Origin of the sequence: Fuerstiella sp., assembly GCA_022447225.1 — a bacterium.
GTDB lineage: Bacteria > Planctomycetota > Planctomycetia > Planctomycetales > Planctomycetaceae > S139-18.
Genome location: JAKVAZ010000017.1, coordinates 57,672 through 115,342, shown reverse-complemented (window position 1 = coordinate 115,342; position 57,671 = coordinate 57,672). Strand labels below are relative to the sequence as shown.

General features: G+C 51.8%; 56 protein-coding genes and 5 tRNA genes. 56 read left to right on the top strand and 5 right to left on the bottom strand.

Annotated features, from left to right (window positions below):
• Window positions 1-2: 2 nt before the first annotated feature.
• Window positions 3-1,550, top strand: a complete 1,548-nt coding sequence (locus MK110_18170; protein ID MCH2213232.1) for a hypothetical protein — start codon at window positions 3-5, stop codon at window positions 1,548-1,550.
• A 334-nt stretch (window positions 1,551-1,884) separates the two neighbouring features.
• Here the strand turns inward: MK110_18170 and MK110_18165 are convergent, their stop codons facing one another.
• Window positions 1,885-2,586 (bottom strand): DUF1643 domain-containing protein, encoded by a 702-nt coding sequence (locus MK110_18165; GenBank protein ID MCH2213231.1) that lies wholly within the window; start codon window positions 2,584-2,586, stop codon window positions 1,885-1,887.
• A gap of 349 nt (window positions 2,587-2,935) precedes the next feature.
• Between MK110_18165 and MK110_18160 the strand changes: the two genes are divergently transcribed.
• Window positions 2,936-3,256 carry a cupin domain-containing protein gene (locus MK110_18160; GenBank protein MCH2213230.1) on the top strand — a complete coding sequence of 107 codons (321 nt, stop codon included), beginning with the start codon at window positions 2,936-2,938 and terminating at the stop codon, window positions 3,254-3,256.
• Between the two features lie 93 nt (window positions 3,257-3,349).
• Here the strand turns inward: MK110_18160 and MK110_18155 are convergent, their stop codons facing one another.
• Window positions 3,350-4,357 carry a transporter gene (locus MK110_18155; GenBank protein ID MCH2213229.1) on the bottom strand — a complete coding sequence of 336 codons (1,008 nt, stop codon included), beginning with the start codon at window positions 4,355-4,357 and terminating at the stop codon, window positions 3,350-3,352.
• 537 nt (window positions 4,358-4,894) lie between these two features.
• Between MK110_18155 and MK110_18150 the strand changes: the two genes are divergently transcribed.
• The 5 genes from MK110_18150 to MK110_18130 all read left to right on the top strand — a co-directional run bounded on the left by MK110_18150 (window position 4,895) and on the right by MK110_18130 (window position 13,053).
• Window positions 4,895-5,212, top strand: a complete 318-nt coding sequence (locus MK110_18150; protein MCH2213228.1) for a hypothetical protein — start codon at window positions 4,895-4,897, stop codon at window positions 5,210-5,212.
• 169 nt (window positions 5,213-5,381) lie between these two features.
• Window positions 5,382-7,037 (top strand): SulP family inorganic anion transporter, encoded by a 1,656-nt coding sequence (locus MK110_18145; GenBank protein ID MCH2213227.1) that lies wholly within the window; start codon window positions 5,382-5,384, stop codon window positions 7,035-7,037.
• Window positions 7,038-7,577: 540 nt separating this feature from the next.
• A complete protein-coding gene (locus tag MK110_18140; GenBank protein ID MCH2213226.1) occupies window positions 7,578-8,597 on the top strand; it encodes a transglutaminase-like domain-containing protein in 1,020 nt (339 codons plus the stop codon).
• Window positions 8,598-8,704: 107 nt separating this feature from the next.
• On the top strand, window positions 8,705-11,671 hold the full coding sequence (locus MK110_18135; GenBank protein ID MCH2213225.1) for a DUF1592 domain-containing protein: 2,967 nt from the start codon (window positions 8,705-8,707) through the stop codon (window positions 11,669-11,671).
• Between the two features lie 44 nt (window positions 11,672-11,715).
• The gene (locus tag MK110_18130; GenBank protein MCH2213224.1) at window positions 11,716-13,053 is read left to right on the top strand and encodes a DUF1552 domain-containing protein; all 1,338 of its coding nucleotides are present in this window, start codon (window positions 11,716-11,718) and stop codon (window positions 13,051-13,053) included.
• Between the two features lie 56 nt (window positions 13,054-13,109).
• Here the strand turns inward: MK110_18130 and MK110_18125 are convergent, their stop codons facing one another.
• Window positions 13,110-13,577 (bottom strand): hypothetical protein, encoded by a 468-nt coding sequence (locus MK110_18125; GenBank protein MCH2213223.1) that lies wholly within the window; start codon window positions 13,575-13,577, stop codon window positions 13,110-13,112.
• A 717-nt stretch (window positions 13,578-14,294) separates the two neighbouring features.
• Here MK110_18125 and MK110_18120 point away from each other — a divergent pair.
• From MK110_18120 to rpsG, 18 genes are all read left to right on the top strand, one after another.
• Window positions 14,295-15,959, top strand: a complete 1,665-nt coding sequence (locus MK110_18120) for a sigma-70 family RNA polymerase sigma factor (protein MCH2213222.1) — start codon at window positions 14,295-14,297, stop codon at window positions 15,957-15,959.
• Window positions 15,960-16,260: 301 nt separating this feature from the next.
• A tRNA-Thr gene (locus tag MK110_18115) sits at window positions 16,261-16,333 on the top strand.
• Window positions 16,334-16,406: 73 nt separating this feature from the next.
• Window positions 16,407-16,488: transfer RNA gene (locus MK110_18110), tRNA-Tyr, on the top strand.
• A 75-nt stretch (window positions 16,489-16,563) separates the two neighbouring features.
• Window positions 16,564-16,634, top strand: a tRNA-Gly gene (locus MK110_18105).
• Between the two features lie 17 nt (window positions 16,635-16,651).
• Window positions 16,652-16,724, top strand: a tRNA-Thr gene (locus tag MK110_18100).
• A gap of 117 nt (window positions 16,725-16,841) precedes the next feature.
• Window positions 16,842-18,038 (top strand): elongation factor Tu, encoded by a 1,197-nt coding sequence (gene tuf, locus MK110_18095; GenBank protein MCH2213221.1) that lies wholly within the window; start codon window positions 16,842-16,844, stop codon window positions 18,036-18,038.
• A gap of 72 nt (window positions 18,039-18,110) precedes the next feature.
• Entirely contained in the window at window positions 18,111-18,263 is a 153-nt protein-coding gene (rpmG, locus tag MK110_18090; protein MCH2213220.1) for a 50S ribosomal protein L33, read from the top strand.
• 16 nt (window positions 18,264-18,279) lie between these two features.
• Window positions 18,280-18,352 (top strand) — tRNA-Trp (locus MK110_18085).
• Between the two features lie 40 nt (window positions 18,353-18,392).
• A complete protein-coding gene (secE, locus tag MK110_18080; protein MCH2213219.1) occupies window positions 18,393-18,830 on the top strand; it encodes a preprotein translocase subunit SecE in 438 nt (145 codons plus the stop codon).
• Between the two features lie 168 nt (window positions 18,831-18,998).
• Window positions 18,999-19,559: a transcription termination/antitermination protein NusG gene (gene nusG / locus MK110_18075; GenBank protein MCH2213218.1), complete on the top strand. Its 561-nt coding sequence runs from the start codon at window positions 18,999-19,001 to the stop codon at window positions 19,557-19,559.
• Between the two features lie 100 nt (window positions 19,560-19,659).
• A complete protein-coding gene (rplK, locus tag MK110_18070) occupies window positions 19,660-20,085 on the top strand; it encodes a 50S ribosomal protein L11 (GenBank protein MCH2213217.1) in 426 nt (141 codons plus the stop codon).
• A 222-nt stretch (window positions 20,086-20,307) separates the two neighbouring features.
• Window positions 20,308-21,012 (top strand): 50S ribosomal protein L1, encoded by a 705-nt coding sequence (gene rplA / locus MK110_18065; GenBank protein ID MCH2213216.1) that lies wholly within the window; start codon window positions 20,308-20,310, stop codon window positions 21,010-21,012.
• 104 nt (window positions 21,013-21,116) lie between these two features.
• Entirely contained in the window at window positions 21,117-21,635 is a 519-nt protein-coding gene (rplJ, locus tag MK110_18060) for a 50S ribosomal protein L10 (protein MCH2213215.1), read from the top strand.
• 95 nt (window positions 21,636-21,730) lie between these two features.
• Window positions 21,731-22,147 carry a 50S ribosomal protein L7/L12 gene (gene rplL, locus MK110_18055; GenBank protein ID MCH2213214.1) on the top strand — a complete coding sequence of 139 codons (417 nt, stop codon included), beginning with the start codon at window positions 21,731-21,733 and terminating at the stop codon, window positions 22,145-22,147.
• Window positions 22,148-22,712: 565 nt separating this feature from the next.
• Window positions 22,713-26,435, top strand: a complete 3,723-nt coding sequence (gene rpoB, locus MK110_18050) for a DNA-directed RNA polymerase subunit beta (GenBank protein ID MCH2213213.1) — start codon at window positions 22,713-22,715, stop codon at window positions 26,433-26,435.
• 101 nt (window positions 26,436-26,536) lie between these two features.
• Window positions 26,537-30,853, top strand: a complete 4,317-nt coding sequence (gene rpoC / locus MK110_18045; GenBank protein MCH2213212.1) for a DNA-directed RNA polymerase subunit beta' — start codon at window positions 26,537-26,539, stop codon at window positions 30,851-30,853.
• A 144-nt stretch (window positions 30,854-30,997) separates the two neighbouring features.
• Window positions 30,998-31,369 carry a 30S ribosomal protein S12 gene (gene rpsL / locus MK110_18040; protein MCH2213211.1) on the top strand — a complete coding sequence of 124 codons (372 nt, stop codon included), beginning with the start codon at window positions 30,998-31,000 and terminating at the stop codon, window positions 31,367-31,369.
• A 119-nt stretch (window positions 31,370-31,488) separates the two neighbouring features.
• Window positions 31,489-31,962, top strand: a complete 474-nt coding sequence (gene rpsG / locus MK110_18035) for a 30S ribosomal protein S7 (GenBank protein ID MCH2213210.1) — start codon at window positions 31,489-31,491, stop codon at window positions 31,960-31,962.
• Between the two features lie 172 nt (window positions 31,963-32,134).
• On the opposite strand, the gene MK110_18030 is transcribed toward rpsG, so the two are convergent.
• Entirely contained in the window at window positions 32,135-33,730 is a 1,596-nt protein-coding gene (locus tag MK110_18030) for a sulfatase (protein ID MCH2213209.1), read from the bottom strand.
• Window positions 33,731-33,924: 194 nt separating this feature from the next.
• Between MK110_18030 and MK110_18025 the strand changes: the two genes are divergently transcribed.
• From MK110_18025 to MK110_17880, 30 genes are all read left to right on the top strand, one after another.
• Window positions 33,925-34,323 carry a PEGA domain-containing protein gene (locus MK110_18025; protein MCH2213208.1) on the top strand — a complete coding sequence of 133 codons (399 nt, stop codon included), beginning with the start codon at window positions 33,925-33,927 and terminating at the stop codon, window positions 34,321-34,323.
• Between the two features lie 149 nt (window positions 34,324-34,472).
• The gene (locus MK110_18020) at window positions 34,473-35,939 is read left to right on the top strand and encodes a protein phosphatase 2C domain-containing protein (GenBank protein ID MCH2213207.1); all 1,467 of its coding nucleotides are present in this window, start codon (window positions 34,473-34,475) and stop codon (window positions 35,937-35,939) included.
• 164 nt (window positions 35,940-36,103) lie between these two features.
• Window positions 36,104-38,176 (top strand): elongation factor G, encoded by a 2,073-nt coding sequence (gene fusA / locus MK110_18015; GenBank protein MCH2213206.1) that lies wholly within the window; start codon window positions 36,104-36,106, stop codon window positions 38,174-38,176.
• 181 nt (window positions 38,177-38,357) lie between these two features.
• Window positions 38,358-38,651: a 30S ribosomal protein S10 gene (rpsJ, locus tag MK110_18010; protein MCH2213205.1), complete on the top strand. Its 294-nt coding sequence runs from the start codon at window positions 38,358-38,360 to the stop codon at window positions 38,649-38,651.
• A 107-nt stretch (window positions 38,652-38,758) separates the two neighbouring features.
• The gene (gene rplC, locus MK110_18005; protein MCH2213204.1) at window positions 38,759-39,457 is read left to right on the top strand and encodes a 50S ribosomal protein L3; all 699 of its coding nucleotides are present in this window, start codon (window positions 38,759-38,761) and stop codon (window positions 39,455-39,457) included.
• Window positions 39,458-39,471: 14 nt separating this feature from the next.
• Window positions 39,472-40,110: a 50S ribosomal protein L4 gene (gene rplD, locus MK110_18000; GenBank protein MCH2213203.1), complete on the top strand. Its 639-nt coding sequence runs from the start codon at window positions 39,472-39,474 to the stop codon at window positions 40,108-40,110.
• A 16-nt stretch (window positions 40,111-40,126) separates the two neighbouring features.
• Window positions 40,127-40,435, top strand: coding sequence for a 50S ribosomal protein L23 (gene rplW, locus MK110_17995; GenBank protein MCH2213202.1), 309 nt, complete (start codon window positions 40,127-40,129; stop codon window positions 40,433-40,435).
• A gap of 75 nt (window positions 40,436-40,510) precedes the next feature.
• On the top strand, window positions 40,511-41,368 hold the full coding sequence (gene rplB / locus MK110_17990; GenBank protein ID MCH2213201.1) for a 50S ribosomal protein L2: 858 nt from the start codon (window positions 40,511-40,513) through the stop codon (window positions 41,366-41,368).
• 67 nt (window positions 41,369-41,435) lie between these two features.
• A complete protein-coding gene (gene rpsS, locus MK110_17985) occupies window positions 41,436-41,705 on the top strand; it encodes a 30S ribosomal protein S19 (protein ID MCH2213200.1) in 270 nt (89 codons plus the stop codon).
• Window positions 41,706-41,707: 2 nt separating this feature from the next.
• The gene (gene rplV / locus MK110_17980) at window positions 41,708-42,052 is read left to right on the top strand and encodes a 50S ribosomal protein L22 (protein MCH2213199.1); all 345 of its coding nucleotides are present in this window, start codon (window positions 41,708-41,710) and stop codon (window positions 42,050-42,052) included.
• Between the two features lie 35 nt (window positions 42,053-42,087).
• Window positions 42,088-42,789 carry a 30S ribosomal protein S3 gene (gene rpsC / locus MK110_17975; protein MCH2213198.1) on the top strand — a complete coding sequence of 234 codons (702 nt, stop codon included), beginning with the start codon at window positions 42,088-42,090 and terminating at the stop codon, window positions 42,787-42,789.
• Window positions 42,728-43,150, top strand: a complete 423-nt coding sequence (gene rplP / locus MK110_17970; GenBank protein ID MCH2213197.1) for a 50S ribosomal protein L16 — start codon at window positions 42,728-42,730, stop codon at window positions 43,148-43,150. The genes rpsC and rplP overlap by 62 nt, the downstream gene beginning before the upstream one ends.
• 28 nt (window positions 43,151-43,178) lie before the next feature.
• Window positions 43,179-43,391 (top strand): 50S ribosomal protein L29, encoded by a 213-nt coding sequence (rpmC, locus tag MK110_17965; GenBank protein MCH2213196.1) that lies wholly within the window; start codon window positions 43,179-43,181, stop codon window positions 43,389-43,391.
• 35 nt (window positions 43,392-43,426) lie between these two features.
• Window positions 43,427-43,744 carry a 30S ribosomal protein S17 gene (gene rpsQ / locus MK110_17960; GenBank protein ID MCH2213195.1) on the top strand — a complete coding sequence of 106 codons (318 nt, stop codon included), beginning with the start codon at window positions 43,427-43,429 and terminating at the stop codon, window positions 43,742-43,744.
• A gap of 153 nt (window positions 43,745-43,897) precedes the next feature.
• Window positions 43,898-44,266: a 50S ribosomal protein L14 gene (gene rplN, locus MK110_17955; GenBank protein ID MCH2213194.1), complete on the top strand. Its 369-nt coding sequence runs from the start codon at window positions 43,898-43,900 to the stop codon at window positions 44,264-44,266.
• Between the two features lie 47 nt (window positions 44,267-44,313).
• Complete coding sequence (rplE, locus tag MK110_17950; GenBank protein ID MCH2213193.1) at window positions 44,314-44,862, top strand: 50S ribosomal protein L5; 549 nt, start codon at window positions 44,314-44,316, stop codon at window positions 44,860-44,862.
• A 14-nt stretch (window positions 44,863-44,876) separates the two neighbouring features.
• Window positions 44,877-45,062, top strand: a complete 186-nt coding sequence (locus MK110_17945) for a type Z 30S ribosomal protein S14 (protein MCH2213192.1) — start codon at window positions 44,877-44,879, stop codon at window positions 45,060-45,062.
• A 41-nt stretch (window positions 45,063-45,103) separates the two neighbouring features.
• The gene (gene rpsH, locus MK110_17940) at window positions 45,104-45,499 is read left to right on the top strand and encodes a 30S ribosomal protein S8 (GenBank protein MCH2213191.1); all 396 of its coding nucleotides are present in this window, start codon (window positions 45,104-45,106) and stop codon (window positions 45,497-45,499) included.
• 138 nt (window positions 45,500-45,637) lie between these two features.
• A complete protein-coding gene (gene rplF, locus MK110_17935; protein MCH2213190.1) occupies window positions 45,638-46,186 on the top strand; it encodes a 50S ribosomal protein L6 in 549 nt (182 codons plus the stop codon).
• Window positions 46,187-46,443: 257 nt separating this feature from the next.
• Complete coding sequence (rplR, locus tag MK110_17930; GenBank protein MCH2213189.1) at window positions 46,444-46,815, top strand: 50S ribosomal protein L18; 372 nt, start codon at window positions 46,444-46,446, stop codon at window positions 46,813-46,815.
• A gap of 62 nt (window positions 46,816-46,877) precedes the next feature.
• Window positions 46,878-47,363, top strand: coding sequence for a 30S ribosomal protein S5 (gene rpsE / locus MK110_17925; protein MCH2213188.1), 486 nt, complete (start codon window positions 46,878-46,880; stop codon window positions 47,361-47,363).
• Window positions 47,360-47,836, top strand: a complete 477-nt coding sequence (gene rplO / locus MK110_17920; protein MCH2213187.1) for a 50S ribosomal protein L15 — start codon at window positions 47,360-47,362, stop codon at window positions 47,834-47,836. The genes rpsE and rplO overlap by 4 nt, the downstream gene beginning before the upstream one ends.
• A 28-nt stretch (window positions 47,837-47,864) precedes the next feature.
• Complete coding sequence (secY, locus tag MK110_17915; GenBank protein MCH2213186.1) at window positions 47,865-49,226, top strand: preprotein translocase subunit SecY; 1,362 nt, start codon at window positions 47,865-47,867, stop codon at window positions 49,224-49,226.
• A 162-nt stretch (window positions 49,227-49,388) separates the two neighbouring features.
• Entirely contained in the window at window positions 49,389-49,505 is a 117-nt protein-coding gene (gene rpmJ / locus MK110_17910) for a 50S ribosomal protein L36 (protein MCH2213185.1), read from the top strand.
• A 32-nt stretch (window positions 49,506-49,537) separates the two neighbouring features.
• The gene (gene rpsM / locus MK110_17905) at window positions 49,538-49,924 is read left to right on the top strand and encodes a 30S ribosomal protein S13 (protein ID MCH2213184.1); all 387 of its coding nucleotides are present in this window, start codon (window positions 49,538-49,540) and stop codon (window positions 49,922-49,924) included.
• A gap of 50 nt (window positions 49,925-49,974) precedes the next feature.
• On the top strand, window positions 49,975-50,358 hold the full coding sequence (gene rpsK / locus MK110_17900; GenBank protein MCH2213183.1) for a 30S ribosomal protein S11: 384 nt from the start codon (window positions 49,975-49,977) through the stop codon (window positions 50,356-50,358).
• A gap of 61 nt (window positions 50,359-50,419) precedes the next feature.
• Window positions 50,420-51,433 carry a DNA-directed RNA polymerase subunit alpha gene (locus MK110_17895; GenBank protein MCH2213182.1) on the top strand — a complete coding sequence of 338 codons (1,014 nt, stop codon included), beginning with the start codon at window positions 50,420-50,422 and terminating at the stop codon, window positions 51,431-51,433.
• Window positions 51,434-51,556: 123 nt separating this feature from the next.
• Window positions 51,557-52,210, top strand: a complete 654-nt coding sequence (locus MK110_17890; protein ID MCH2213181.1) for a 50S ribosomal protein L17 — start codon at window positions 51,557-51,559, stop codon at window positions 52,208-52,210.
• Between the two features lie 252 nt (window positions 52,211-52,462).
• Window positions 52,463-53,059, top strand: coding sequence for a hypothetical protein (locus MK110_17885; GenBank protein MCH2213180.1), 597 nt, complete (start codon window positions 52,463-52,465; stop codon window positions 53,057-53,059).
• A 492-nt stretch (window positions 53,060-53,551) separates the two neighbouring features.
• A complete protein-coding gene (locus tag MK110_17880) occupies window positions 53,552-55,177 on the top strand; it encodes a hypothetical protein (GenBank protein MCH2213179.1) in 1,626 nt (541 codons plus the stop codon).
• A 57-nt stretch (window positions 55,178-55,234) separates the two neighbouring features.
• On the opposite strand, the gene pyrF is transcribed toward MK110_17880, so the two are convergent.
• Entirely contained in the window at window positions 55,235-56,143 is a 909-nt protein-coding gene (pyrF, locus tag MK110_17875; protein MCH2213178.1) for an orotidine-5'-phosphate decarboxylase, read from the bottom strand.
• A 565-nt stretch (window positions 56,144-56,708) separates the two neighbouring features.
• Here pyrF and folK point away from each other — a divergent pair.
• Complete coding sequence (folK, locus tag MK110_17870) at window positions 56,709-57,446, top strand: 2-amino-4-hydroxy-6-hydroxymethyldihydropteridine diphosphokinase (GenBank protein MCH2213177.1); 738 nt, start codon at window positions 56,709-56,711, stop codon at window positions 57,444-57,446.
• Window positions 57,447-57,671: the final 225 nt, after the last annotated feature.

Below are 57,671 nucleotides of genomic sequence, written 5' to 3'. Positions count from 1 at the left end.
ACATGTTGCGAATACGGCTGACTTTCTTCAGTGGGCTTGTTTTTGTTGGTTTGCTGATCGGCTCCAGTGTGTCGGCCCAATCGACTTCCGGACCGGAAACGGTGCTTTTCCCATTTGATGACTATGCACTGCCTTTCAATAAGGGGCTGCTCCTCAACCTGATTCCGGGTCGCAAAACAAAAGCTGATCGGGGCGGAGGATCTGATCCCGAGCATCCCGGAAAACCCGTACTTCTTCCAGGTGATCCCGGTGCTCCGGACCATCCTCGGCTCTACTACTATGGAACAGTGCTGCACATCAATGGTGAGTACCGCATGTGGTACACGGGTTACGATCGGAATGGTAAACGACTGGTCTGCTATGCCGTGTCTGAAGACGGTGTCAAATGGACCAAACCAAATCTGGGCCTGGTGCAATACAACGGCAACACGAACAACAATCTACCGACAATCGACGGAACGTCAGTCCCCGGCGTCGTCAGCCTCGTCCTTTACGAACCTGATGATCCCAATCCGGATCGACGATACAAAATGATCCGTGAAATCCATCCTCGACTGATTAAAGCAGCTTACAGTCCGGACGGACTGCATTGGACGGAATCGTCTAACAATCCCATTATCAGAGGCAGTGGCCTCGAACCGAGCGGACTAATCCGTTTCCAGGGCGTCTACTATCTCAATGGTCAGGCCGGCCCGATTCCTCACCCGATCAAAGGTGGCAGGAAGCGAATGATGGTCACTTACGCTTCCTACGACTTTGACCACTGGACACAGGCGGCCCACCTCAGCTTTCGCCGCGACAACTTTCCTCCCCGACCGCCCACAGATTTCGAAGTCCATCAGGGCGAACAGGTCCATGTCGGTGCCAGTCTCTGGGATCGAGGAAACGTCGTCATCGGAATTTATGGCCAGTATCACAACCGAACCAACGATCGCAGATTCGCCACCGTCGACCTGGGACTGGTCGTATCACACGACGCCGTGCATTTCAGAGAACCGATTCCGGATTTCAAAATGATTCCATACGCTGAAGAATCGGACGATGCGGAACCTCGACTGCTTCAGGGGCAGGGCTTTGAAAATATCGGAGACAGAACGTTTATCTGGTACAGTGTCTGGCCCGCCTGGCACCTGGTCCGCGACGCCGATCACATACAGCCTTATGGCCCTAATGGCATCAGAATGGCCACCTGGCCACGCGACCGCCTGGGTTATTTTTCCCCCGGTGCCAACGAACGGAATGCTCACTGCATTTCCAGTCCCGTCACAACACAGGGGCCAGGGCGACAGGTCTTTATCAATGCCGACGGGCTGTCAGACTCAAGCCGTCTCAGAGTTGAGATCCTGAACGAACGATTCGAACCGATGCCAGGTTACTCGGGAGGGGATTGTATCCCCGTTGTCCGGTCGGCACTCCGTCAGCAGGTTGCCTGGCGCGGGAGGCAGAGTCTGGAGGACATCGATCACCCCATCCGAATCCGTGTCGAATGGGAAGGGCCCGATAACGAAAACGCCCGGCTCTTCGCTGTCTACGTGGGAAACTCGAATTAAGTCGCGCAGGGGAGTCCTCCCACACGGCCCTGTGATTCTTCCGGTCAATCGATCGACAGAGACGACAGGAACGATGACGGTCCCACCTGAAGGGAAGGGGATTCTTCCGGTTCGTTCCGTTGTAATCAAACTCCCTCACATCATCCGCGCATCGGGAAGAAGGAAGAACCGGTAAAGATCACCCGACAATCAGTCGTTCGTCCTCGGAGTCAACGGTCCGCAGACACACAACAGGTCTTACTGCAACCGAAAAACCTTCACGAAGAATTCGCGTGCATCACCCACACAGCTTTCTCAGAGAGAAAGGCATGTGGACTCGTCTCGATCTCAAAGCCTACTCGTCGAATTGCCGAACGATCTGTTCCAGCCATTTCCGCTGGTCTCTCTGGAGTGATGGCAACGGATGGCGGTACCTGTTGCTTGTACCAGACTTCAGCAGGCCAATCACCCTCTTCCCCTGCGGAAGTCTCGTCATGCAGCGATCAATCAGTGGGGTCAGCCTGTCACTGAGCCCCCAAGCAAGGACAATCAAAGTTTTCCGACTTCGCGGAATCTTGAGCGACAATTCTTTGGTTCTGGCTTCAGAAAAGACGCTGTGAGATTCAAAGTTTAACTCGTCTTCCAAACGCTCAAAGAGCGTAAAGAATTCGACACTCCTGGAGCAGCGGAGGTCTGAAAGATTCAGCACTCTCACATGGCTCCAGTCTCGGAGCTGCATCAGTCGCATCACCTGATACTGCGTCGTGTCAGGCTTCGTGGGAACCAGCGTGATGGGTAAACTGCCGATCGCTCTGACACGGATGCAGCTGTTAACCTCAACCAACGGCTTGGAAGAACCGGGATTCATCATGATGAACACAGCATCAGGACGAAATCCTGAAACGGCCTGGCGATCCGCCGGAATCCGGACTTTACTCACAATCTCCAGTACGCTGCGGCAGTGAACGACCTCCTTTGAAGCAAGTTTGACCGAATAGAAGTGACCGAAGATTCCGTATTTCTGCTTCAATTCTTCGGCAGGAATAAATGGCTGCATGGTCGTCACTTTTTACCGGCCTGCTTTCCAAACGGTTGCCTCTGCTTCCGCAACGTCTCTGCAGGCTGCTGTAACCGGATGCATTTTTTGCAGGCAATATGTCAACACGACGTCAGAACACCCGAAACCGGCCTGACGTTGTACAATGACTCGAACATAGAGAATCGTCGGCTGAGAAACCAGCCGAGTAAACGTATGCGAATGGCTGCAAAAAACAACATCGCCACCCAGTCTCCTTTGTATGCACTTGATACCTTTTTGTGACAAATGAAATCATGTACAGAATGGTTTCCTGCCGCCTGCTTCTCGACTGAACCCCGTCTCACAAATACATCAACCGGAGGTCACAGTGAACAATCTGTTTGAGGAAATTCCAAATTCGCTGCCCAAAGAACTTGTGGAAGTCCTTGCCGAAAACAGTGATGTTCGAATTGAGCGAATCGTTTCCACCGGTCACAGCAGCCCTGCAGATTTTTGGTACGATCAACCCAGGCATGAATGGGTTGTGTTACTGAAAGGAGAAGCCAGGCTGCTGTTTGAGGATGATGAAGAATCGCTCCACATGAAGCCTGGTGATTTCCTCAACATTGCCGCGTATCAAAAGCACCGGGTGGAATGGACAACACCCCACGAACCGACTGTCTGGCTGGGGGTGCTCTATGGTCAGTGAGACAACGCCCCGTCGGGAATGCCGGTAATTCTGCCCGTGGATCAGTCTTGGCTGCCTGTTGTCTGACTCAGACCGGAAGCGGGAACCAGTCTCTTACCGCATACGAATTGACAGCCCGGTCCCCAAAAAATAATCGTCGGCGGCATCGTTGAGTCCCACTCCGGCGCGGATGTCGAACTGCACATCACTGCTGATCAGGTACGTAAATCCACCGTTAAAATAGTGCTGCGTCTGATCTGTATCCGCATTGTTCGGAATCAGGGCGAACCATTCCGTGTAAGCACCCAGTTCTTCAGTGCAGGAGTAGGCAAACGTCCAGGACTGAGCCATTTCAAGATAATCCTGTCCGGTTGTCGCATCAGCTCGACGATTTCCCTGGGTAGAACCGGCGGTTGATATGAAGTCATTGATTTCCCAGCCATAGATCCAGTTCAGACCGGGTTCAATCAGGTCGGATGTAAACGCCGAACTTCCAGTGGGCAGATTCATCTGAGGAATCAATGCCATCTCCGGCAGGATTCCCTGCTGCGGAGTGAGTCCGATCTTGAAACCGACATAGAGATCTTCAGTGCCGGATGTGGAGTCTGTTGCCCCAACCACAGTTGTCTGCTGTTCCACAGGAAACAGGGCAACTCGAAGTTCCAGCCAGTCATCCACAATCCCGTGCCGCAACAGCGGTTCGCCAAATGACTGGCTGCGGGTGCTGGCGCCGGCGTTATTGTCGTACGTGTACGTATATCCGAATTCCAGCTGCGTCACTCCGAGACCGACAGTCGATGAAGCTTCGGTGAAGTCCGGTCGATCAGTGACCAGCGGTTCCTCCAGGTTCGGCCCCCCTGCGAGAGGAGCGGCATCGTCCCACTGCAGCAGGGTACCGCGGGAACATTCAGTGTGGTGCCGATAGAAGTGCTGCGAAGAACCAACCGCAAAAATCCGTTCCACAGTTGACAGATCATCCGCCGCCAGATGTTCAACCATGCAACAGAACACCACGATGCTCACAAGCCTGAGGCCTCGTGACTCGATCATGAGTCGATTCTCCTGTCCAAGTTCGATTTGGTACTCAATGGAGATCGGCCATAAACTCACGACATCCAGCACGAGTTTTTTCCAGCCAAAGCACGTAAATCCATCACCATCCGATTAAGACGATTGAAACGGCTGATCCGATTTCAACGCCACCTCGTACATTCACACGCGATCACCTGACGTCTCTTTACCGGCAATTTCCGCCGGCAGGAAAATTTCCGGCCTGAATCTGAAATCGAGATCACTCGATCGTTTGAACAAAGATTGAGTCGGCATCATGGCCGACAAATCGGCCATCAGGAATGGGGTCAGGGGAGTATCCGACATTCGACTGTCAAACAGGATCGAATTTCCTTTTGTGAAGATTTAAACAATAAGCGGCAGACTAATGGAGCGTGCTTTCCCGGGTCGACGAACACCCTAAAATCAGATAGCAGCCAAGGCAAAATATGTTTGCCTGCTGAGTGAAACAACCATCAAAAGCAATTGGTATTGATCAACATTTACCAAATCTGCAATTGACGACGTACGTTGCGCAGATAACATTTCCGAATTCTGATGGGAACACTCCACGGACAATCTCGCACTGTTCATCGTTCAGGTATCCCCATGTCTCAACCATCCCAAACCCTAAACACATGGTTGATGTGTATTATGGGGTTTGCTGTGATTGCCGTACCTGCCACTGCTGTGTCTTTGCCGGTCGCAGAATCCGAAACATTCGAGTTTGAACAAGAAGTAGAAGCTGTCCGTACCGAACTCCAATGCCGAGTCCGACTTCGCAACAAAAAAATGCGTGTCTCAGGTTCCCGGGGCCACGATCGCCGTTACCGTTCTCCACATCCCACCAAATCCATCCAATTGTCAGCCCGTTTACGAGCTGAGTACCGTGCACGAAATGGTTTTGGTGGTCCGATGTCGTCCTGAATTGTCACCGTTTTTCTGCCTGCACGCGGTGACGCCTAACATTCTTCGACGTCTGTCACAGTTCCGCGTTCAGTCATTGGGTACACAATGCATTTCCTGAGGGCTGTTCGGTTCCCTCGACAACGCCGTTTTTCTTTTTCTTTGGCAACCACTCCTCAAAGCATTCGTAATGTCAACAACTACGTCTTCCGCAAAACCAGCCATCACTCCTGAACGTCAGTCCACGTTTAAAGCTGACTTCATGGCCTCGCTCGTCGTTTTTCTCGTCGCACTTCCGCTGTGCATCGGAATTGCCGTTGCGGTCGGCGTCAGTCCGGCACGAGCATTGATCACAGGAATCATTGGCGGTCTGATCGTCGGATTATTTTCAGGATCACCGCTCCAGGTCAGTGGCCCGGCCGCCGGACTGTTTGTCATCATTGCGGACCTGCTTGCCAACAGCCGTACGGCCTTTGAAGGGACATCCTCACTAAGCGGAACCGAACTTGAGAATGCTCAGATCGAGTACTCACTGGTCGTGCTGGGAGCAAGCGTCTTTTTGGCCGGTGTACTTCAGATTGTGGCGGGTCGGTTGCGGCTTGGACAGTGGTTTCGTGCCGTGTCTCCGGCCGTGATTAAAGGAATGCTGGCCGGAATTGGGATTCTGATTTTGGTCAGCCAATTCCATGTGATGCTGGACCACGAAGCCATGTGGAACGGCGCAAAGGCTCGCGGGGCGTTCCAGTTAATCGCAACGGCTCCCGAGGCCGTTTTGAAGTGTTTCTCTTCAGACACATCACAGAACCATCATCTGGCTGCAATCACCGGAATTGTCGCCATCGCCTGCTTTGTCGGCTGGCCGCTGGTTGCTCCTAAGTCGCTCAAATTTCTTCCGGCGGCTCTTATTGGGATTCTGGTCGCAACGATTGTCGCCACGGCTACAAACCTTGAAGTCCAGAAGCTCGTAGTTCCGGAGAACATGTTCAAGGAAGTCACATTACCATCGATCGCATGGAGCACATTGTTCACAAATCCAATGGTTCTGACAGGTGCGTTCGTGATTGCTCTGGTGGCGAGTGCAGAAACGTTGTTGTGTGCGACCGCAGTCGACCAGATGCACCAGGGGCCACGCACAAAATATGACCAGGAACTCACTGCTCAGGGGGTAGGAAACGTCCTGTGTGGCGTTGTCGGTGCCCTGCCAATGACGGGTGTGATTGTCCGAAGTAGTGCCAATGTCACCTCGGGTGCAAAGACCCGGTGGTCAACTGTGATGCACGGAATGTGGCTGCTTATTTTCGTCGCCGCGATTCCGTTTGTTCTGACGTACATCCCCCGATCTGCACTCGGTGCTTTGCTGGTGTACACGGGTTTCAAACTCGTGAAGGTCGAAGACATCAAATCGCTCTGGAAGACGAGTCACAGTGAGGCCTGGATTTACTTTGCAACCGTGGGCACGATTGTGGCGACCGACCTTCTGAAGGGAGTGATCCTTGGAATTGTACTCTCAGCCCTGAAACTGCTGCTCCGATTCTCAGATATCCAGGTGGACGTCCGTCCGTCAAAAGAAGACGAACAGACAACGGAGATGTATATCCAGGGGGCGGCAACCTTCGTCTGTCTTCCGAAACTAGCAGCGAGTCTGGAAAAAGTTCCGACCGGATCGAATCTTCGTGTCTACTTCGACAACCTGACCTATATCGATCACGCCTGTCTGGATCTGTTGATGAACTGGGCCCGGCAGCATGCCAACTTCGGGGGAGAACTGATTATTGACTGGGACGAACTGGCGGGACGGTTTACATCGGAAGCTCCAAAGGAAGTCGTTTCAAATTCGGATAAGTAAACAGGAACGAATCACGCAACTGCGGCGAAACTGACAACATAAAGGCAGGCTGGTCTTCTGCGACCGCCGAACCTGCTCGATCCGGGCCTGGTGCTGCCACATACTCTGCAAGGTCCTTTTTGTCATGTGGTCTTTTCAGGACCATCTGCACGGCAAAAAGCGACCCCTGCAGCCTACATTCACCCGGGACACCGGAATGAATCGCAGCAAATCCCGTTTTTTTTTTCATATCTGACGCCCGTCCAGCCCGGCACCGACAGACCTTCCGACGTTGTCAGTGCCGGCCCCCCGTTTTCTCCCGCGATGTGTCTCCGGACATTTCGAACGACCTGACGTTTTGGATGCAGTTCGACAAACCGCATCCAGCCTGCTCGTGGCCTCAACAGGATTCTGCGCCCGACCGGGGACCATCATTTCACAGGTCGCCACTCAAAACATGAAAACGGACTGTGTTTCGGAAGTTCGAAGAGTATTGTATGACTCTTATCACACAAACATCGCAACACTATAGAGCCACATAGGTCCGTACGGGAGAACCCGTTGAATCAGTACTCTATTCCGGAAACCGATCAACGCTGTTTTCTGCAGTGGTTGGTGTCAATTGTTGTCGTCGTTTTCCTAAGTCAGAACTGTGCTCTCGGGATCGATACGAATTCGGCGCGCCACGTTCAATTGAGAGCCGAATTGCAGGTGCGTCCCGGTCATTCCGGTGGGCAGATCAGGATCTGGATTCCGATTCCTCAATCGTCATCAATCCAGACCGTGACACAGGAAGTGAAGCATGAGAGTCTGCCGTTGAGACGCAGTACTGACAAACGCTTTGGTAACTCAATGCTGTATGGACGTGGCCCGATCAGCAAAGCAGAAGTACTGAATTTCGAAATCGTGTGGCACGTCACCCGGCAGGAATCGCGGGCAGACGGTGAACAGGATGTACGCGTTCTGTCAGACGAGACCCGAACGCTCTGGATGACCGGTTCAAAAAAGGTACCAATCGGAGGTCGACCGCTGGAACTGATAGACGCTGCAAAGTTACCGGTGAATTCCCGGGACAGAGCACATGTGTTCTACCATCGAGTGCTTGATCATCTTTCCTATGACAAGTCCCGTCCAGGTTACGGCACCGGCGACGCCGTATGGGCCTGCGAAAGTCGATTCGGAAATTGCACCGACTTTCACAGCCTGTTTATGTCGCTGGCGAGGTCTCACAACATTCCTGCTCGTTTTGAAATCGGTTACTCTCTGCCGCGTGACAAAAAACCAGGCAGTCTTTCCGGGTATCACTGCTGGGCCTGGTTTTTTGAGAACAGAAACGGATGGACGCCCGTTGACATTTCCGAAGCAGAAAAAAACCCGAAGCAGGTGGAATACTGCTTCGGAAATCTTTCCGCTGACCGGGTGGGATTCAGCGTTGGTCGTGATCTGATTCTCGCACCACCTCAGCAGGGCCCCCCCCTGAATTATTTTGTGAAGCCACACGTCGAAAAAGACGGAAAACCGGTGGATGATTTCGATTTTTCATTGTCGTTTCTTGACGTTGATATCGCGGTGCCTGAATGAGTTCTGATACGAGAACCGGAGCATAAACGGTTTGGGCGGATCAAAATCAATATCAGACCGGTTCATTGTGAGCCAGATTTTGGCTGTCATTTCCAGGAAGTAAATTGGTGAGACGCCTGCTGGATCGTGGAAATCCCTTTGACATCGACTGGCCAGGTCAAATCATTCCTGCCGCGATCTTTTTGTTCATAGCCGGAGTGCCGACTGCTGAATCCAAAGATTCATTCGATCAGGAAGTACTTCCATTTCTGAAGAGCTACTGCCTGAAATGCCATCATGACGAAACCGCGGAATCCGGCATACGACTCGATCAACTCACGGGGACACCGGAACCCAGGGAACTGCGACTCTGGGAAGGAATCCGCAGACAGATCATCGATCTGAAGATGCCACCGGAAGATGAACCACAGCCAGCGAACACGGAACGTGCCGCACTAACAGCGTGGATCGACCAGGCGATTAGAACAATCAGATCCCGTCCTGACAAACGGAACGGTTCGATTCGGCGATTGACCGTCAGTCAATATCGAAACACACTCCAGGATCTGCTGGGACTGCGTGAAGACATCACTCAGTCGCTGCCTCCGGATGCTGTATCAAAGGACGGATTTACGAATAACACGCAGTCCATGCAACTGACCCCGCTGCAGGTTGAGACCTACCTGGAAATAGCCGAACAGGCCCTCGACCGGTGCATCGTGGATGAAACCGTCAAACCAATGATCCAGAGTTTCCGGGTGGACCTTGGGAAACACGTGAATTCAGCCCCTTACCCGGACGCGCTGATTCTGGGAGCGAACAGCGCCCTGCTGGAGAACACGGATTTTGTAGTGTCTCAGCCGATTCCTCAAAAACAATTTGATTTTGATCCACTTCAGATGCAGACCGTTTTTCGCTTTGTCGAGGGCTATGAGGGAAACAGCACAGTACGCGGCTGGAGAGATTACGACAGCATCTATCATGCCGTGTTTGCCTGTGTTCGCGGGGCAGAAGGGTATCCCAGGGGAATGGCGTGGGAAACAGTCCCCGAGGGCCTGCTGCTTCGGCCGGCGATTCCCGGACAAGGACTGTTCGGAGTGGACTCGACTTACGGTCACAAAGCGAATTTCAAGATATCTCTGCGGGAGTTACCAACTGGTGGAGATTTTCGCGTGACCGTTTCCGCAGCAAAATATGACGATGGCCTGCTGTTGGAAACAGGAGCCGCCAGTCAGCGGAAGTCGAATGAAAACAGCGTGGTAATCAGCAATCCCGCGACCAGAAACCGGATCATCATTGAGCATTCCGGAATCTATCAGGTGGATGCTTACGCGAAAGATTCTTCTGCAGTAACGGTTCCTCAGATCACGCTTACCTGCGGAACACTGTCATTCAGTGGTCAACTGCATCAACCGGCATTTCTGGTTCTGAGATTGCCGGCCGGAAAAACTAATATTTCTGTCCAGTCTGATGGAATTTCGCTGGATCGGATTATTCTGACGCCCCTCTCGGAAACCACTGACCTGGCTCAGCGATTTATCGCATTCGAACAGCGTTCACCAAAAATTGGTGTACACATGGGATTGCGCCGTGATTGCGGCAGTACGCTGGCTGCTGTTGGCGTCGCTCAAACCGTTGACGGCACAAAGCCTGCAGAGTTTGTCTTCGAAGGAGCCATCAACAACTTTCCCAAACCCAGCGTGGAAAAAGACAATGTCAATTATCTGGCGGGGATCAGGGAAATCGGAGTTCGGAGTGAATATACGGACGGACGGGACATACCGCGATTGCTGATCAGATCGGTTCTGTTTGAAGGACCGTTCTATGAATCATGGCCGCCTGCAGTTCACCGCCGCATCTTCCCTGAAACTCAACTGCCGGCAGATTCTCCCGAGCGGGCTCGTGAGATCATTCGCAGGTTTGCAACGAATGCTTATCGGCGACCTCTGACCGGCGTGGAAGAAACATCATTGTTTGCCGCCTGGCGAAAGGCTTTTGAGTCTACCGGAAATTTCCGGCTCAGTATCAGGAACACGCTTTACGTTGTGCTGACGTCGCCTCAGTTCCTGTTTCTTGTGGAACGCAGTGAGACGCCTGAACCGGAACCGTTGAATGCCTGGGAACTTGCCGCAAAACTGTCTTATTTTCTGTGGAACACGGCTCCGGATGAACGACTGCTGCAGATCGCCGCAGAGGATCAACTGCATGAATCACTGGATACTGAAGTTGATCGAATGATCAGCCATGACCGATTTGAACAGTCTATGCAGCAATTTGTGGCGCAGTGGCTGGACCTGAATCGTTTCGATGTCATCGAAGTCGACCATAAGCGATTCCCACAACTCACTCCTCATGTGCGCACACAGCTTCGCAGGGAACCTGTCGAGCTTTTGCAGTATCTGATTCGCGAAAATCTGCCTCTGCATCAACTAATCCGCTCCGATTTTGTTCTGGCGAATGAAGTCGTTGCCGATTACTACGGATTGAGTGAACAGGTGGAAACCGGTTTTGATTTTGTTCGTGTCAGGCATGGAAAAAACGGTTTGGGTGGAGTGCTGACGCAGGCCGCAATTCTTGCGGGACTTTCGGATGGCAGAGAATCGAATCCCGTTAAACGTGGTGCCTGGCTGGCTCGTCGGATTATCGCCGAACCACCGGCAGATCCTCCTCCCAATGTTCCGGAGCTGCCGATCGATCAAAGTGGATTGTCGATGCGGGAAAGGCTAAAATATCACAGCAGTCAGAAAGAATGCGCAGGATGTCACGCCCGTATCGATCCCTGGGGACTGGCGTTTGAACAATATGATGCCGGGGGCTTGTCTCGTGAGGACTCAGTTGTCAGTCATACCACACTGCCTGACGGCACAGACATTAGTGATACAACAGGACTTAAATCCTATCTGGTCGAAGACCGTATTGATCAGGTGGCGTTCAGCCTGTTAAAGAATCTTGCCGGCTACGCAGTTGGACGAACTCTCACGTATAACGAGATTGAGTTCCTTAGGGCACACGCTTTAGAATTAAAACCTCAGGGATATCTAATGCGCGACATGGTCCGATTCGTCATTAACAGTGACTTATTTCTGATGAAATAACATCGTTTCGTCTCAATTTCCCAGTTTGAACGGGCACTCAGTCCATGACTCACGCTAAACAGCTTGATCGTCGCTCCGTACTCAAGGGCGTGGCCGGTTCAACGCTCGCTCTTCCAGTGCTCGAAGCAATGGGAAAGGAGATCGCAGAGCAAATACCGAAGAGATTCTGTGCCCTCTACACCGCCAACGGTATGTCGCTGCCCAAAGCGGATCACGGGATCAGTGAATGGAGCTGGTTTCCGGAAAAAACAGGTCGTGGGTTCGTGTTCGGAGAATCCACCAGGCCGCTGAGTCCCTATCGAGACCAGCTCAGTTTCCTGGGTGGTCTCTACCATCCAAACGGACCGCGGGCCGATCCTCACATTTGTTCCGACATGTGGCTTACCGGCGCACCACTCCATGATTCGAGCCGTGGAACGTTTAACTCTGTCGGGCTGGATCAGGTAGTGGCACTCCATACGAAACAGCATTGCCGACGTCCGTCGCTGGTTATGTCAGTCGATGCCGGTGTCGGTTTTTTGTCGAGAACCGGTACGATCTCGTACAATATTGAAGGCAAGCCGGTTCCTGCGATGAATAATCCCCGGCGCATCTTTGATCGTCTGTTTCGAGGTGAACATTCGTCACTGGAAAATCAGCGACAACATCTGCGTCGTCGGATCAAGCTCGTAGATGCGGTACTGGAAACAACCCGTTCATTCAACAGGACACTGGGACGATCTGATCGAGCTACCATGGATCAGTATTTGACGTCACTCAGCGAAGTGGAATCGCGTCTGATCACGTCCGAAAAATGGATCGACGTCCCGATCAAAGATCAGGATTATTCAGGTCTGGACCTCGACGCAACGTCGGAAGGAGAACCGGCCGAATACTACCGCACCATGTTTGATCTGATCGCCCTGGCGTTTGATGCCGATATCACCCGTTCCATTACCTTTATGCTGAATCGCGAGGATGGTATGGGGATCAGTGACACATTTCCGCTCAGACTGGGCCTGTCCCACACCCACCACAGTTTGTCTCATGCCGGTGACAGAGAAGGACAGCTGCAGTTTGCAATGTACGATCGATTTCTGAGTGAGCAGCTGGCCGGGTTCCTGCAGCAAATGCAGGAATACAAAGATGTGAACGGCAGTGTCCTGGACAACAGTATCGTATTGTACGGAAGTGGCGCCAGTACGACTCACTGGTCAAAGAATCTGCCCACGCTGATTGCCGGTGGCTCAAATATGGGGCTTCAGCACGGTACGTACTGGCAAAACGGAGAAACAATCATGTCCAACGTGTATCTCAGCATCCTGAGATCGATGGGGATTCAGCAGGAATCTTTCGCCGACAGCACACAATTGCTGACTGATTCAATTTTCACGTCAGTATGAAACTCAGGCCATGACATCTCGACTGCAGTCCCTCCAGCGCCACAGACCATTACTGGTTAATTGTGATCGTGTGATGCGTCGCAGTCGATGCCTCCCATGGAGATGTCATTAACGTTTTTCAACTCCACAAGCGCCTCCTGCAGTGACTCCCGCAACTTTCTCTGGCGTCTGTCAACCCGGCTGGAATGTACACGTGACGCCACCGCGTCACTAAGTGCCAGCAGAATCAGCCAGAGCGAAAGCAGCAGCAGCGCCATCACGTAGCAGGTAGCAAAAATGGGTGACGTCTCCAGCGCCCTGATGTAACCAAACAGACCAATCAGTGCGCCAAGGGTCACTGCAAAGGCTGATGTCTGCATCCGACGGCGGTACTGTTGCTCAAAAAAACGGCGATCTGCATCAGAAAGAGACTCATCATCCAGATGATTTCGGCGTTGGATGACATGGAGCACAATCATCGCCATACCCACCGAGGAAACGAGGGTTCCAAACAAAAGGTAGGTGGTCGCTGCTTCGTGGAACATGCGGGAGAACTCATAAAAGGACCGACGCAATACCGCCGTTGACCAGGAAATTCGACTTTATCAGTGCGATTAAATCGGCACAGTCTTCGCACTGTGCAATTTATGTTCCTCAATGAATGATTACAAAGTTCCTCAAATTTGTCCGGGGCTTAGTTACTGCCAGGCAACTATTTACGGAAATGAGGAAGGTGATTCCGAACGGATGTCCGGCCGCACGAATTGAGGCGGATTTCGTCAGAGTGAAGCAATTTACTGCAGCAGCATGCTCGGTTAACCGTTTTCTCCTGCTGTCGTGGATTGTAAATATTCCGATCTCTTATTTGGGACAGGTGTCATCGTTGTGATGGCGCATTTGCCCTAGTTTTGATGTCGCCAACGTCGAGTCTTACAAGCTGCCGGTCGACCTGATCAGTACTGGCCTGTTGACCGAGGAAGTTTCATCAGAAATGTAATCCTGGTGGGGTTTTGACGAACATTTTTGCAATCTTTGAGTCCCTGTTAGATGTTGACCGGGTGCAATTCGCACAGTTTTTTTGTTTTACGTCTGAGGCCAAAAATTACTGAAACTCTATGACTCAGGACAATCAGGAATGGTCCGGTGACTGGCCCTGACCATGACACGGTGTTGTTGATGGCACACGCTTTGCAAATTCAGTTCGACAACAGCGGGAACAGAACCTGGCAATTTGTTTGATCGAGTGAATCAGGAGGTCAACTATGACGCGTTACCATTCGCAAATGATCGCACAACTTGCGTTTCAGCAGAAGCGGTTTGCACCGCAGCCTGTGCGACACCGGCAGATTGTGCAAACGGAATCTCTCCTGGAGAAACTACAGTCCAGAGAGACTCAAACTTACGGCGATATCTGCGAGCACATCACAGGCTATCGCCCGAATTCCTGCGCCGACGTGGAATTGCCCGCAGATGATCTGCTCCACGATCTTCGTTGCTTAATTGAGGATATTTCCGAAAGTCTGGGACAGGAAGTACGCGAAACAGACATCCCGGTCCTGACCGTACAGCAGGTCAGTGACCGATTTAATGTCTCGACAAAGACAGTCGACCGTTGGAGAAACCGCGGACTCGCCAGCAGGCGAATGAAAGTAAACGGACGTCTGAGGGTCGTGATTCCACAAAATACTCTCGAACGATTCGTTGCCAGCCATCGAAGAGAAATCGATCGGGGACGAACCTTTCGGCAAATGACCGGTGCAGAACGGCAGCAGGTGATTCTTCAGGCGAGAATACTCGCTGCGGACGGTTTCGGTCTGACTGCAGTAAGCCGCCGACTTGGGCTACAGTTCAAACGGGCAGCGGAAACCATTCGTTACACCCTCCGTGACTATGATCGAAAACACCCGGAAAATGCTTTGTTTGGGGATCCTGGACGGCAGTTGTCTAATAAGCATCAGGAGCTGGTGTACGATTTGCACGACCACGGAGTACCGGTGGCTGATCTGGCGCGACGATTCAGTCGGTCTCAGTCTTCCATTAAGGCAGTACTCGCATCAGTAGGGGCCCAGCGTTTAAAGGCAGCTCCAATCGAATTTATGGACAGCCCTGAATTCCACAAGCCGGATGCCGAACGCGTTATCTGTGTGGACGCACCGGACTATGATGACAGGAAGGGAGCAGTTCGAGCGCCTTCCGGTCTGCCAGCTTACCTGGCGGATCTGTATCGAGTCCCGCTGCTCAATAAACCACAGGAACAGCACTATTTTCGCCTGATGAACTTTCTCAAAATGCAGGCGAGTGAACTTCAGGCCGAACTGGACCTCAGTCGACCGGTTGGAAAAGTAGCCCGGAAACTGACGTCTGTAATGGAAGATGTTGCGAAAATCAAAAGTCTCCTGATTCGCTCAAATCTGCGGCTGGTCGTGTCAATTGCCAGACGACATCTGAATCCAGGCGTGAATTTCTTTGAACTGGTCAGCGATGGCAACATCTCGCTGATTCGGGCGATCGAGAAATTCGATTACGCGAGAGGCAACAAATTCTCTACGTATGCGTCCTGGGCCATCATGAAGAACTTCGCAAGATCCGTTCCTGCAGAACATACTCGCAACGATCGGTTCCGTACCGGCTACGAAGAATTGTTCCAGCAGTCGGATGACCTGAGAGCCAATCAGTTCGCCGCGGAAATCAAGAATATGGCTCAGCGCACAGCGTTGAGTGAAATTCTGGAGGAACTGGATGGTCGGGAACGTAAGGTCATTTCCTGTCGTTTTGGTCTGCTGAGAGGGTCGGAACCCGAAACACTTGAGCAGGTTGGTCATCGCCTGGGAGTGACCAAAGAACGTGTCCGCCAGATCGAAGTCAGGACTCTGGACAAAATGCGAAAGATCGCCAAGCACAAACGAGTCGAAATCCCTGAGTTTTGATGCCGAAAATCCAAATTCGGCGGCTTACAGGTTTCAGCGGTGTGTAGCTACTCATTATTCGTTTGGCTGGCTCTCAGGCCAATGGAATCGAGATCTCACCATCGATGTTCTCTCGAGTGTGTCACGTGAACCGACAAGTGCCTGTTCCCGAACACGGTCCCCACTTAATTTTGGGGTTCGGTGCCAATATGAAGTCCATGTTTTTTCCATGCTGGGAAGACTCCAAAGCTTTCCGGGATCGGCCTTGCCTGCGATTTGCCGATTGTTATACTTCCTGGCTCGCCACCGGGGGTCGGTCTGCGCTAGCGTAGCTCAATTGGCAGAGCTCCGGTTTTGTAAACCGGAGGTTGTGGGTTCGAGTCCCACCGCTAGCTAACGTGAACTACGGCAGGCGTGTGTTGGAGCGGCTTGCCGTTCTTTTTTGTTGCTGTAGCTGCAGGCGTTGAGGGGGGTGTTCCAGAGCGGCCAAATGGGCCAGACTGTAAATCTGGTGGCGAAGCCTTCGCAGGTTCGAATCCTGCCGCCCCCACCTCACAGATTCTGTCTGGCGCGGATTCAGATTGATCGGTTCTGCTGATTGGTCGGGTTTGTGTTCGGCAGTCAAGCGGGCGTAGTTCAACGGTAGAACTCCAGCCTTCCAAGCTGGTGGTGTGGGTTCGATTCCCATCGCCCGCTCCTATGGGGTCTCTCACGCTGCTGTAGCTCAGTTGGTAGAGTGCGTCCTTGGTAAGGACGAGGTCATGGGTTCAAGTCCCATCAGCAGCTATTGTTGATTGGTTTGCATTGTTTGGTGCCTCGCGTGAGGTACCGTTTTTCGATTTTAATGGTGGTTGCGCCGGGCATTATGTCTGCTCTGGCTTAGATCGATCTGGAGTTCAGGAGATGGCAAAAGAGACATTTGAGCGAACGAAGCCTCACGTTAATGTGGGTACCATTGGTCACATCGACCACGGAAAGACAACGCTGACTGCTGCAATTTTGGCGGTGCAGGGCGCGAAGGGGATGGCAAGTTTTAAGAGCTATGCAGATATCGCTAAGGGAGGAACTGTTCGCGACGACACCAAGACCGTGACAATCGCAGTGTCACACGTAGAGTACGAATCGCCACAGCGTCATTATGCTCACATCGATTGCCCGGGGCACGCAGACTATATTAAGAACATGATCACTGGTGCTGCCCAGATGGATGGTGCCATTCTCGTCGTTTCGGCTGCGGACGGTCCAATGCCACAGACTCGTGAACACATCCTGTTGGCCCGTCAGGTCGATGTTCCGGCTCTTGTCGTGTTCCTCAACAAATGCGACTTGGTCGACGATGAGGACTTGCTGGAATTGGTCGAGATGGAAGCTCGGGAGTTGTTGAGTAAATACGACTTCCCTGGTGATGACATCCCGCTGATTAAGGGTAACGCCAAGGGAGCGCTGGATAATCCGGAAGATGAAACTTACAGCGCGTGTATTACTGAGTTGATGGACGCATTGGATGCCAATATTCCGGAGCCGGCTCGCGAGGCGGATAAGCCTTTCCTGATGGCAGTGGAAGACGTTTTTTCAATTGAAGGTCGCGGCACGGTGGCAACTGGCCGAATTGAGCAGGGTCGGATCAACGTCGGTGACAAGGTCGAGATCATCGGGCTAAAGGAAACTGCCGAGACGACCTGCACAGGTGTTGAAATGTTCCAGAAAACGCTTGATGAAGGAATCGCCGGCGATAATGTCGGACTGCTTCTTCGCGGCATCAAGAAAGAAGAGATTGAGCGTGGCCAGGTTTTGGCGACTGCCGGATCCATCAACCCTCACACAAAGTTTGAGTGCGAAGTTTACGTGTTAAGTAAAGAGGAAGGCGGTCGCCACACCCCGTTCTTTACCGGTTATCGCCCTCAATTCTACTTCCGGACCACGGACGTGACGGGAACAACAGCACTGATGGGCGGGGCCGAGATGTGCATGCCTGGAGATAACGTAAAACTGGAAGTGGAAATGGGCAAGCAGATTGCCATGGATGAGGGAAGCCGTTTCGCGATTCGTGAAGGTGGTCGCACGGTTGGCTCCGGTGTTGTAACAAAGATTCTTGAATAGTGCTGAGTGATCGACAGGAAGCTGTCTGTTCACGATATCTGAGCAGGCAGTTTTTATTGTGGGAGGCTTATCGTGCGAGAGTATGTTTGGCTGGAATGCACCGAGACGGGGATGCGGAACTATCGCATCATTAAGGAGACTCGCGGCTCGGAACGTCTGCAGCTGATGAAATACAGTCCAAAACTTCGTCGGCATACACTTCACAAAGAGTCGCGGAAGAAGTGATGAGCCGTTCGTGTTTACGGGCGTAGCTCAATTGGCAGAGCAGCGGATTCCAAATCCGCAGGTTGGGGGTTCGAGTCCCTCCGCCCGTGTTTCGGGTGTTGTGCGGGTTATCGTGAGAGGCCGGAACTGATGTCAAGCAAGGGTATTGGGATCGAAGTACTCCCTGAACTGTTTCGCATCGCATTGTACAAATCGCGCCAGGGGCGCGTGGTACGGCGTTCTACGTTGATATGCCTGATCATTTTGTCTGGATTTGGAGCTATTGCACTGCACGGCCAGCTGCAGGGAGTGATGAATGAACGTCAGTATTTCCGCGTTGGTGTGCCGCTGGCAGTGTGGGCCGTTTTTTGCTGGATTTCGTTTCGCGTCATTAATGTGCCGAAATTCGCTGATTTTTTAATTTCTGTAGAAGCTGAACTCGAAAGAGTCGTCTGGCCGGGCACTCAGCAGGTCACGCAGGCTACGATTGTGGTTATTACGGTCATGGTAACACTGGGAATATTCCTCACTGTTGCGGACTTCGTCTGGAAGTGGCTGTTTAAGCTCGTCGGATTTATTGATTACTAATTGTTGCTCTCAGCACAGGCTGTGAGTTCGTGTGAGTTGGGATTGTTGGTTTTGGGAGTTCGTCAAACTGTCGATTGTTGTGACCGGCAGGTTGCAATGTCACGTTCGCGTCATCAGGATATCTCGCTTGCGTGTTAGGTGACGGTAGACGCGTTGGGATCGCAGTTGATGGTGGATGAGCTATCAGAATTTTCGGGTGAAATGCGCTGGTTTGTGCTCAAGGTTCAAACGAACCGTGAGAGAACCATTCGTGATGCACTGTTGAAAAAAATAAAATTGGAGGAGCTGGACAGCGAATTCGGCGAGATCGTGATTCCGTCAGAAAAAGTGGTCGACACTCGAAGCGGCAAAGCCCGGAAAAGTGAGCGAAAGCTGTTTCCAGGCTACGTCATGATTCAAATGGTATTGAATGACGAGACCTGGTATCTGGTTCGGGATACCAGTGGGGTAGGCGATTTTGCAGGTACAGCCGGCAAGCCGATCCCAATGGAGCAGCATGAAGTTGATCGCATGCTGGGCAAAGTTGAAGAGGAAGCTGTCTCTGCACCCAAAGTAAAAATATCGTTTTCACAGGGTGAAATGGTAAAAATCACGGACGGAGCATTTGAAAATTTTGAAGGAACAATTGAAGAGATCGATGATCACAGCGGAAAGATATCGGTGTTGATTGAGGTATTTGGACGGTCGACTCCGGTGGAGCTTGATCACTGGCAGGTCGAGTCCGTTTGAGAACTGTTTCGTAACAGCGGGAGGTTTTGTTCATCACCTCCTGAGTGAATCAGCCGACCGTTTTTCGGTCGTGCAATTTGTGTATGAGGTTGGCGTTTCCATGGGTAAGCAGCTTGTTGCTGAAATTAAGGTCCAGATTCCAGGCGGACAGGCGACGCCCGCGCCACCGGTCGGAACAGCACTTGGTCCACACGGGGTCAATATCGGCCAGTTTGTGCAGCAGTTTAATGACCGAACGAAAGAATCCGGAGGTACAACGATTCCGGTCGTGATCTCTGTATATAACGACCGTTCCTTTGATTTTATTCTGAAGAGTCCGCCTGCTGCTGTCTTGCTAAAGAAAGCAGCAGGAATTGCAAAAGGGTCAGGAAATCCGTTAGCCAACAAGGTCGGATCCGTTAATCGAGCTCAACTGGAAGAGATCGCAAAAACAAAGTTCAACGATCTCAACACGGCATCTATGGACCAGGCAGTTCGTGTGATTGCAGGAACTGCCCGCAGCATGGGTCTTGAAGTGACCGACTAGTCCTATTGGATTGTGTCGACATTGACAACGTTTTTCACGAACAGGCGGAATCGGCTCTGTCGGTCCTGCATCAGGAAAGCAAATTCACTTTTTTAAACAGTTCAGCCGACCCCCTAACTAATTCATAATCTTATTGTGAATACCAACAACTTGGTCTCGGCTGTGTGATCAATGAATTATCTCGCGATTCGAATTCGCGACCGTCGGGTGTTAGGTACAGACATGGCTGGCAAATCAAAACGACTTCAGTTTTTAGCAAAAAAAACGGCTGAAATAGGCGTACTGAATGTTGCGGATGCTGTTGATTCACTGAAGTCTCTGGAGGAAGGATTACCGAAAGGAGTAAAGCCCTGTGGTTTTGACCAGACTGTCGAAATCGCCGTGCGATTAGGAGTCGACCCTAAACAGGCGGATCAGATGGTGCGAGGATCGATCGTACTGCCCCATGGAATCGGCAAATCGCAACGCGTACTGGTGTTTGCCAAGGGTGACAATCTGGCCGTAGCGGAATCAGCGGGTGCAGACCATGTGGGCGGCAAGGAACTGGCAGACAGAATCAAGGATGGCTGGCTTGATTTTGACGTGGTAATCGCCACACCGGATATGATGGGCACTGTTGGGCCTCTTGGCCGGGTGCTGGGGCCACGTGGCCTCATGCCGTCACCAAGAGCTGGAACAGTCACACAGGATATTACGACTGCTATCAACGAGTACAAAGCAGGTAAAGTTGAATTTCGAGTTGATTCCGGTTCCAACGTTCACTGCGTGGTCGGACGGATGTCATTTGAAAAAGAACAGTTACGAGAAAACATCGAATCATTGCTCCGGTACATACAGAACATGAAACCGGCAACTTCGAAGGGTGTCTACGTTCGGGGAGCGTGTCTGTCGGCCACGATGTCACCGGGGATTGCCATAGCGGTATGACGGCAGGCCGGGGCCGACGTATTGACGTAATAACAAGCTGACAGATGAATCGAAAATAACCCTGGCAGGGTGTTAGTTGTGATCTGTCGCGGGAAAAAAGTGCGATGAGTCGTCGAATAAAAGATATGTTGATTGCGGATATCACCGGTCGCATTGGTGATGCACGTGACATGCTTGTGGTGGATTGTTCTGCGATGGATGCCATCACTAACAATCAGTGGCGAACCGGAATTGCGGATGCCAACATCTCAGCACTCACGGTCAAGAACTCGATAGCGCGCAATGCGCTGGCCCGGATCGGTGTTGAAGGTCTGGACGAAATTCTTGCCGGCCCCTCAACACTCATCTGGGGTGGCGATGACGTCGTTGCTCTTTCTAAGGAAATCTCAAAATGGTCGAAACAGGCCAAGGGGCTGAAAATCAAAGGAGCAACGGTCGAGGGAAAGACCCTCGATGCGGCCGGCGTGGATGCACTCAGTAAAAGCCCCGGTCGTCTGGAATTGATCGGCCAGATCGCCGGTTTAATGTTGTCGCCGGCAAGCCGACTGGCAGGTGCCCTTAAGGGACCAGGTGGCCAACTGTCCGGTGCACTGAAATCAATCGCCGACGGCGGCGAGTCATAGGAAATTGAGACGAACCCGTTCTGGTTGTCCAGGCTTGGGTTTGGTCAATAGTTTTGCCAAACAGCTTCACTAAGAGAAACGAAAGGTAATCGCTGATGTCCACGGCAGAAGCAACATCGGAATTTGACTCAGCTACGAAGGAGCTGGGTGACAAAATCGTCGGACTCACTTTGCTGGAAGCCAAGCAGGTCGCGGACTATCTTAAGGAAGTTCACGGGATTGAACCGGCAGGTGGTGGTGCCGTCATGATGGCTCCTGCTGCCAGTGATTCGGACGGAGGCTCTGGTGAAGCAGAAGCAAAGACCGAGTTTGACGTGATCTTGACTGGTGACGGTGGCAACAAGATTCCAGTGATTAAAGTCGTACGAGCGGCGACGAGCCTTGGACTCAAAGAAGCCAAGGAACTGGTGGAAGGAGCTCCCAAACCGGTCAAAGAAGGCCTCTCAGAAGAAGATGCGAACAAGCTGAAGGAAGAAATCGAGGGTGCCGGCGGCACCTGTGAAATCAAATAATCAGCTATTTTTCTGAAATGAAGCTGTTTTCAGAGTCCTGAGCGGGACTAGTCCCACTCAGGCCCTTGAGTTAGTGGCAAAATGTGGTTCTGCCTGTTAAGATGCGGTTGACGTCCGGATCATGGCGGGTTGGACAGCTGGTGTGGCCCGCCAAACCGGTGTGGTCGGCAATTTTTTGGTGGTATTGGCTTGGTGCGTCCGGACTTTAGTTCTATTTGACCTGACTGCAGCAGGATCCTTAATCCACCACCGTTTCGCGGATGCTCTGCGAATTCAGGTTAAGTCTCAAGTGACTCATGATGATCGACGGTTAGCTTGCTTACACAGGAGTTTGGCAAAACCGTGAATCAGGAAGACATTTGCTCTGCTCTGAGCAGGTGTCTTTTGTCGTGCGCAGATCAGCCCGTTGAGATTGAGGAAGTGGTCTGACCCTTCGTAAACAGTTCAGGCATCGTTAAAACCAAAATGCCCCGGGTGACAGTTCAGACCTCTGTGTCTCGGGATCTACGGTTGGCCGCTGTGCGTTTAGCTCAGTGTCACCCGAAAACGGAAGGCAAAGACCAACATGCCCGTTCCTGAAGTTCGTACGATCGACAGAGATACGGTCCGAGATTTTGGGAAAATCACGGCGGACTACGAAATTACAGATCTGACTCGGATTCAGACGGAATCCTACGGTCGTTTTCTACAGCTCGGACGTTCTGCGCGCGATCGTCGGGACCAAGGCCTGGAAGGGATCCTGCGGGAGGTCTTCCCGATTGAAAGCTACGATGGTCAGTTCCGCCTGGAATACGTTCGTTACGAACTCGGAAAGCCCCGTTACACACCTGCAGAGTGTCGGCAGTTGCGACTAACATACGGGCGACCATTTCGTGTCTGGCTGCGTCTGGTTAAAGAACAACCCGTTGAGGAGGAAGTGTATCTCGGCGACATTCCCGTCATGATCGGAGGCGGAGAATTCATTGTAAATGGTGCCGAACGTGTAGTCGTCAGCCAGCTTCATCGTTCACCTGGCGTCGATTTTGTACTGGCGGAAGAAACTGCCAGCAGCGATCGAAAAACACACTCCTGCCGGATTATTCCGGAACGTGGCAGCTGGATCGAACTTATTGTTACCAAGAAGGAAGCTGTAGCAGTCAGGATTGATCAGAGCGGTAAGTTTTCAGCGCTCACACTGTTACGTGCAATGGATCCGGCATATTCAACGGACTCTGCGCTGCTGAAACTATTTTACGAGTCAGAACAGCAGAAGGTGTCGTCACGTCTGACACCGGAGAAAATTCAGGGACGATACTGTGCAGATGATGTTGTTTTTCCGGAAGGACATGATCGGGCCGGGGAAATTTTCTGTGATGCCGGTGGCCAGATCACAGAAGGAATGGTCGAAGAGTTACTGGGTTCGGGTCTGACTTCAATCGAATTGTTGAAGGACGTCACGGATCTGCTGATCATCAATACACTCAACGAAGACAGCACAGCTTCGCACGAAGAGGCACTTCTTCGGATTTACCAGCGTCTGCGACCAGGAAACCCCCCCAACCTGGACAAGGCCTCTGACCTGTTCCGTGAAAAATTCTTTGATGTCAACCGGTACCGTCTGGGACGTGTTGGGCGTTTTCGAATCAATCGGAAATTCGATCAGGAAGTATCTGACGATGAAATGACCTTGCGACCGGATGATTTCGTCAATGCCATTCGTTACATCACTCGACTTCGAAGGAAGGACGATACGGCATCAATCGACGACATTGACAATTTGGGGAATCGGCGACTGAGGACCATCGATGAACTCGGGACCGATGAAATTCGCAAGGGGTTCCTCAAGCTCCGACGGACGGTTCAGGAACGAATGAGCATGAAGGAAGTCGACGGCATGACTCCTCGCACTCTGATCAATCCCAAGAGTGTGTCAGCAGCCATCGATTTCTTCTATGGTCGCAGTGAGCTTTCGCAGGTCGTGGACCAGACCAATCCTTTGTCCATGTTGACCCACGAACGTCGCTTGAGTGCTTTGGGACCGGGCGGTCTGAATCGAAAGCGAGCAGGCTTTGAAGTTCGCGATGTTCATATTTCTCACTATGGTCGTATATGTCCGATCGAAACACCGGAAGGCACGAACATTGGACTGATTTCCAGTCTCGGCATCTTCTCCAAGGTGGACCCTTATGGATTTCTGATTTCCCCTTATCGAGTGATCAAAAAAGGGAAGATCACGGACGAAGTCGTGTGGTTACGTGCGGATGAGGAATCATCAGTGTATGTAGCTCCGGCAGATACACCAGTTGAGAACGGCAAACTTGTCGATGACCTGGTTCTGGCTCGTTTCCGCAGTGACGTGGTCTGGGTTTCCAAAGACATGGTTCAGTACATCGATGTGGCCCCCTGTCAGATGGTTGGTGTGTCGGCCGGACTGATTCCTTTTCTCGAGCACGACGATGCCAACCGGGCATTGATGGGGTCAAACATGCAGCGGCAGGCAGTCCCGTTGCTGATAACAGAGCGACCGGTCGTGGGAACCGGAATGGAAGATCACGTGGCCCAGCACTCAGGAATGCTGGTACGAGCTGACAAGAGCGGAACTGTCTCGTATGTGGACGCCAACCGAGTCGACGTCGGCGATCGTAGTTATCCCCTGCGTAAATTTACTCGATTGAACGAACGAACATGTCTGAATCAAAAACCAATCGTAGCTGTGGGCGACAGGGTGAAAGCAGGCCAGCTTTTATGCGACAGTGCGGCCACCAGGAACGGGTCTCTTGCGCTGGGCCGAAATGTTCTTGTCGCGTTTATGTCGTGGGAAGGATTCAACTTTGAAGATGCTATTATTTTGTCCGAACGTCTGGTGAAGGAAGACGTTTATACGTCAATTCATGTCGATGAATTCGATGTGGAAATCCGTGAGACCAAACTGGGGCGGGAAGAATTCACTCGTGACATTCCAAATGTAAGCGAGAAGGCTCTGCGCCATTTGAACGATGACGGAATTGTGCATGTCGGAACCCGAGTTTTGCCGGGAGACATTCTTGTCGGCAAAGTTTCCCCGAAGGCCAAATCCGAACTCACACCTGAAGAAAAGCTGCTGCATGCAATCTTCGGCCGTGCCGGTGAAGATGTGAAGAATGAGTCGCTGGAAGTTCCCAGCGGGGTCGGTGGAATCGTAATTCACACGGAACGATTTTCCCGTCGGATGAGTCTGTCTGATATCGAACGAAAGCGATTTGAAGACGATCTCAAACAGGTCGAAACCGATGCCGCCGGTCGAATAGCAGAAAAATATCAGGAGTTTGCAAAAGAACTTAAATCGGTCCTTGGCAGAGCCCTGACCGATGCTGACGGACGGGATATGGGCACACTTGAAGATGTCGGTGCCGTCGCACAGTTTGCGCGGGACTTCCCGAATCATTTCGACAGTCTGGAGATCCGCAGTGCAGACAAAAAAACAGCTGCACGCCGGCTGATCAGGGACCACTGGCCCGCGGTAGAAGACGTAATCGATACCGAAGATCACCGAGTTAACAGTATGAAACGGGGTGATGAATTGCCCAGTGGAGTGCTGCAAATGGTTAAGGTTTATGTCGCGTCACGTCGGCAAATCTCAGTTGGCGACAAAATGGCCGGCCGGCACGGAAACAAAGGAGTCATCTCGAAGGTGTTGCCGATTGAGGACATGCCATTCCTCGAAGACGGAACTCCGGTCGACATCATTCTCAATCCGCTGGGCGTTCCGAGTCGAATGAATGTCGGTCAAATTCTGGAAACCCATCTGGGATGGGCAGCCGGCAAGGTTGGTTATCGGGCCGTCTGCCCGGTGTTTGACGGTGCGACGGAAGAAGAAGTTCGTGAAGCACTGGTCGAAGCAGGTTTACCGGAGGACGGAAAAGCTCGTTTGTTCGACGGACGGACGGGTATACCGATGGAACAAAAAACCACGGTTGGCCAGATCTACATGCTGAAACTGCATCACCTGGTGGATGATAAAGTTCATGCCCGTGCCACAGGCCCCTACTCATTGATCACTCAGCAGCCACTTGGTGGAAAAGCCCGATTCGGCGGACAGCGGTTCGGTGAAATGGAAGTCTGGGCATTGGAGGCCTACGGCGCTGCTTACATTCTTCAGGAACTGTTGACTGTTAAGAGTGACGATGTGGAAGGCCGCACAAAGATTTATGAATCAATGGTCAAAGGTGAAAACACACTGGAAGCCGGTACCCCTGCAAGTTTCGATGTACTCAACAATGAAATTCGCGGACTGTGCCTGAATATGCAGCTGGAGAAAGCTGGGCATTAGTGCTATTCGTCTTTTCCGTCTTCCAGTCCGTCGACCCGTTCCACGACGGTCAATGAAGAAGTACTCCCTGAAATACCACAGGCTGTTAAGGAGTTCTCAACGTGAGTGTCACTGAAACCACGTTTGATCGAGTTAATGATTTTGCCTCTGTAAAGATTGGTCTTGCCAGCCCGCACGACATTCGCAGCTGGTCCTTCGGCGAAGTAAAAAAACCGGAAACAATCAACTATCGAACGTATCGCCCGGAACGAGACGGACTCTTTTGCGAACGAATTTTTGGCCCGGAAAAGGATTGGGAATGCGCGTGCGGTAAATACCGCGGAATGAAATACAAAGGCATGATTTGCGACCGCTGTGGTGTGAAAGTAACACACAGTCGAGTCCGTCGCAAAAGGATGGGACACATTGAGCTGGCTGCGCCGGTCGTGCATATTTGGTTCTTCAAATCGATGCCGAGTCGACTGGGCGCCTTGCTTAACATGAAGACAACGTCCTTGGAAAAAGTCATCTACTTCCAGGACTTCGTTGTGACTGATCCTGGCGAAACGCCGCTGGAATTGTGCCAGATGATGACGGAAGACGAGGCCCGCTCAGCCCGTCGCGATTATGGTGAAGACGCGTTTGAAGTTGGCATGGGTGCAGAGGCTATCAAAAAGCTTTTAATGCAAATGCGTCTAGTAGAAATGTCAGAAAAATTACGCGGTGATCTGGCTAAAACAAAGAGTCAGTCGACAACAAAAGATCTGATTAAGCGTCTGAAAGTCATCGAGTCACTGCGTGACAGCGATAATCGGGCGGAATGGATGGTGCTGGACGTAATTCCTGTGATACCTCCGGATCTGCGCCCGCTCGTGCTGCTGGATTCGGGTAATTTTGCGACCAGTGACCTAAACGATTTATATCGACGAATCATCAACCGCAATAACCGTTTGAAGAAACTGGTGGATCTTAATGCTCCTGACGTTATTGTTCGCAACGAAAAGCGAATGCTCCAGCAGTCCGTAGATGCTCTCTTTGACAACAATCGCTGCAAACGACCGGTCCTGGGATCCTCTAATCGGCCACTCAAGTCTCTGACGGACATGATCAAAGGCAAGCAGGGACGTTTCCGTGAAAACCTGCTCGGAAAACGCGTCGACTATTCTGCACGCAGCGTGATCGTCGTCGGCCCCGAGCTATCCCTGCACCAGTGCGGTCTGCCGAAGAAGATCGCTCTCGAATTGTTTCAGCCGTTCGTAATTCGTCGCCTGAAGGAACTTGGCCATGCGGACACTATCAAAAGTGCCAAGCGAATGCTGGAACGGCGAGATGAAGATGTCTGGGATATCCTGGATGAAGTGATTCGCAATCATCCGGTAATGCTGAACCGGGCCCCCACGCTCCACCGTATCGGAATTCAGGCATTTGAGCCGATTCTGGTGGAAGGAAACGCGATCAAATTGCATCCACTGGTCTGCAAAGGATTCAATGCTGATTTCGACGGCGACCAGATGGCTGTCCATCTGCCACTTTCGATCGAAGCTCAGGTCGAAGCCACGTCACTGATGATGTCGACTCACAACATCTTCAGTCCGGCAAACGGCGCTCCGATTATCAGTGCATCACAGGACATTGTGATGGGATGCTACTATCTGACGCTCATGCGATCGGGGCAGCGCGGTGAAGGAATGGTTTTTGCCTCAACCGACGACGTTTTTATGGCATTTGAGCTCGGAAAAGTTTCGCGACATGCAACCATAAAAATGCGGATGCCCCGAGACAAACGATTGAAGGGAGACGGAGCAAAAGATTATCAGGCCGGAGGACTGGTTGAGACGTCTCCAGGTCGAGTCATGATGAATGACATTCTGCCGAGTCGAATGTCTTACTACAACATGACGATGCGCAGCAAGGATTTGGCAACGGTCATATCGGACTGCTATCTGGAACTGGGACGTTCAGAAACCATTGAATTACTGGATCGCATGAAAAACTGCGGTTTTCAGGCTTCAACCAGCAGCGGGCTGTCATTCGGAGCCAGCGATCTGAAGACCGCCCCAAACAAAGAGAAAGTAATTGGTGATTCAGAAAAGAAAGTTTTGACATTAATGAAAAACTTTCAACGGGGACGGATCACCGATCAGGAGCGTTACAACAAAGTACTGGACATCTGGACGCACGCTCGTGAGGAAATAACCAAAGGCATGATGGAACAACTCGAACATGACGTTCGTGACGAAGGCCGGTACGTGAACCCAATCTATCTGATGGCACACTCTGGTGCTCGAGGCGGCGTGGGCCAGATCCAGCAGCTCGCAGGGATGCGAGGTTTGATGGCAAAACCAAGTGGCGAAATCATCGAAACCCCCATCAAGTCAAACTTCCGTGAAGGGCTCTCCGTTCTCGAATACTTTAGCTCAACACACGGAGCAAGAAAGGGACTCGCAGACACCGCTCTGAAGACAGCAGACAGTGGATATCTGACGCGTAAACTGGCGGATATCTGTCAGAACATGGTCGTCACAATGCATGACTGCGGCACGACCAAAGGACTCACCCGCGGTGTTGTCTATCGCGGTGAAAAAGTTGAAGTTGGCTTGGCCGATGCAATCCGCGGTCGTGTGAGCCGAACTAACATCGTCAATGCGATTACGGATGAAATCATTGTTCGCGAAGGTGAACTGATCACCGTTGAAAAAGCTCGCAAAATCGAAGCGATGGGGCTGGAACGAATTCAGGTACGCAGTCCTATGACCTGCGATTCTCCCCTGGGAATGTGTCAGCTGTGTTACGGCATGGACCTCTCAACCGGGGATCTGGTGGAACGTGGTCTGGCTGTGGGCATCATAGCGGCTCAAAGTATCGGCGAACCAGGAACTCAGCTCACCATGCGAACATTTCACATCGGTGGCGTGGCAGAAACCGAGATGGAACAGAACGAATTACTGGCCAAACGTGGTGGTCAAATTCGATTTGCCCGCATTCGCTGCGTAACCAATGCTGACGGGAAACAGGTGGTACTGGGTCGTAATGGTGAGATTACCATTGTCGATGCCAAAGGACGTGAAGTTGAGAAACAAACCGTACCGAACGGAGCAGTGTTGCAGGTCATCGAAAACCAGGAAGTCAAAAAAGGAGCAGTTCTCTGCAACTGGGATCCACACTCAATCCCCATCATTGCTCAGGTTGGCGGCAAGGTGCGACTGGATGACTGTGTCGAGGGACAGACCGTCCGTTCCGAAAAAGACGCATCAGGAAATCTCCGTCGAACGATCACCGAACATCGCGGCGGCCTGCATCCTCAGGTGATCTTGGAAGATGGTGCCGGAAAAATTCTGGACTTCTATTACCTGCCCGAAGGTGCATCGATTGAAGTCATCGACGGTGACAAGGTAACGGCCGGTGCTGCAGTCGCACGGACTCCCCGGGAATCAGCGGGAACGCAGGACATCACCGGCGGTTTGCCGCGCGTCACAGAACTCTTCGAGGCCCGCAGTCCGAAAGATCCGGCTGTCGTAGCTGAAATCGACGGTGAGATCGAACTGCTGGCCGAAAAGAAACGAGGCAAACGAGTTGTCGTGGTTCGAGGTCAGGACGGAACTGAAATTGAACATTCCATTCCACACGGCAAACAACTGCTGGTGCACCAGGGCGACATTGTGACAGCGGGTGACGCGCTGGTCCGTGGTCCTTTAGTACCACACGACATTCTGCGGGTGAGTGGGCCGGAAGAGGTTCAACAGTATCTGCTGCACGAGATTCAGAATGTTTACCGGGCTCAGCGTGTTGAAATCGATGATAAGCATATTGAAATTGTCGTCGCCCAGATGCTTCGAAAAATTCGTATTGATGATGTAGGCGACACGGATCTGCTGCCCGGCATTCTGATTGACAAGTTTGAGTTAAAACGAGTAAATGAATCACTGAATTCAATGGCCCGTGTGACCGATCCGGGCGATACAGAATATGAAATCGACGACAAGGTCCAGTTGAATGAAATCGAGGAAGTGAACGCCGAAGTCAGCAAACCGGCCAAATTCACCAAGCTGCGGCCTGCACAGGCGAGTCCTCAGCTGCTGGGTATTACCAAGGCTTCCGTTCAGAGCGAGAGTTTCATTTCAGCGGCCAGTTTTCAGGAGACGACTAAGGTTCTTACCGAAGCAGCACTGGCAGGTCGGGTCGATAATCTGGTCGGGTTGAAGGAAAACGTCATCCTCGGACATCTGATCCCGGCCGGGACCGGTTTCCACCTGCATCAGGAGGCTCATGTTCGAATTCATGATCAGGCCATTCGTGAACAGCAGGAAGCCAAAGCAAGGATGATGGCGGCCCGTCAGAATCTGCTGACCGATACAGAAATAGCCGCTCGGAGGGCTCACGAAGATGATGACAGTCCGCGAGCACCTTCATTGGCAGATTTAACTCCGGATGACCTGTAAGATGCGGCCCATCTGCCTGGCCTCGGGAATCGCATCGGGATTCCGTAAGGGTCGGTTGACGCCCTGAAGAACCACGGGTAGATTTCGTGATTCGTTTTTTTGCCAACTGGTCGCTTTTGGCTCGATCTTCAAAAGCTGTGTGCAATGCCGACTATTAATCAACTCGTACGAAAGCCGCGAAAACAGCAGCGTGCCCGCAGCAAGACTCCTTTGCTGGAGGGTTGCCCACAGAAACGGGGGGTCTGTCTGCAGGTGAAGACAGTGACTCCGAAAAAGCCAAACTCAGCTTTGCGCAAAGTCGCTCGAGTGAGACTTTCCAACGGGAAGGAATTAACGGCCTACATTCCAGGTGAAGGACACAATCTTCAGGAACACTCGATTGTGATGATCCGTGGTGGTCGTGTTCGTGACCTTCCCGGGGTGCGGTACAAAGTTGTTCGTGGTGTTTTGGACACACTGGGTGTGAGTGACCGTCGTCAGGCACGCAGTCGCTACGGAAACAAGCGTCCAAAATAAGCGAAACACGAAAAGGGTCAGCGTTGCGAATATTTTTACTGTTAAATTAAACGTTGGCATACTTACCGTTTGTTGTTCTGTCGGAGTCCGTTGCCTTTTTTGAACGTATTGATCAGGTCATGGTACAGAAATTCACTGCAAGTGCTGAACAGTTAAAACCGGACACCCGCTACAATTCAGTGCTGTTGTCCAAGTTCGTTAACTGTCTGATGTACGATGGCAAGAAGAGTATCGCAACAAGAGTTGTGTACGACGCACTCGATTATATCCAGAAACAGATGCCGGAAGAGGAACCGCTCGAAGTCTTTATGACCGCAGTGGACAACGTCAAGCCGGCGATTGAGGTACGTTCCAAGCGTGTCGGTGGTGCGACCTATCAGGTTCCTACTCCCGTGAGTCCTCGGCGACAGCAGACACTTTCGATCCGCTGGCTGCTGGAGGCTGTTCGCAGTAAGAAAGGCCGGCCGGTTCATCGTTCACTGGCAGATGAACTCATGGCCGCCTTCCGACGTGAGGGCGCGGCTATGACGAAACGTGAAAACATTCACCGCATGGCAGACGCAAACAAAGCGTTCGCTCATTTCGCCTGGTAAACAGTGCCGGTCACCAGGTTGATGGCACTGGTTTTCGATACCTTTGTGTATTTGGTGTGCCCGTCGCAAATACTTCCTCAGGTCCGATTTTTTGATACGTCAAGTGGGCCGCTAACGTCGAAGTAAGCTGGGTTTCAGATCTCTTCGAGTGTCGCGAGTGAACATGATTCGCTCAGCCTGCAGGCCGAAATTTTCTACGTTGTTGCGGTGTTAGGGGACTGGTGTCAGAATCGTCCCGGTATTCTTTTTTTAACGCAACAAGACGCATCTTGAGTCGAGTCACGATGTCGGCATAGCGAGGATTCGCGTATTCGTTTTTGAGCTCGTCCGGATCTGCGCGCAGATCGTAGAACTCCCATTCGTCAAACTGATAAAAATGAATCAGTTTGTACTTTTCCGTGCGAAGCCCGTTATGTCGGGCCACCATGTGATAACTCGGGTATTCATAGTAGTGATAATAAATTGACTGGCGCCAGTCAGTCGGTGTTGTTCCCTTCAGCAGCGGAACGAGAGAACGTCCCTGCATGTCGTCCGGGACAGGGGCCTGGGCAATATCAAGAAAGGTTTCTGCGTAATCAAGATTCTGAATCAGGTCGGTGTTCACAGCACCTGGCTGCGTCACACCCGGCCATTTGACAATCATGGGCATTTTCATTGACTCCTCATACATCCAACGCTTGTCGAACAAACCATGATCCCCCAGAAAGAATCCCTGATCAGAGGAGTAAATAACTATCGTATTTTGATCCAGCCCCTTCGCGGACAGGAAGTTCATCAATCGTCCAACGCTTTCATCAATTCCCTTGATACATCTGAGGTAATTGCGGATGTAACGATGGTATTTCCAGCGAACAAATTCCCTGCCGGACAGTGACAGCTTCCGAAGTTCATTATTTTTCGGGTCGAATGCTGCATCCCAGTTGGATCGTTGCGCGAGCGTCATTTTCCTGAGGGTCTGGATTCCTGACAGGTCTTTCGATTTGTTGTTTTGTGTCCGATTCTGAAGCTCCGGACCGAAGCAGTCTGAGATCAGATCCAGATGCCGGTCGATCCCCATTTCGTGATACCGGAGGGGACTGGCGTTGTCTTCATAGTCGTCGAACAGCGTCGCCGGTTCCGGAATATCGATATCGTCGTAGAGCTTGAGGTGTCGCAGTGCCGGCATCCAGGGCCTGTGGGGGGCCTTGTGCTGACACATCAGCATGAATGGCTGATCGCTGTTCACCTGTTCTTCGAGCCACGCCAGTGCAAGGTCGGTAACAATGTCTGTGCAGTGTCCCTCAATCGTTTCTATGCCACTCGGGCTGCGGAATACCGGATTGTAGTAGGCTCCCTGTCCCGGCAGGATCTTCCAGTAGTCGAAGCCCTGCGGATCAGTTCCAAGATGCCACTTCCCTGTGATCGCTGTTCGATAACCGGCCTTTCTGAGCAGTTTGGGAAATGTTTGCTGGTCACCATCGAACCTGTTTCCGTTCCGCATAAAGCCATTGAGGTGACTGTGCTTTCCGGTCTGAATAACGGCTCGACTTGGACCACAGATACTGTTGGTACAGAAGCTGTTTTGGAACAGCATCCCCTGGGATGCCAGTCGATCGATATTCGGTGTCGGATTCACTTTTTTCAGCCAGCCGTTGTAGGCCCCAATGGCATGAGGAGCGTGATCATCGGTGAAGATAAACACGATATTTGGGCGATCGGCAGCCAGAGCTGATGAGACACATACCGCGAAAACAAGGACTGGAACGAATTGCCGATCAAAGAGTGCCATGTGAAATTCCAACTAAAAACCTGTCAAAACGCTGAGCATTCTATCATGAGATCACCCTCATTCGGGGTCAAGCGTTCGACATAGCGCATGATACTGGCCTTGGCGTGATTTGGATGTCCAAGGTAGAATGAAGGCCACAATGATGCCGGAACTGTATTGCGCGATGTTTATACTGTCGCCACGGATCCCCTCCGATGTTGCCAAGATTATTTCTTCCTGTTCTGTTGCTCATGCTGCTGTCGGGGTGCGTTCATCGCCGAGTGACCATCCATTCCGATCCTCCGGGGGCCCTTGCAAAAGTCGACGGCAAAGTGATCGGATATACACCCACTTCGTTTGACTACACATGGTACGGAGAACGACGTATCCAACTGCTCAAGGATGGGTACGAAACTCAAACCCGACTCATCAGGTTCGACGCACCCTGGTATCAACGATTTCCTTTCGAATTCCTGAGTGATAACTTTGCAGGGACACAGATTCAGGACCACCGTCAGGTTCAAATCGGTATGCAGCCACGAAGACGGGATTCATCAAAAGATGTTGTCCGACGCGCTGATTCTCTCCGCAGCGAAGCAACTCACGGTCTGTAGAATGTTGCCGCCTGAAAACGGCTAAAGATGATTCCGGCAACAGCGGTTTTCTCTTTAACCCTGATAATCGTCCTGATTTACTGAACGGGTTGCGTTGTACCGGACCTGGATTACACTGACTTCGGAGCCATTGCCGGAGGGTTGAGACGATGTGCTGGCCCTGCAGTCCCTCAGGTCGACTGGAAAGGGCTGTTTGCTGTGGTGGCAGCGTTAGCTGCACGCGAATCGATGGTGTGATTGCGGCAACAGCCGCAATGTTGGGATACAACGACATGACGGCCCAGCCAGTGGTGCAGTACGCATCGCTCACCGATGTGGGAATGCGGCGTTCCGCTAATCAGGACTCGCTGGCCGTACGCTTGTGCAAGGAATATTCCGAATGGGCTGAAATGGGTCATTTGTTTGTGGTGGCTGACGGAATGGGCGGTCATTCTGTTGGAGATCTGGCCAGTAGCATAACTGTTGAGACTCTCCCGCTGGCGTTCACAAAGTCGGATGCCGAAACCCCTTCCGGACGACTCAAAGAAGCATTCGATGCCGCAAAGCGCGCTATTGGGGACAAGGCTCGAGAGAACCCTGAATTTGCTGACATGGGGACAACGTGCAGCACGTTGTCTCTATCCGGCAGTGGAGCCTGGATCGGACATGTGGGTGACAGCCGGGTTTACCGTATTCGCGACGCTGTGATCGAACAGCTTACATTCGATCACAGCCTGCAGTGGGAAATGATACGCCAGGGCCGCGCAACCGCAGAAAGTTCCGAATTACTGCATCCGCGTAACGTAATTACTCGTTGTCTTGGTCCTGACAGGAACGTGGAAATTGATATTGAAGGCCCCTTTGATGTCCGTACCGGCGACCGATTTGTCCTGTGTTCCGATGGACTGACCGGACATGTAACAGATTCTGAGATTGGCGCGATCGTCGATGTGTTACCGGCAGGTGAGGCATCACGCCTGTTGATTGATCTCGCAAACTGTCGAGGAGGTTCGGATAACACAACGGTGGTAATCGCTGTCGTCGACGAGTACCCGCCAATCACGGCACCAACCGTCGAATCACATACGGTTCAGGTCACCGAAACAGAGGACGATGCTGTTCCAATGACCAGACAGATACAGACGGAGCGCCAGACAAAGCGATCTCGGCATGTGACTGTACTGGCTGGTGTACTGGCGTTTACCGGACTGGTTCTGTTAATAAATCAACACCAAAGTCCTGGACTTATTCTTGTTTGTGGTGCGCTCATTCTGGGATTTTTTCAGTTGAGCATGTCGATTCGAAAATCGACAACTGCTCAAGCCAATGGTGTGAATCGTACGGCAGAACCGGCACGTCTGGGGGTTCGCGAGCCTGTTGAATTCTCTCCCTATCGTCGGGAGTCCGCGGAACTGGGTGCGGCATTCCTTGATTTACAGACGCAGGCTCACGATGAGCTGAGCATGGCAGCAGCCGACAAAAACTGGGAACTGGACACAGCCAAACTGACACAGTTGGCGCAAAAAGCCTCGGCTACCGATAAGGACTGCACATCCGGCAGCGAACTGCTTGAATACGCAGCTGTACTTCGAATTCTTATGAAAGAGTTCACCGGGCGCACGCGGGTGTCGGAATGAATAATGAACCTGCACAAATTACAAACGAGTAATCCCTGGTGACAATCATTCAGACATTCAGAGAGCGACAGCAAATTTATGAGTTCCGCGATCCGGTTGAATCTTTCTCGTCATAGTTACCCCGCGTCTGTGATAGAACTCTGAATCCTGAAGGTCTCTGTTCCATGGTCCGCTCGATCGAATCTCTGCGAAACATTGGCATCATTGCCCACATTGATGCCGGAAAAACAACCACCACTGAGCGTATCCTGTACTACACCGGCGCCTCCCACCGTATGGGGAATGTCGATGACGGAACAACTCAGACAGATTTTGATCCGGAAGAGGCTCAGCGGGGAATCACGATTTACTCCGCGGCAGTGACATGTCAGTGGAAAGACCGGATTATCAACATCATCGATACTCCCGGTCATGTTGATTTCACGGCTGAAGTAGAACGCAGTCTGAGAGTCCTGGACGGGGCTGTCGTGATTTTCAGTGCAGTAGAAGGTGTTGAAGCTCAAAGTGAGACGGTGTGGCGTCAGGCCAACAGCTACTCGGTACCTCGTCTGTGCTACATCAATAAGATGGATCGAATTGGGGCTAGTTTCACTTCAGTCCTGGATGCCATGAAGTCACGTCTGAGAGCCACACCGTTACCCATACAGATACCTGTTGGAGAAGGTCCTGCCACGAATCCGGACGGATTCCGTGGAATCATCGATTTACTTTCGATGAAAGCATTGTACTGGGATCTGCAATCTCGCGGTGCCAAATTCCGACAGGAAGAAATCCCGGATGATTTACAGGATGAAGCTCAAATTCGCCGTTCCGAGTTATTTGATACGCTGTCGGACACGGATGATGAACTCATGGAATGCTGGATGGAGACGGAAGATGCTCCACGAGAACTCGTGACACGCGTACTTCGGAAGGGGGTGATCGAAGGTCGCTTCCATCCTGTGTTTTGCGGGTCCTCGCTGGATTACATTGGCGTTCAGCCGCTACTGGACAACATTGTCGATCTCCTGCCGTGTCCGCTCGATCGTCCGGCCGTTCAGGGTGTCGACGCAGGTCAGAAGTCAAAGGGCAGTCTTGTGGAACGCAGGGCAGATCCAGCCGAACCGACAGCTGTTCTTGTCTTCAAAATCCAGTCAGATGTCCACAGCGACCTCTATTTTGCTCGCGTATACTCGGGCACCCTTAAGGGACATTCACGACTGTTGAATCCTCGAACCGGAAAGAAAGAGTTGGTTACAAAGCTGTGTCATATCCAGTCGGATTCTCGCGAAGACGTAGCGCAGGTATCGGCTGGAGATATATGCGGCATCGTCGGTCCCAGGGAGACCGCAACCGGAGACACGCTCGCTGATCCGAAAAAACCGGTCCAGTTTGAACAGATTCGGTTCCCGGAAACAGTGATCTCTGTGGCCGTGGAACCGGAATCCGGCGGAGATCGAAAGAAACTGGTACAGACACTCGAACGTCTGGAACGCCAGGATCCGACATTTCGGGTTTCTGTGGATCCAGAGACCGGCCAGACCATTATCAGTGGAATGGGTGAATTGCATATCGAGGTCGTCGTGCACCGACTGAAACGCGACTTTAACCTCAAAGTGCGTGTTCATAAGCCTCGTGTGAGTTATCGGGAGCGACTGAAGGCGGCGGTTTCTGTCTCTACGGAATTCAGTGCTGCAACACCGGCGTCAAATTTGTTTTTTGGTGTCTCACTGACTGCAGAAGATGTGGAGGGTCAGGAAGAATCGGTAACCGTGACTCATCGGCTCTCATCTGATGTGATGCCACAGCCGTTACTGGACGTCCTGCAGGATGAGTTGAGAGAACAGGGGCGTGGTGGAGGTGTCTACGGGAACCCGATTATGGGCCTGCGGATGACGGTTACGCAGGTTGAATATCGGCAAACCGAGTCAACAGAACCCGCGATCCGCTCAGCAGCCCGGCAGGCATTCAATCGCCTGTTGCAGGAAGGCAACCTGGTTCTGTTCGAACCAATCATGCAGGTCGAAGTCGTCACACCGGAAGAGTTTGTGGGCAATATCCAGTCAGATCTGAATGCGCGACGCGCACTCATCGTGAATTCAGAAAGAAGAGCTGATCTGTGTGTCCTGAAAGCCGAAGCTCCACTGATCAGGATGTTCGGCTATTCAACCCAAGTTCGCAGTCTCTCCCAGGGCCGCGCATCATTTTCGATGGAGCCTTGCCGTTACGCTGAGGCCCCTGAGGGAGTCATGGGATAACGTCCTGTTGATGGGAATTCATGATTCCGGTTGATTCTCCGACACGAATCGTTGACAGATTTCCACCACGCACCTAACATGTGCGATTCCCCGATTTTGGGTGGTGCTTCAATTTGCGTAACTTCTTTGCTCAAGGTGGTTTGCGGTGGCTCGTGCTGGCGGAGAAAGTATTCGGATTCGGATGGAGGCCTATGACCATTCGGTCCTGGATCAGTCTGCTGCAGATATCGTAGATACTGCGAAACGAACAGGGGCGATTGTGCATGGGCCGATACCGTTACCGACTCGTATTGAGAGGTATACGGTGTTACGAAGTCCGCACATTGATAAGAAGTCGCGAGAGCAGTTTGAGATTAGGACCCACAAACGGTTAATTGATATTTGCCAACCTACTGGAAAGACAATTGACGCTTTGAACAAGCTGTCTCTGCCTGCCGGGGTTGACATTAAGATTAAGGCAACAGTCGGAGCCTAAATTGGTTTTGGATTGGTGCAGGGTCTTCTCGGTTCTCTTCACTGCGCTCAGTGTGTAGTCAGAGGGTGTCTTCTACAATTTTTTCGTATGTCGCGCCGGTGGATGCTATGCCAGTCGGTCTGCTTGGTCAAAAAATCGGAATGACGCAGGTCTATCAAGAGGACGGAACGATTGTTCCGGTTACCGTCCTTGAGGCGGGCCCGTGTATTGTGACTCAGGTACGCACGATTGACCGTGATGGTTATCACGCGGTTCAGTTGGGTTTCGGTGAGAAGCCTCGTCGTCTTGCCAGTCGAGCGGAACGTGGTCAGGTGGCTGATATCGGCGGTCGTCGTCAGCAGGCTCGTCAGGCAGCGGGTCAACAGGCTGTATCAAAGGCCGGTTGCGAGCCTCGACGGTTTTCGCGAGAGTTCCGTTGTGAAACCGGAGAGCACGGTCTGGAGGTAGGTCAGGTACTGACTGCCGCAGATCTGGCCGAATGGAAGTGGGTCAACGTGATTGCGGATTCTCGCGGTCGTGGCTACGCTGGGGTGATGAAACGGCACAACTTCGCTGGTCAGCGTGCCACTCATGGTGTCAAGCGAGTCCATCGACACCCCGGGTCAATTGGTCAGAGTGCAGATCCGGCACGAGTCATAAAAGGAACCAGGATGGCCGGGCGATACGGCGGTTCCAGTGTTTCGGTCCGTAACCTGAGGATCGTTCGTGTGGATAGTGAAAACAACGTAATTTTGGTTTGTGGAGCTGTGCCGGGTCCTGCCGGTGGTTTTGTTGTGCTGCGTCATTCTGCAAAGAACCGCGGGTAATTGTGGGTACTGACATGATTTCGGTTTCAATTCGAGATATGACCGGCGTTGAATCGGGCACATACGAATTTGACCCTGCCAATTTAGCCGCGGGGGTCAGCCGGCAGTTGCTTCATGATGCGGTCGTGATGTACGAGGCGAATCGTCGTATTGGCACAGTCCGAACTAAGTCTCGGGGCATGGTAAAAGGCAGCACTAAAAAGCTCTTTCGCCAAAAGGGTACTGGACGGGCTCGCGTCGGCAGTGTCCGAAGTCCGATCCGTCGGGGTGGGGGTCATGCTTTCGCAAAAAAACCGCGAAATTACAATTACCGGCTGCCTCGTAAGTCGCTGCAACTGGCAACAAAGATGGCATTGTTGAGTAAATTTCACGATGACCAGGCGATCATGTTGTCACAGTGGGACTGTAGTGAACCAAAGACAAAAATTGTGGCACAGTCACTGAAGTCTTTGGGAGTCGCGGGTGCTTCGGTGCTGCTGGCAACAGACGGCCCGGACTCCAACCTGTGGCGTTCCGCTCGTAACATTCAGGGTGTTCGCGTGTTGCCTGCGGCTGACCTGAACGCTTGGGATTTGTTGCGCCATCGGAATCTTGTTGTTACGGTGGCAGCAATGGATAAGCTGCTCGGTCGATCGTCCTCAGTAACGGCTTGACCAAGGCACTGGAATTATGGCAGATCAAAAACCATTAAAATTTCAACTTGATCCTCACCAGGTTATTAAACGGCCACTGGTGACGGAAAAGGGAATGCATGCGTCGGAGCGGCTGAACGCTTACAGTTTCGAGGTCCATCCATTCGCGACCAAACACGACATTAAGCGTGCGGTTGAACAGTTATGGGATGTTCGCGTGGGGGAAGTGCGGACTCAAAATCGTAAGGGAAAACCTCGTCGTCACCGCACGGCAGTGGGACGGACGCGGAGCTGGAAAAAAGCAGTTGTCAAGCTGCACGTTGAGGATCGGATTGCCTTCTTTTAGTCACTCTGTTGGTTTGTACCCAGTTGCTTTTGGCCTCAGCGTGCATATTCCACCAGTTGTCTCAGGGTAGTTGTGATGGGAATTCGTCAATACAAGCCGGTTACCCCAGGTCGTCGCGGTGCATCCGTGAGTGACTTCGCGGACATTACGGATCGCAAAAAACGCCCTGAGAAGTCATTGACTAAGCGGGCCACAAAAAATGGTGGTCGTAACAATCAGGGAAAGATTACAGTACGTCACCGTGGTGGCGGTCATAAGCGTTTGTACCGCGTGATTGATTTTAAGAGAAAGAAGGATGGTATTCCGGGAACGGTTACTCATATTGAGTATGATCCAAATCGCACGTGCAGAATCGCACTGATTGAATACCAGGACGGAGAGAAAAGTTATATTCTGGCACCGAACGGTTTGGTCGCCGGAGCAGTAATTGAAAGTGGTGAAGCTGTCGAACCAAGTGTTGGTAACTGTGCTCCACTTTCGTCGATACCATTGGGAACAGTGGTTCACAACATTGAAATGCAGCCCGGTCGAGGCGGTCAGATGTGCCGAAGTGCCGGGGCGTCCGCCGTCTTAAACGCCCGCGAAGGACGATGGGCTCAGGTAACGCTGCCAAGTGGAGAAGTGCGCCGCGTTCCAAACGCCTGTCGGGCGACAATTGGTGAAGTCGGCAATTCCGAACACAGTAGTATCGTGCTTGGCAAGGCTGGTCGGAAACGGTGGCTAGGTCGAAGACCACATGTACGTGGTACAGCGATGAATCCAGTTGCGCATCCAATGGGTGGTGGTGAAGGTCGCAATTCCGGTGGGAGGCATCCGTGCAGTCCTTCCGGAAAGCCGGCTAAGGGTGGGCGAACTCGTAAGAAGGGAAAAGCCTCTTCAAAAGCGATTGTTCGCCGCCGGCGGTCGCGTCGATACGGGGAAGTTAAGGTTTGACGGTATTAATGGGATACTCGAAGCCTGACAGATCATCGATTCTGCCAGGTTCACAAGGCGGCTGAAAATGGCACGTTCACTAAAAAAAGGTCCGTATATTGATGCAAAGCTTCTCCGTAAGGTGGAAAAGCTGAATGAAGATGGTCGTAAAGAACCGCTGAAAACGTGGGCTCGAAGCTGTACGATTTCCCCGGATTTTGTTGGGCATACTTTTTTGGTTCACAACGGACGGGCTCACCTGAGTGTTTATGTAACCGAGGATATGGTCGGCCACAAACTGGGTGAATTTTCAGCAACACGAACATTTCGCGGTCATGGTGCCCGAGGTAAAAAGTAATCATGGCTCTGGTAAAAGCAATTCATCGTCATGCTCGTATTTCGGCCACCAAGGTCCGTCCATTTGCGGATCTGGTTCGTGGTATGACAGCAGAACAGGGGTTACAGGCGCTGAGGTTTGTACCAAATCGTGGCGCGCGATATCTGGAACAGGTTCTCAAAAGTGCTGTGGCCAACGCGGAAGACCGTGGAGTTCGTAGTGCGGATCGATTGAAAATTCTTGAATGTCGGGTTGATGGTGGTCCAATGATGAAACGAATCCGCCCCCGAGCTCGCGGAATGGCTTTTACGATTCGTCGACGAACGGCACATATTCATGTTGGTGTTGATGCACCGGAACTTGGCTAAGTGAGTTCACCTGTTGGCAGGAAGAAGGTTGAGTAATGGGACAAAAGGTCAGGCCTACCGGATTTCGCGTCGGCGTGATGGAAAACTGGCGAAGTCGGTGGTATGCGCCAAAGAAAGAGTTCGGTGACCTTCTGGCAGAAGACCTCAAGATCCGTCGTTTTGTTGCCACGAAATATCAGTTCGCAGAAATTGCCCGGGTTGAAATTGAAAGGACTCGTGATCAGGTCGTCATTCACCTCTTCACAGCGCGTCCGGGTGTCATTATTGGTCGCAAGGGACAGGAAATTGATCGACTTAAGGGTGAGTTGGAGGATCTGACAGGTCGCCGCATGGATCTGAAAATCGTTGAGATCTCGAATCCAAACCGGGATGCCAAGCTGGTTGCCGATAAGGTTGCTCAACAGTTATCCAAACGCGGCAGTTTTCGGAGAGCAATTAAGAAAACACTGGACGAGGTGATGAGTTCCGGTGTACATGGAGTAAAAATCGAAATGTCGGGACGTCTGGGCGGTGCTGAGATGTCGCGAAAAGAAAAAGCCAGTCGAGGCTCGATTCCATTGTCAACACTTCGTCGGCATATCGATTACGGTTTTACGGCTGCAAAAACTTCCCAGGGAATCATTGGCGTAAAGGTCTGGATTGACCTGGGTGATTATTCGGACGAGGAATCAGCAGATGGCACTAATGCCAAAACGGGTCAAGCATCGAAAGGCCCAAAGAGGACGTATAAGAGGTAACGCAACACGCGGGAATACAGTTGTCTTTGGTGAATTTGGCCTCCAGTCACTGGACCCGGGTCACGTTACGGCTCAGACAATTGAAGCTTGTCGTATTGCTGCTACTCAGTATGTGCGCGGAGTCGGCAAAGTTTATATTCGAATTTTTCCCCAGAAATCGGTGACCTCTCGACCTTTGGAAACCCGGATGGGAAAGGGAAAAGGGGAACCCGATCGTTGGGTGGCTGTGGTGAAACCTGGAACGGTATTGTTTGAATTGAAGGGAGTCTCCCGTGAGGCAGCACGGGAGTGTTTCAATCGGGTGGCACATAAACTACCCGTTAAAGTTCGATTGTTGGGACGTCGTCCGGATCTTCAGTAGGCTGTCAACTGGTTGAAAGGTAAGGGACATGGCGACGGCAAATGTGTTGCGAGAGATGTCTGATGAGCAAATGGGGCACGAACTGCGTGAAGCTCAGCAGTCACTTTTTCGTATTCGGTTTCAGTCGGCAACAGAAAGAAATGATTCACCGAGTAACATACGTAAGCTTCGGCAGACGGTTGCCCGAATCAAGACAATTCAGCGGGAACGTGAACTGACCGGCGACGTCGCTGGCCAGTAGTTTTGTTGGTTTTATTTGTAAAGCACCTGTTGGCGATGAAAAGAGTTCTGCGTGGCACTGTAACGAGCGACAAACGTGATAAGACGTTGCGCGTCGACATTGAGCGTCGATTCCGTCATAGGAAGTACGGTAAAATCGTGCGGTCACGACTCGGATGTCAGGTCCACGATCCCAAGAATTCGGCGCGCATCGGTGATCTGGTGGAAATTGTGGAATCGCCACCGGTTTCAAAGACGAAGCGTTGGCAGCTGGTGAGGGTTATTCAGGCGGCAAGTGATGCTGCGGTGGCGGCCAGCGAAGTAGATGCGGCTGCGGCTCTTGAAATACAACAGGATTCCGGTAGTGACAATTGAGTTAGCTCAATCTGTCCTAAGCCGGAAAAGAAATTTGAATTAGTCCCAGGTGAGGCGCAGAGCTGGGTTCGGTCAACTGACAGTGTCCTTCAGTGCGTCAACTGAATGAACGAGACTGCAGGACCGGGGTGGTTCGGCAGTGAGGTGATTTCCATGATTCAGATGCAGACAGTACTGGATGTGGCAGACAATTCCGGCGCAAAGCTCGTACGCTGCATCAAGGTTTTGGGTGGAACCCGGCGGCGATATGCAGGTTTGGGTGATATTGTGGTACTGAGTGTGCAAAAGAGTCTGCCCGGGAGTGCTGTCAAATCCGGGTCTGTTGTTCGCGGTGTGGTGGTGCGATGTCGTAAAGCAAGTCGACGTGATGACGGAAGTTATGTCCGTTTTGATCGCAACGCGGTTGTATTAGTAGATAATGACGGAAATCCACGCGGTACTCGAATTTTTGGGGCGGTTGCACGAGAATTGCGTGAACGAAACTATATGAAGATTATCAGTCTGGCCAGTGAAGTCGTCTGACCAGAATTCGATTCGGTATCAGCTGTTCGGTAGTGAGTTGGTAAACAATGACTCGTCTGCTCGAAGAATATAAAACACGGATTGTCGGTGAGCTGGGGACAGAGCTTGGCCGAAAGAATACTCATGCCGTTCCACGACTTGAAAAGATCGTGATCAGCATGGGCGTGGGTGAAGCAATTCAGGATCGGAAACGCCTGGATTCGGCACTGGGACATCTAACTCAGTTGTCGGGACAAAAGGCTCAGGTGTGTCGGGCCAAAAAGTCAATCTCTGCGTTTCGCCTCCGTCAAGGGATGCCAATCGGTTGCCGTGTGACACTGCGCGGAAAACGAATGTATGAATTTCTTGAACGTCTGATAACTTTGGCGTTGCCTCGAGTTCGCGACTTTCGTGGTTTGAACCCCCGTTCGTTTGATGGACGAGGAAACTACAATTGTGGTTTATCAGAGCAGTTGGTGTTCCCGGAAATTGATCCGGAAACGGTGGGACAGCCGCAAGGCATGAATATTACAATGGTCACATCGGCACCTACTGATGACGAAGGTCGTCTTTTGTTGAAGGCATTTGGTATGCCGTTTAAGAGTCTGGATAGTTAGCAGAAGATTGAGTTATGGCCAGCAAGGCAAAAATTGAAAAAGCCAAGCGGACTCCGAAGTATGGATCCCGAATTGAGCGCCGGTGTGTAATGTGTGGAAGGCCTCGAGCCGTCTACAGAAAATTTAAGGTCTGCCGAATCTGTTTTCGCAGTCTGTGTCTGGACGGCTTAGTTCCGGGTGCCAAAAAGGCCAGCTGGTAGTCGTTGATGGCGACACATGCTGTTGAGATGGTGATACTTCAATGATGACCGATCCCATAGCTGATTTTCTTACCAGGATCCGTAATGCGGTTCGTGTGGAACGACCGTTCGTCGAGATGCCACTGTCCAAGATGAAAATGCATCTGGCGGCAGTGTTGCATCGCGAAGGCTACGTTTGGGATTCGGAAGTAGTGGAAGGAGAACCGGTCTCCACACTTCGGGTCAATTTGAAATACGGACCAAATGGCGAACATTTAATCGAACATATCGAACGATTGAGTAAGCCAGGACGACGTGTGTATGTCGGAGTGAGTGAATTGAAGGACGTCCGACAGGGAACCGGAATTTCAGTGCTATCGACTCCCAAAGGGCTGCTGAGTAATCGAGAAGCTCGCCAGCAGGGCGTGGGCGGCGAACTGTTGTGTCAGTTGTGGTAAGAATTTCGGGTTTTCTGTATCAGAAATTTGTTGGCGTAAAAACGGGATACTCGGAACAGCTGGCCGGATTGTCCGGGTGTCAGCTGGTATTTGATTGCGGCAGTGCCGCGTTAGTCTGTTCAAACGGTTGATGATGTAATGTCGCGAATCGGTAAGAAACCAATTGATGTACCGGACGGCGTGCAGGTCACAGTAACCGGATCGGATGTCGCGGTGAAAGGTCCCAAGGGTGAGCTGACGCTGTCTGCTCACTCCAGCATGTCCATCAACGTGGAAAACGACGGTAAAGTTGTCGCCGTGACACGTCCGGATGACACTCGCGAAAGCCGTGCCCTGCATGGACTGACTCGAAGTCTGATTCAGAACATGGTCACGGGGGTTGTGCAGCTGTTCGAGCGAAGACTTACCGTGGTCGGTGTTGGCTACAATGCCAGCCTTCAGGGCAGGAAACTGTCACTGCAGGTTGGTTTTGCGAATACCGTAGTGCTGGAGGTTCCTCCGCTGGTCACCGTTGATGTGCCAAGTCAAACGTCGGTTATTGTCAGAAGCTGTGATAAACAGGCCGCAGGACAGTTTGCCGCAGAGGTTCGGGCTGTTCGTCCCCCTGAGCCGTACAAGGGTAAGGGAGTTCGCTATGAAAACGAACAGGTCCGCCGCAAAGCCGGTAAAGCCTTTGGCTCCAAGTAGCGGTGCAGTTTTTTTAATCTAAATCAGAGTTTTTTCGTCGCGATTTTAACCAATTGTGTGAGTACCTAAATCGTCCGTCGGATTCCCGATGGACCAGGAATCGATAACTCGAAGTTGATTGCGATCGTGTCGCATTAGGAGCATTAGACTGTGGACTTAGCCGTACTGGTGCAGTCAGTCGTTCCTTGCAGGTCAGCATAAAGGCTGCATCAGAGTCGTTGAGTTTCGTTTCTGAACAATCAGCTGGTTGTGGAACAATGAAGTTTGAAAAACAATTGATCAAACGTACGGTTCGGCGTGGGTTTCGTGTACGAAATCGAGTCCGTCGTGATGCACATGGACGAATGCGGCTTTCTGTATTCCGCAGCAACCGGCATATTTATGCTCAGGTGATTGACGACGGCACAGGTCATACAGTAGTGGCGGCCAGCACCGTAGAAACGGTTGTGGCCGGTCCCGGGAAAGTAGCGGCAGATCGGAGCTTTGCATCAAAAGTGGGTCAATTGATTGCTGAACGAGCTCAGGAGAAAGGGATTTCTGAAGTCGTACTGGATCGAGGTCCTTTTAGGTATCACGGTCGGGTTGCTGCACTGGCCGACGCCGCGCGTAAAGCCGGACTCAAATTTTGACAGCAAGCGATATTCAGCAGGTCCGTGGCGATGTCGGTTCACAGTGGAAACAGAGGTGAATAGTGTCGGTAGTTGAAACACGAAACGAATCAGCAGAGACAGTCGTTCAGATTCGACGCTGTGCATGTGTGGTTAAGGGAGGACGTCGATTCAGCTTTGCTGCACTCGTCGTTACCGGTGATCGGAACGGTCGAGTCGGCTACGGATACGGGAAAGCGGTGGAAGTACCGCTGGCTGTCGAAAAAGCAACGAAAGCGTCCAATCGGTCTCAACGAAAAATTCCGCTGGTACAGACAACCGTACCCCATCAGGTCGTCGGTCGTTTTCGAGCATCACGTGTTCTGCTGCTTCCTGCCCGACCGGGAACCGGTGTGATTGCCGGAGCCTGTGTTCGCGCGGTTCTGGAGGCAGCCGGCGTGACTGATATTTTGACCAAGAGTTTTGGTTCAACGAATCCGTTGAACCTGGTAAAGGCGACGTTTGACGCTTTGGGTCAGTTGCGAACAAAAGAAGATGTTGCTCGTTTGCGCGGAGTGTCGCTGTCATGATTTTGAACGATGTGCATACAGGGATTCAAAAATACCGAAAGCGAAAGCGGATCGGTCGAGGAACCGGATCAGGACACGGAAAGACGTCCGGTCGTGGTCACAAAGGTTATTTCAGCCGTTCCGGGTCTCGGCGTCGCCGTGGATTCGAAGGTGGACAGATGCCGCTGTTTCGTCGTGTGGCGAAACGTGGTTTTAATAATCGCGCATTTGCTGATAGAGTGGTTATTGTCAATGTTGGACAGCTGGACAAGACATTCGAAGACGGTTCAGAAGTCACTGCCGAATCGCTTGTGGCGCGTGGGATAATACCGAGTCAGTTCGATGTTCTGAAAGTGTTGGGTGACGGACAGCTGACCAAAAAACTGACGGTGAGGGCTCACCGTTTTTCACAAAGCGCGGAGGCTTTGATTGTCGCCGCCGGAGGAAGGTTTGAACGGATTTCGGCAACGGAACGTTTGAACCCGGAAAACTGACGGATCGGGATTTCGGAGACACCCCATTATGTTTTCACGGCTCGCGGCAATCTGGCGAGTACCTGAGCTTTGGCGAAAGATTCTGTTGACCATAGGTCTACTCGGAATCTATCGGCTTGGGTTCCATATTACGTTGCCCTTTATTAATCACGAGGGGATTCGCAAAACACTGGAAAATGCCGGTCAGGACGGACTTCAGGGTGTCCTGCAAATGATGTCTTTGTTTTCGGCGTCAAGCCTGACAAACGGTTCACTGTTTGGTCTGGGCATCATGCCGTATATCACAGCATCGATTGTTTTTCAGCTGCTGGGAACGGTTTATCCGCCACTGGAACAGTTGCAGAAAGAAGGGGAATCGGGGCGCCGTCGAATTAATGAATATACACGGTACGCGACAGTGGTAATCTGTCTGCTGCAAAGTTTCTTTATTATCAAGGCGCTCGCCGGCGGTACACTGACTGGTGGCGAGCCGATGGTCCTGCAGGAATACAACAGTACCGCATGGTTCCTTTTGGGCGCTATCGTGATGACATGCGGGACTGTGTTCCTTATGTGGATCGGTGAACAAATTGATACATACGGTATTGGAAACGGAATTAGTCTGCTGATCATGGCAGGTATTCTGGCTCAGATGCCGTCGGTAGCCGGAGAGTGGATTCAAAAAATCCGGACTGGAGGAGTTCAAATCGGCACGGAACAGGGAATCGAAAAACTCCTTGTAATGGGTTTGGTTTTTGTTGGGGTCATTGTCTGCGTGATATTCATTACCCAGGGACAGCGTAAGATCCCAATTCAAAGCGCTCGACACGTGCGTGGTCGGAAGGTGATGGGTGGACAGCGGCAATGGTTGCCTTTACGAGTCAACCAGGCTGGAGTCATGCCTATCATTTTTGCATCGAGTCTGCTGCTGCTCCCGTTTTTTGTGTTGGGTCAGTTAGCGCAGGTTTGGCCCGACAGTGTTGTGATGAATACGATTGCTGATGCGTTCCAGCCAGGGCAGGGTTTCGTGTACAACGTAAGCTATATCATCATGATCTACTTCTTCTGTTACTTCTGGACTGCGATTACTTTCAATCCAAAGGACATGTCGGATAATCTGAAGGATATGGGCAGCTTTATATTAGGCTATCGGCCTGGTACACGGACTGCGGCCCATTTGGAACAGGTGATGACACGTGTTACTTATGCGGGAGCGGCGTTTTTGGCGATCATCGCCGTGATTCCAACAATCATTTCAACCACCTTAACAAATGGTGATTTTCGAGCGGCTCAGTTCTTTGGCGGGACCGGCCTGCTGATTATCGTGTCAGTTGCACTGGATCTGGTACAGAAGATTGACTCACATTTGATTATGCGAAACTACCCGGGCTTACTGGATACGGACGATTGACAAACAGAGATAACAGTTGAAAGGCGCATTCGGTCAATCGTGTCTCAGGTTGAAAATTCAAGCGTAGACTTAGGCCTGATTTACCAACAACAAGTGGAAACAAACTATTGTTCACGCTGTCGTCCGACTTCCCGGCGCACAGGTATCAACAGGAGTCAGATGATGAAAGTACGATCAAGCGTTAAGCGAATTTGTGAACATTGCAAAACAGTCCGTCGTCGTGGAAGAACGTACGTCATCTGTACAGCCAATCCTCGACACAAACAACGACAGGGTTAAAGTCCTGAGTCGAGAATTTTCGGAGCCGTGATATGCCTCGTTTGCTGGGGGTCGATGTCCCCAACAATAAACCAACTTGGATTGCGTTAACCTATCTTTACGGGGTAGGTCGCGTGATGGCGGTTAAAATCTGCTATGAACTGGGAGTGGATCCGCAGACGCGCGCCGGTGCACTGTCGGAAGATGAAGTAAGCCGCATCACAAACCACCTTGACAAGGACTACACGGTGGAAGGTCCGCTGCGCCGAAAGGTTCAGCAGGACATTGGTCGGCTGCGGGAAATTCAGTGTTATCGCGGCCTTCGACATCGTCGAGGCCTGCCGGTACGCGGTCAGCGAACCAAAACCAATGCAAGAACTCGCAAAGGAAGAAAGAAAACAGTTGCTGGCAAAAAGGGCGTCAAGGATCTGAAACACTGATCCGGGGGGAGTTTCGGTTTTTCATCGAATCACGAGATTGAGATTGCATCGTGGCAAAAGTCAGAACCAGAAAAAAAACGCGTCGTAATGTGACGCGAGGAATCGCCTACATCAAGGCAACCTTTAACAATACGATCGTCACTATGACCGATACTAACGGTGACGTTGTTTGCTGGGCGACGGCGGGGACAGTCGGCTTCAAAGGAAGTCGGAAAAGCACTCCTTTTGCAGCTCAGCGTGCCGCTGAAACAGTTGCAGAGCGCGCCGCAAAAATGGGTATGCGAGAGATTGAAGTTCGTGTTAAGGGTCCCGGTTCAGGTCGCGAAAGTGCGATCACCGGTCTTCAGTCATCCGGTATTTCGATTCGGTCAATCGAAGATATTACACCTCTGCCGCACAATGGCTGCCGTCCTCCGAAGAAACGCCGTGTCTGAACGAAACTGTCCGGCAGTCGTTTTGATTTGCGTGTGACGAGCTTTACAGGGGAGAAAAATTATGCGAATTCGATGGCGTGGTCTGGAATTGCCCAGCCGAGTAGCACCTGACACTGACACATTAACGTCATGCTACGGAAAATTCAGTGCGGAACCGTTTGAGCGAGGATTTGGTGCCACGGTGGGTAACAGCCTGCGGCGGATTTTGCTGTCAAGTCTCGAAGGGGCAGCAGTTACCAAAGTGCGTTTGCAGGGTGTTCAGCACGAATTCACCACACTTCCCGGAGTGGTGGAAGATGTGACTGACATTTGCCTGAACCTGAAGTCTCTGGTTGTTAAAAACTATAGTGCTTCAGTAAAAACGCTGCGAATTGAGAAAAGCACCCGAGGAGTTGTGACAGGGGCTGACGTGATCTGTGACGACCAGGTGGAAGTCATCAACAAAGATCTGGTCATTGCCACAATGACGGATGACGTCCCGTTGCATTTGGAAATGACAGTGGAAAACGGACGGGGATTCGTCCCTGCCGCGGAACATTACCTGAATGATCCGGAAGTCGGCGTGATTCCGCTTGATGCGTCATTCTCGCCAATCACTCGGGTTCGCCATCATATTGAAGACACACGTGTGGGCCAACGTACGAATTATGACAAGTTGAGTCTGGAGATCTGGACAAACGGCACTGTGTCTCCATCGATGGCACTCGTTGAAGCCGCAAAAATTCTTCGTAAACACCTAAACTGTTTCATAACCTATCGCGAACCAGGACCAGAGTCAGCTCCGGAAGGAGGTTTGCGGGGGATGATGGAAGCGACCGGGTATTCGCCGGTGGACATGGAACTCGAAGAAAAACTAAACAAAAGTCTGGCCGAACTCAATCTGTCGGTTCGGGCGACCAACTGCTTGGAATCCGTTGGTATCAATACCGTACGCGATCTGGTTCAGCGGCCGGAAGATGAACTGTTGCAGGTTCGCAACTTCGGTGAAACAACCCTCGATGAAGTTCGTGAACGACTCGAGGAAATTGACCTGCGACTTGGAATGCGTTTGCCGAATCAGCAACCAACCGCGTGATTGATCGGCACGGTAATGTCCCGGCAAAACGGCAGGGGAAAAGATTACCTTTGGTCAATTTAATCCATTGACTTGTTATTTAGCAGGCCAACACTATGTCAGCCTGTTCTGGAGAATATTGCCATGCGACATCGAGTGCGCGGCAGAAAACTGGGGCGTAACGCATCTCACCGGAAAGCCATGTTTAGAAACATGGCGACCAGTCTGATTCGGTCGATTCGAGTAGACGAGGATGACCCGCAGCGTCCTCGCGTACCTGGTCGTATCGTGACAACGGTCGCCAAAGCGAAAGAGCTTCGACCATTCGTCGAAAAACTTGTTACGCTTGCTCGCAGGGCCGTCGCCCATGAAGAAGCTGCTGCGGAATATCAAACAAAAGCTGGTCGGAACACAGACGAGTGGCGAGCGTGGCGACAGTCTGAACAGTGGCAACAGTGGGCAGACACGATCGCTCCGGCAGTTGCTTTGCGTCGTCGGGCTTTTTCAATTCTTCGAGACACCGAAGCTGTCGATGTGTTGTTTGATGAACTGGCCGAGAGATTTGAGGAGCGGCCTGGTGGTTACACCCGTATTGTCCGACTGGCAAAGGTTCGACTGGGTGATGCCGGACAACGGGCACTGATAGAGTTTGTTGGTGAACGAGATCGTGTTCGCTCACGACGTCGCACCGCACCGGTTGTCACTGAAGACGTAACAACCGATACAGCAAATCAAACCGAAGTTTCAGCAGACAATGACCGTTCCGGCGGACAGGAGAGCGGTGAGGAACAGAGTTAATCTTGATCCTGTGGCAAATTTCTTCACAGCAAAGACATTTGGCAGGAATATTGTGAGAACGTCTGCCGGAAAACGTGTTGGAGACTAATCAGCTGCCAACGTCAAAACTCGGCTTATTGAGGTCTGTCACCCTGAATTATGCAGTCTGTTAGGCCTCCGTCCGGGGCTCTCAAACTGAATTCGGCTTGTTGATTTGGAATTGACAGCTTAATGTGGAGCCGCGACCTGACGTGATGAGGGAGTGGCTGCAGGATGAATCGACGGTGTTTTGACATTTGCACTGCGCTCCGTCGGCTATGTGAGGATATCTGCCAGGTTCATCCGGTTTTTCGTCACATTGACATGTCCCGCGTTGCCGTTACCTATGCCCAGACCAGATCGCCGGTCGAATGGGGCATTCAGGCAAAACTCACTCCCATGAGATTTGAAGGCGGGGCAATGACGTGTACCCGCGACGGCCGACGCTGGGGTGCGCAGCGGCTGTACCAGGATGGTGAAGAGATGCTTTACATCCTGACTTTTTATCTGCCTCGATTCCTAAATCTGCCATTCAATGAAAAGCTCGTAACTGTCTTTCATGAGCTTTATCACATCAGCTCGGCTTTTGACGGAGACATTCGGCGATTTTCCGGGTCCTGCTACATACACAGCAGCAGTCAGGCCGGTTATGACCGGCAGATGGCAGCATACGCAAAAGAGTATTTAGCAGAATTGCCGCGGGATCGTTTCCCGGAATACCTGCGACACGATTTCGCGGGGCTGAAACGCAGCTTCGGCACGGTTGTCGGATTGCGTCTGGCTGTACCACGATTGATCGATCTGGACGCAGCAGGCGACGAAGCAGCTTAACGGCAGCGTTTACGAAAATACCCGGCGGGAACAGTGCTGCAGCGACTACTCTGCTATTCGGCATTTTTCAAAAGGAACGGCTGTACCTGCTTACGCTGTAAACTGACCGGCCAACATTAAGAGACCGGAGACGACAACTGCATTCAAAGAATTCCCTGTCAGCAGATTGTCAAAGGAAATGAGTAATCGTGACAGTCGGACGATTCTGCCAAATCGTAATTTGTTCGGCAGTCATCGCCGCTTCACGTGGCTACCCAGCACGATTCGGAATCCTTGATCCGTCCGCAATTCCACTGAGTTCAATTCTGACCCTTGTTTCCTGGACGGGACAGGGAAAGATGATGAGGTGTCTGTCGTCGGCCATGTTCAGGAGGAGCGTATATCGACGACTGTCTCGTCTTCCAGGTAAATTCCTGTCGTCCGCAGGAATCCGTCAGCCGCACGAAGTGTTTTGCTGAACAGGCCTGAGTCTTCGATTCAGTCTGAAAAACTATGAACATCCGAATCACAGCAGTCTTCGTGGTTTGTTTTTTCTGCGCCTCTGGTTTCTCAGAGGATGATTCCGTCGATATAGAAGTCACTCGCCGTCAGACGGCAGTCACATTGAACTACTGTCGTGCAGCCCTCCACCGTATTCGCCGAAATCCGAATAAGAGTGTGTTTATTGAGGAACAGCGACGGATTCTGAACAACCTCAATCTGAGTAAAATCGCCGATTCAGAAGTGATCACCCTGTATCGTACAGTACTCGATGAAATCAGTCAGATTGAGGTCAGTGAACGGGACCGCCGAATTATCGCGGAACAGTTCCGACAAGGTACCCAGCGTCAGCTGGGTGCCAGCTTCGTCGTTATTGGCGCCCAGCTGGCAACGGGTCAGATTGGTAATGTGATTCAAACCGGTGCGAATAGCTGGTGGGACTACCGGAACCAGGAAGTGCGCCGCGACGCGGACATCTGGAAGATCAACCGTATGAAGTTAAATTCGGTGATGACGCATTCGTCGACGTTCCTCAACAGCTTCTGGAAGCTCAGCCGCAGTAACAACATTCCTGACAGCTGGCTGGTACGCGACCAGGATTTAGATCAGCTGGCGACCGTCTTAAGAGAACCTGACAAAGATCGAAGGCTGCGAATGCTCCAGCGTCTGGAACGTTTTATGACGTGTTACCCTCCGTACTGGTACTACGTAGCTCGGACTCTGCAGTCAACAGGCCGCCTGGCTGAGGCCGTGCAAACCTACCGTCGACTGATAGAAATCGGTAACGGACATTTTCGGCAGGACGACATGCTTGCCGGGAGTCTGGCAAACATGGCCCTCATTCAGGAAGTCCGTGGCGAACCTGAAGCACCCCGGCTGGCATTGAAAATTTCTGAACATTCCATTCGAAACTGGGAAGCAAATCTGGTGTCTGCCTGGGTTCTGGGACGGCATGCTCAGCATCGCGCGGCGGAAGATTTGATTCTGTGCAATCTGGATGATCAATTGGAAACCTCCCAAAGTACGATTGCCCTCGTCTCATTGTACTATCACTCCGGAGACCGAATTCGGCTGGCAAAACTGTTGCAGGACCGACGTGTTGTCTCAGCAGTTCCGATTCCAGGTTTGTTGCTGTGCGCTCGACTGCTGGGCAGCGATGACCTGCCCGGTCCCGCATCGAATCGACTCGTTTCGAGCCTGAAGGCCGAATACCGACCTGGAATTCGTGGTGCAGTGGTCGTCCTGCGAGCTGCGGCAGGGTGGAAGCTTCAGGATTCCCATCCCCAAATCGCTCTCGCGGGAGCACAATCTGTCAGCGCAGAATTTCGTCAAACAGCCGGCGATGTTATTGCTGAATTTAAACTGGATACAACCGATGGTCGGCGAACAGATTATCAGACAGACCTGACTCTGCAGTATCCCGGAATCCCGCGAGTCCGTATGACTCTGTCACCACCTGCGGGAGTTTCTGAGGGGCGTTCCGGCCGAACTATTGGATCCGGGCCTCGTTTGCGAGTGGCACTTGAGGTCAATGTGATCGAAGTGGATGGTGTACGACTGTCATTGAATGCCGGAAAACAAAAGCAGACCTCAGTCCAGGGTGCAGCAATCGAAAAGTCGGAACCTGTAAAATTGTAACGTTTACCAGTCTCAGCAATGCTCCAGTTAAATTCCTGCCGTACTGAGACAGTTTGTTTATATGCAATGCAGATCAGAGATCATCTGTTGTGTCGAGGCGAGCACAGCCTCGCGCCAGTATTCTTCTCCGAATCTGTCTTTCCACTCCGGACGTCTCCACGCAAAATTAATCGCTCGGGAACTGTTGATCAATGCACCTGCGGGACCACATTGTAAAGCGGCTGCAACATCCGCCGCCGTACCACCCTGGGTACTGTAACCTGGAACCAGAAACGGTGTGTTTGGCATTCGAGCACGGAGGTCCGCGAGCTCCTGAGGCCAAGTCGCGCCAACCACCGCACCCACCGGTCCCCATTGTCCCTCGGCGCGGTGCTCCAGGTTAAGCTGCTGGATTGTGTCAGCCACTGCCTCAAACACGGTAGTTCCGTCCGTTTTTCGATCCTGGAACGCAACGGCTCCAACATTGCTGGTTCGAACGAGAACGTAAATTCCTGCGTTTCGCTGCAGTGCGGTATCCACAAACGGCTGCAGAGTGTCATCTCCCAGGTAGGGGTTAACCGTAAGTGCATCTGCCGGAAAGGCGGCTTTACCGCTTGTACCATCCAGCCACGCATCCGAATACGCTTCTGCGGTCGATCCAATATCACTTCGCTTGGCATCAGCAATGACGACAAGCTGCTTACTGCGAGCGTATTTCATCACGTGATGCAGAGCCTCCATTCCGGCTGGCCCCAGTCGTTCAAAGAAGGCCACTTGTGGTTTGACGGCTGGAACAAGCGTGCTGACGATATTGATGAGTTCACAGCAGAACTGTCGAAATCCCTCTGCAATTCGCTCTCGGGAAGGAGACATTTCACCTCTGGTGATCTCAGCCGGCAACTGATCCCAGCGAGGGTCAAGACCGACCAGAACTGAAGTGTCCAGCAAACGAATTCGTTCTTCCAAACGGGTCATATATGCGGTCATCGAAGCTGAAATCCTCTCATCAATTGAATCGTCCAGCCGGTTGTACCGAAATATCGGAATCCTAGCGATCATAACAGGTGGTGTCTGGTGACGATGTGATTCCTGTGAGTCTGCACTGTTGAAAACAACACAAGAGCTCAGACGTCAGGGGGTTGACGAGTACAAACTGCGTCCCATGCTCAAATCGCTTTCAACAAGTATTTTTTGGTAGAAGGCATTCGTCAGTGCTCCCAAGAAGCAGGCCTCTTAATGTCCGTCTTAGTCAACGACACAAAGCCGTGAACAACGATTGCTCGAACTCGTCATGTATCGGGATTTGAGTGTCATGAAACCACTGCGTATTATTCGTCGGTTCTGCCGAAGCAAAGATGGAATAACATCTGTGGAATACTGCGTGACGATCGCAAAGATTGTGATTGCCGCAATATACGGCATCATGGCTACCGGAGCGGGTGGTAGAGTAAGATTGGCTCCGATCTGGGCACCGACGGGTTCTGACCCAAAACAGTCACGGACTGTCTAGCCGCTGGTGCCGGTCGAGATTCACAGATGCAGGAACAAAAACGTGCAGCATGGCGGAATAACGTGCCTGATTGGTCTCGGAGGCAACACGGGATCTGTCGAAGACACGTTCGTTGCCGCAATGCAAAGGCTGAATCGAAAAAACTGTCGCATTAAGACACTCAGCAGAAACTTTCATACTGCCCCAATGGGAACGGATGCAGGGGGAATATTCACCAACGCTGCCGCATGTCTCGTCACAGATCTCAGTCCACTGAAGCTACTGGATCTGCTGCAACAGATTGAAGAGGAATTTGGTCGCGTGCGTAACCTCCATTGGGGACCGCGTCCACTTGATCTCGACTTGTTGTTTTACGGCCGGCAGGTCATTCACATGCCGCAACTGAAGGTTCCGCATCCTGGATTGTGGTACCGTCGTTTCGTACTGGATCCCCTTGTTGAAATCGCAGCCGACTGGAAACATCCGGAAAATGCTCACTCGACTGCTGAGTTGCGAGCCCGACTGGATCAACGACCTCTGGTAATTGACCTTGAAGGTATGGAGACACCACCTGCCATTCCTGCCCGGTACCACGGTTTAGCCAAACTTCGGACAATTCCGCCAAAACCCGGTATACACACACAACGTCCGCAGGCATTTTGTCAGCTGAATGTTTGCAACTGCGGCAAACTCCCACAGCGAAGCGAGACATTTGAAAGGCACGACTTCCGGATTGATGTCTCTCAGGACAACGTTTCGGCAATGATCGAAGCCATACTTGCAGCTGCAATTGGAATCTGAGTTGTTGGGGTGACTGAACAATTTGATGACACAATGTTCAGCATCCTTAACAGTCAGATTGGTGCAAATCAGCTGCAGCAGATTCGTTTGTAGCCAAATAGTAAGTCCCTAAGCCCGCTCCCAACAGTTTTCACGAGTTTAGAATCTTTTGGTTCATGATTTGCGTAACCTCTGGTCACACAGACGTCTGCAAAAGGATCCAGACCTCTTCGACATTCAACTCTG

Coding starts and splice junctions, on each gene's coding strand:
- MK110_17895 (MCH2213182.1), top strand. CDS start 50,420: ATGCGAATTCGATGGCGTGGTCTGGAATTGCCCAGCCGAGTAGCACCT.
- rplR (MCH2213189.1), top strand. CDS start 46,444: ATGAAGTTTGAAAAACAATTGATCAAACGTACGGTTCGGCGTGGGTTT.
- rplE (MCH2213193.1), top strand. CDS start 44,314: ATGACTCGTCTGCTCGAAGAATATAAAACACGGATTGTCGGTGAGCTG.
- rplL (MCH2213214.1), top strand. CDS start 21,731: ATGTCCACGGCAGAAGCAACATCGGAATTTGACTCAGCTACGAAGGAG.
- MK110_18150 (MCH2213228.1), top strand. CDS start 4,895: ATGTCTCAACCATCCCAAACCCTAAACACATGGTTGATGTGTATTATG.
- rpsL (MCH2213211.1), top strand. CDS start 30,998: ATGCCGACTATTAATCAACTCGTACGAAAGCCGCGAAAACAGCAGCGT.
- MK110_18170 (MCH2213232.1), top strand. CDS start 3: ATGTTGCGAATACGGCTGACTTTCTTCAGTGGGCTTGTTTTTGTTGGT.
- rpoB (MCH2213213.1), top strand. CDS start 22,713: ATGCCCGTTCCTGAAGTTCGTACGATCGACAGAGATACGGTCCGAGAT.
- tuf (MCH2213221.1), top strand. CDS start 16,842: ATGGCAAAAGAGACATTTGAGCGAACGAAGCCTCACGTTAATGTGGGT.
- rpmC (MCH2213196.1), top strand. CDS start 43,179: ATGGCGACGGCAAATGTGTTGCGAGAGATGTCTGATGAGCAAATGGGG.
- rpsQ (MCH2213195.1), top strand. CDS start 43,427: ATGAAAAGAGTTCTGCGTGGCACTGTAACGAGCGACAAACGTGATAAG.
- MK110_17880 (MCH2213179.1), top strand. CDS start 53,552: ATGAACATCCGAATCACAGCAGTCTTCGTGGTTTGTTTTTTCTGCGCC.
- MK110_18165 (MCH2213231.1), bottom strand. CDS start 2,586: ATGCAGCCATTTATTCCTGCCGAAGAATTGAAGCAGAAATACGGAATC.
- rpsM (MCH2213184.1), top strand. CDS start 49,538: ATGCCTCGTTTGCTGGGGGTCGATGTCCCCAACAATAAACCAACTTGG.
- secE (MCH2213219.1), top strand. CDS start 18,393: ATGTCAAGCAAGGGTATTGGGATCGAAGTACTCCCTGAACTGTTTCGC.
- rplA (MCH2213216.1), top strand. CDS start 20,308: ATGGCTGGCAAATCAAAACGACTTCAGTTTTTAGCAAAAAAAACGGCT.
- MK110_18125 (MCH2213223.1), bottom strand. CDS start 13,577: ATGTTCCACGAAGCAGCGACCACCTACCTTTTGTTTGGAACCCTCGTT.
- MK110_18025 (MCH2213208.1), top strand. CDS start 33,925: ATGTTGCCAAGATTATTTCTTCCTGTTCTGTTGCTCATGCTGCTGTCG.
- rplN (MCH2213194.1), top strand. CDS start 43,898: ATGATTCAGATGCAGACAGTACTGGATGTGGCAGACAATTCCGGCGCA.
- rplW (MCH2213202.1), top strand. CDS start 40,127: ATGGCAGATCAAAAACCATTAAAATTTCAACTTGATCCTCACCAGGTT.
- rpmJ (MCH2213185.1), top strand. CDS start 49,389: ATGAAAGTACGATCAAGCGTTAAGCGAATTTGTGAACATTGCAAAACA.
- pyrF (MCH2213178.1), bottom strand. CDS start 56,143: ATGACCGCATATATGACCCGTTTGGAAGAACGAATTCGTTTGCTGGAC.
- rpsS (MCH2213200.1), top strand. CDS start 41,436: ATGGCACGTTCACTAAAAAAAGGTCCGTATATTGATGCAAAGCTTCTC.
- rplK (MCH2213217.1), top strand. CDS start 19,660: ATGGGTAAGCAGCTTGTTGCTGAAATTAAGGTCCAGATTCCAGGCGGA.
- rplB (MCH2213201.1), top strand. CDS start 40,511: ATGGGAATTCGTCAATACAAGCCGGTTACCCCAGGTCGTCGCGGTGCA.
- MK110_18030 (MCH2213209.1), bottom strand. CDS start 33,730: ATGGCACTCTTTGATCGGCAATTCGTTCCAGTCCTTGTTTTCGCGGTA.
- rplJ (MCH2213215.1), top strand. CDS start 21,117: ATGAGTCGTCGAATAAAAGATATGTTGATTGCGGATATCACCGGTCGC.
- rplD (MCH2213203.1), top strand. CDS start 39,472: ATGATTTCGGTTTCAATTCGAGATATGACCGGCGTTGAATCGGGCACA.
- rpsJ (MCH2213205.1), top strand. CDS start 38,358: ATGGAGGCCTATGACCATTCGGTCCTGGATCAGTCTGCTGCAGATATC.
- rpsC (MCH2213198.1), top strand. CDS start 42,088: ATGGGACAAAAGGTCAGGCCTACCGGATTTCGCGTCGGCGTGATGGAA.
- MK110_18130 (MCH2213224.1), top strand. CDS start 11,716: ATGACTCACGCTAAACAGCTTGATCGTCGCTCCGTACTCAAGGGCGTG.
- MK110_17890 (MCH2213181.1), top strand. CDS start 51,557: ATGCGACATCGAGTGCGCGGCAGAAAACTGGGGCGTAACGCATCTCAC.
- rpsG (MCH2213210.1), top strand. CDS start 31,489: ATGGTACAGAAATTCACTGCAAGTGCTGAACAGTTAAAACCGGACACC.
- rplC (MCH2213204.1), top strand. CDS start 38,759: ATGCCAGTCGGTCTGCTTGGTCAAAAAATCGGAATGACGCAGGTCTAT.
- secY (MCH2213186.1), top strand. CDS start 47,865: ATGTTTTCACGGCTCGCGGCAATCTGGCGAGTACCTGAGCTTTGGCGA.
- MK110_17945 (MCH2213192.1), top strand. CDS start 44,877: ATGGCCAGCAAGGCAAAAATTGAAAAAGCCAAGCGGACTCCGAAGTAT.
- rplP (MCH2213197.1), top strand. CDS start 42,728: ATGGCACTAATGCCAAAACGGGTCAAGCATCGAAAGGCCCAAAGAGGA.
- rplF (MCH2213190.1), top strand. CDS start 45,638: ATGTCGCGAATCGGTAAGAAACCAATTGATGTACCGGACGGCGTGCAG.
- MK110_18020 (MCH2213207.1), top strand. CDS start 34,473: ATGTGCTGGCCCTGCAGTCCCTCAGGTCGACTGGAAAGGGCTGTTTGC.
- rplO (MCH2213187.1), top strand. CDS start 47,360: ATGATTTTGAACGATGTGCATACAGGGATTCAAAAATACCGAAAGCGA.
- fusA (MCH2213206.1), top strand. CDS start 36,104: ATGGTCCGCTCGATCGAATCTCTGCGAAACATTGGCATCATTGCCCAC.
- MK110_18145 (MCH2213227.1), top strand. CDS start 5,382: ATGTCAACAACTACGTCTTCCGCAAAACCAGCCATCACTCCTGAACGT.
- MK110_18120 (MCH2213222.1), top strand. CDS start 14,295: ATGACGCGTTACCATTCGCAAATGATCGCACAACTTGCGTTTCAGCAG.
- rpsH (MCH2213191.1), top strand. CDS start 45,104: ATGATGACCGATCCCATAGCTGATTTTCTTACCAGGATCCGTAATGCG.
- nusG (MCH2213218.1), top strand. CDS start 18,999: ATGGTGGATGAGCTATCAGAATTTTCGGGTGAAATGCGCTGGTTTGTG.
- MK110_17885 (MCH2213180.1), top strand. CDS start 52,463: ATGAATCGACGGTGTTTTGACATTTGCACTGCGCTCCGTCGGCTATGT.
- rplV (MCH2213199.1), top strand. CDS start 41,708: ATGGCTCTGGTAAAAGCAATTCATCGTCATGCTCGTATTTCGGCCACC.